The organism is Pseudomonas lactucae, assembly GCF_016937615.1.
Taxonomy (GTDB): Bacteria; Pseudomonadota; Gammaproteobacteria; order Pseudomonadales; family Pseudomonadaceae; genus Aquipseudomonas; species Aquipseudomonas lactucae.
In genome coordinates this window covers 1-57,671 of record NZ_JAFHKI010000111.1, presented here as the reverse complement: position 1 = coordinate 57,671, position 57,671 = coordinate 1, and the positions used below count along the sequence as shown (strand labels likewise).

The 57,671-nt window shown below is 58.8% G+C and carries 49 protein-coding genes and 3 pseudogenes (1 of these 52 running past the window's edge); 30 read left to right on the top strand and 22 right to left on the bottom strand.

The window, feature by feature from the left end:
• On the bottom strand, window positions 1–273 hold the beginning of the coding sequence (locus JWR98_RS20290; protein ID WP_078732171.1) for a LuxR family transcriptional regulator. It extends 492 nt beyond the left edge of the window; 273 of the gene's 765 nt are visible here — the first part of the coding sequence; its start codon is at window positions 271–273; its stop codon lies beyond the left edge, outside the window.
• A gap of 183 nt (window positions 274–456) precedes the next feature.
• Between JWR98_RS20290 and JWR98_RS20285 the strand changes: the two genes are divergently transcribed.
• Genes JWR98_RS20285 through JWR98_RS20260 form a run of 6 tightly spaced genes read left to right on the top strand, consistent with a single transcriptional unit; the run spans window position 457 to window position 6,620 of the window.
• Window positions 457–1,344, top strand: a complete 888-nt coding sequence (locus JWR98_RS20285; RefSeq protein ID WP_205491043.1) for a proline iminopeptidase-family hydrolase — start codon at window positions 457–459, stop codon at window positions 1,342–1,344.
• A gap of 3 nt (window positions 1,345–1,347) precedes the next feature.
• Window positions 1,348–2,295, top strand: coding sequence for an ABC transporter permease (locus JWR98_RS20280; RefSeq protein WP_078732173.1), 948 nt, complete (start codon window positions 1,348–1,350; stop codon window positions 2,293–2,295).
• Window positions 2,292–3,149: an ABC transporter permease gene (locus tag JWR98_RS20275; protein ID WP_003172639.1), complete on the top strand. Its 858-nt coding sequence runs from the start codon at window positions 2,292–2,294 to the stop codon at window positions 3,147–3,149. Before JWR98_RS20280 ends, JWR98_RS20275 begins: the two co-directional genes overlap by 4 nt.
• On the top strand, window positions 3,146–4,102 hold the full coding sequence (locus JWR98_RS20270) for an ABC transporter ATP-binding protein (RefSeq protein ID WP_078732174.1): 957 nt from the start codon (window positions 3,146–3,148) through the stop codon (window positions 4,100–4,102). The genes JWR98_RS20275 and JWR98_RS20270 overlap by 4 nt, the downstream gene beginning before the upstream one ends.
• Window positions 4,099–5,070, top strand: a complete 972-nt coding sequence (locus JWR98_RS20265) for an ABC transporter ATP-binding protein (protein WP_078732175.1) — start codon at window positions 4,099–4,101, stop codon at window positions 5,068–5,070. The genes JWR98_RS20270 and JWR98_RS20265 overlap by 4 nt, the downstream gene beginning before the upstream one ends.
• A 35-nt stretch (window positions 5,071–5,105) precedes the next feature.
• The gene (locus tag JWR98_RS20260) at window positions 5,106–6,620 is read left to right on the top strand and encodes an ABC transporter substrate-binding protein (protein ID WP_078732176.1); all 1,515 of its coding nucleotides are present in this window, start codon (window positions 5,106–5,108) and stop codon (window positions 6,618–6,620) included.
• Between the two features lie 87 nt (window positions 6,621–6,707).
• Here JWR98_RS20260 and JWR98_RS20255 read toward each other — a convergent pair whose 3' ends face one another.
• From JWR98_RS20255 to JWR98_RS20240, 4 genes are all read right to left on the bottom strand, one after another.
• On the bottom strand, window positions 6,708–7,448 hold the full coding sequence (locus tag JWR98_RS20255; protein WP_078732177.1) for a YciK family oxidoreductase: 741 nt from the start codon (window positions 7,446–7,448) through the stop codon (window positions 6,708–6,710).
• Window positions 7,449–7,546: 98 nt separating this feature from the next.
• Window positions 7,547–8,218: an N-acetylmuramic acid 6-phosphate phosphatase MupP gene (gene mupP / locus JWR98_RS20250; protein ID WP_078732178.1), complete on the bottom strand. Its 672-nt coding sequence runs from the start codon at window positions 8,216–8,218 to the stop codon at window positions 7,547–7,549.
• A 4-nt stretch (window positions 8,219–8,222) separates the two neighbouring features.
• Window positions 8,223–8,918, bottom strand: a complete 696-nt coding sequence (gene ubiG, locus JWR98_RS20245; protein ID WP_205491042.1) for a bifunctional 2-polyprenyl-6-hydroxyphenol methylase/3-demethylubiquinol 3-O-methyltransferase UbiG — start codon at window positions 8,916–8,918, stop codon at window positions 8,223–8,225.
• A gap of 61 nt (window positions 8,919–8,979) precedes the next feature.
• Window positions 8,980–10,311, bottom strand: a complete 1,332-nt coding sequence (locus JWR98_RS20240; RefSeq protein WP_205491041.1) for a TRZ/ATZ family hydrolase — start codon at window positions 10,309–10,311, stop codon at window positions 8,980–8,982.
• Between the two features lie 109 nt (window positions 10,312–10,420).
• Here JWR98_RS20240 and mtnA point away from each other — a divergent pair, with 109 nt between their 5' ends.
• The 11 genes and pseudogenes from mtnA to JWR98_RS20185 all read left to right on the top strand — a co-directional run bounded on the left by mtnA (window position 10,421) and on the right by JWR98_RS20185 (window position 23,833).
• A complete protein-coding gene (mtnA, locus tag JWR98_RS20235) occupies window positions 10,421–11,491 on the top strand; it encodes an S-methyl-5-thioribose-1-phosphate isomerase (RefSeq protein WP_205491040.1) in 1,071 nt (356 codons plus the stop codon).
• Window positions 11,492–11,914: 423 nt separating this feature from the next.
• Entirely contained in the window at window positions 11,915–14,569 is a 2,655-nt protein-coding gene (gyrA, locus tag JWR98_RS20230) for a DNA gyrase subunit A (protein ID WP_078732181.1), read from the top strand.
• A 111-nt stretch (window positions 14,570–14,680) separates the two neighbouring features.
• Window positions 14,681–15,766 (top strand): 3-phosphoserine/phosphohydroxythreonine transaminase, encoded by a 1,086-nt coding sequence (gene serC / locus JWR98_RS20225; protein ID WP_078732182.1) that lies wholly within the window; start codon window positions 14,681–14,683, stop codon window positions 15,764–15,766.
• Window positions 15,766–16,860, top strand: coding sequence for a prephenate dehydratase (pheA, locus tag JWR98_RS20220; protein WP_003172650.1), 1,095 nt, complete (start codon window positions 15,766–15,768; stop codon window positions 16,858–16,860). The genes serC and pheA overlap by 1 nt, the downstream gene beginning before the upstream one ends.
• Window positions 16,861–16,869: 9 nt before the next feature.
• Window positions 16,870–17,982 carry a histidinol-phosphate transaminase gene (gene hisC, locus JWR98_RS20215; RefSeq protein ID WP_078732184.1) on the top strand — a complete coding sequence of 371 codons (1,113 nt, stop codon included), beginning with the start codon at window positions 16,870–16,872 and terminating at the stop codon, window positions 17,980–17,982.
• Between the two features lie 28 nt (window positions 17,983–18,010).
• Window positions 18,011–20,221 (top strand): bifunctional prephenate dehydrogenase/3-phosphoshikimate 1-carboxyvinyltransferase, encoded by a 2,211-nt coding sequence (locus JWR98_RS20210; RefSeq protein ID WP_078732307.1) that lies wholly within the window; start codon window positions 18,011–18,013, stop codon window positions 20,219–20,221.
• A pseudogene (cmk, locus tag JWR98_RS20205) lies at window positions 20,218–20,906 on the top strand ((d)CMP kinase). The gene JWR98_RS20210 and the pseudogene cmk overlap by 4 nt, the downstream one beginning before the upstream one ends.
• Window positions 20,907–21,026: 120 nt before the next feature.
• The gene (gene rpsA, locus JWR98_RS20200) at window positions 21,027–22,712 is read left to right on the top strand and encodes a 30S ribosomal protein S1 (protein ID WP_003189774.1); all 1,686 of its coding nucleotides are present in this window, start codon (window positions 21,027–21,029) and stop codon (window positions 22,710–22,712) included.
• A 161-nt stretch (window positions 22,713–22,873) separates the two neighbouring features.
• Window positions 22,874–23,158, top strand: coding sequence for a hypothetical protein (locus JWR98_RS20195; RefSeq protein ID WP_003172656.1), 285 nt, complete (start codon window positions 22,874–22,876; stop codon window positions 23,156–23,158).
• 132 nt (window positions 23,159–23,290) lie between these two features.
• Entirely contained in the window at window positions 23,291–23,584 is a 294-nt protein-coding gene (gene ihfB, locus JWR98_RS20190) for an integration host factor subunit beta (RefSeq protein ID WP_003172657.1), read from the top strand.
• Between the two features lie 21 nt (window positions 23,585–23,605).
• On the top strand, window positions 23,606–23,833 hold the full coding sequence (locus tag JWR98_RS20185; protein ID WP_078732186.1) for a LapA family protein: 228 nt from the start codon (window positions 23,606–23,608) through the stop codon (window positions 23,831–23,833).
• Window positions 23,834–23,875: 42 nt separating this feature from the next.
• On the opposite strand, the gene JWR98_RS20180 is transcribed toward JWR98_RS20185, so the two are convergent.
• The 10 genes and pseudogenes from JWR98_RS20180 to wecB form a co-directional block, all read right to left on the bottom strand.
• Complete coding sequence (locus JWR98_RS20180) at window positions 23,876–24,892, bottom strand: MraY family glycosyltransferase (RefSeq protein WP_179119899.1); 1,017 nt, start codon at window positions 24,890–24,892, stop codon at window positions 23,876–23,878.
• Window positions 24,889–25,848: a UDP-glucose 4-epimerase family protein gene (locus JWR98_RS20175; protein ID WP_078732187.1), complete on the bottom strand. Its 960-nt coding sequence runs from the start codon at window positions 25,846–25,848 to the stop codon at window positions 24,889–24,891. The genes JWR98_RS20180 and JWR98_RS20175 overlap by 4 nt, the downstream gene beginning before the upstream one ends.
• 2 nt (window positions 25,849–25,850) lie before the next feature.
• The gene (locus JWR98_RS20170; protein ID WP_205491039.1) at window positions 25,851–27,029 is read right to left on the bottom strand and encodes a glycosyltransferase family 4 protein; all 1,179 of its coding nucleotides are present in this window, start codon (window positions 27,027–27,029) and stop codon (window positions 25,851–25,853) included.
• 7 nt (window positions 27,030–27,036) lie between these two features.
• On the bottom strand, window positions 27,037–28,668 hold the full coding sequence (locus JWR98_RS20165; protein ID WP_205491036.1) for a heparinase II/III family protein: 1,632 nt from the start codon (window positions 28,666–28,668) through the stop codon (window positions 27,037–27,039).
• 60 nt (window positions 28,669–28,728) lie between these two features.
• Window positions 28,729–30,393: an asparagine synthase (glutamine-hydrolyzing) gene (gene asnB, locus JWR98_RS20160; RefSeq protein ID WP_263974252.1), complete on the bottom strand. Its 1,665-nt coding sequence runs from the start codon at window positions 30,391–30,393 to the stop codon at window positions 28,729–28,731.
• 172 nt (window positions 30,394–30,565) lie between these two features.
• Complete coding sequence (locus tag JWR98_RS20155) at window positions 30,566–32,170, bottom strand: O-antigen ligase family protein (protein ID WP_078732191.1); 1,605 nt, start codon at window positions 32,168–32,170, stop codon at window positions 30,566–30,568.
• 20 nt (window positions 32,171–32,190) lie between these two features.
• Entirely contained in the window at window positions 32,191–32,652 is a 462-nt protein-coding gene (locus JWR98_RS20150) for a serine acetyltransferase (protein ID WP_205491033.1), read from the bottom strand.
• Window positions 32,653–32,654: 2 nt separating this feature from the next.
• Window positions 32,655–33,899, bottom strand: coding sequence for a hypothetical protein (locus JWR98_RS20145; RefSeq protein WP_078732192.1), 1,245 nt, complete (start codon window positions 33,897–33,899; stop codon window positions 32,655–32,657).
• Window positions 33,900–34,034: 135 nt separating this feature from the next.
• Window positions 34,035–35,299, bottom strand: a pseudogene (wecC, locus tag JWR98_RS20140) (UDP-N-acetyl-D-mannosamine dehydrogenase).
• A complete protein-coding gene (gene wecB / locus JWR98_RS20135; protein WP_205491031.1) occupies window positions 35,296–36,435 on the bottom strand; it encodes a non-hydrolyzing UDP-N-acetylglucosamine 2-epimerase in 1,140 nt (379 codons plus the stop codon). The pseudogene wecC and the gene wecB overlap by 4 nt, the downstream one beginning before the upstream one ends.
• Window positions 36,436–37,354: 919 nt before the next feature.
• On the opposite strand from wecB, the gene JWR98_RS20130 reads away from it, so the two are divergent.
• The 4 genes from JWR98_RS20130 (at window position 37,355) to JWR98_RS20115 (ending at window position 41,410) form a co-directional block, all read left to right on the top strand.
• On the top strand, window positions 37,355–39,349 hold the full coding sequence (locus tag JWR98_RS20130; protein ID WP_205491029.1) for a polysaccharide biosynthesis protein: 1,995 nt from the start codon (window positions 37,355–37,357) through the stop codon (window positions 39,347–39,349).
• A 111-nt stretch (window positions 39,350–39,460) separates the two neighbouring features.
• Window positions 39,461–39,793, top strand: coding sequence for a ComEA family DNA-binding protein (locus JWR98_RS20125; protein WP_078732196.1), 333 nt, complete (start codon window positions 39,461–39,463; stop codon window positions 39,791–39,793).
• A gap of 108 nt (window positions 39,794–39,901) precedes the next feature.
• Window positions 39,902–40,546: a GntR family transcriptional regulator gene (locus tag JWR98_RS20120; protein ID WP_078732197.1), complete on the top strand. Its 645-nt coding sequence runs from the start codon at window positions 39,902–39,904 to the stop codon at window positions 40,544–40,546.
• A 15-nt stretch (window positions 40,547–40,561) separates the two neighbouring features.
• Entirely contained in the window at window positions 40,562–41,410 is an 849-nt protein-coding gene (locus JWR98_RS20115; RefSeq protein WP_003172673.1) for an urea carboxylase-associated family protein, read from the top strand.
• Window positions 41,411–41,416: 6 nt separating this feature from the next.
• Here JWR98_RS20115 and JWR98_RS20110 read toward each other — a convergent pair whose 3' ends face one another.
• Both JWR98_RS20110 and eat read right to left on the bottom strand, forming a co-directional pair.
• Window positions 41,417–41,584, bottom strand: coding sequence for a DUF2897 family protein (locus tag JWR98_RS20110; protein WP_078732198.1), 168 nt, complete (start codon window positions 41,582–41,584; stop codon window positions 41,417–41,419).
• A gap of 111 nt (window positions 41,585–41,695) precedes the next feature.
• Window positions 41,696–43,059 (bottom strand): annotated as a pseudogene (eat, locus tag JWR98_RS20105) (ethanolamine permease).
• 333 nt (window positions 43,060–43,392) lie between these two features.
• Here eat and kdpF point away from each other — a divergent pair.
• The 6 genes from kdpF (at window position 43,393) to JWR98_RS20075 (ending at window position 51,265) form a co-directional block, all read left to right on the top strand.
• Window positions 43,393–43,482 (top strand): K(+)-transporting ATPase subunit F, encoded by a 90-nt coding sequence (kdpF, locus tag JWR98_RS20100; RefSeq protein ID WP_003218754.1) that lies wholly within the window; start codon window positions 43,393–43,395, stop codon window positions 43,480–43,482.
• Between the two features lie 9 nt (window positions 43,483–43,491).
• Complete coding sequence (kdpA, locus tag JWR98_RS20095; protein WP_205491027.1) at window positions 43,492–45,186, top strand: potassium-transporting ATPase subunit KdpA; 1,695 nt, start codon at window positions 43,492–43,494, stop codon at window positions 45,184–45,186.
• Between the two features lie 14 nt (window positions 45,187–45,200).
• Complete coding sequence (gene kdpB / locus JWR98_RS20090) at window positions 45,201–47,258, top strand: potassium-transporting ATPase subunit KdpB (protein ID WP_425273205.1); 2,058 nt, start codon at window positions 45,201–45,203, stop codon at window positions 47,256–47,258.
• A gap of 24 nt (window positions 47,259–47,282) precedes the next feature.
• Complete coding sequence (gene kdpC / locus JWR98_RS20085; protein ID WP_003172681.1) at window positions 47,283–47,828, top strand: potassium-transporting ATPase subunit KdpC; 546 nt, start codon at window positions 47,283–47,285, stop codon at window positions 47,826–47,828.
• A 79-nt stretch (window positions 47,829–47,907) separates the two neighbouring features.
• Window positions 47,908–50,532 (top strand): sensor histidine kinase, encoded by a 2,625-nt coding sequence (locus JWR98_RS20080; protein WP_205491057.1) that lies wholly within the window; start codon window positions 47,908–47,910, stop codon window positions 50,530–50,532.
• Window positions 50,533–50,569: 37 nt separating this feature from the next.
• Entirely contained in the window at window positions 50,570–51,265 is a 696-nt protein-coding gene (locus tag JWR98_RS20075; RefSeq protein ID WP_205491024.1) for a response regulator, read from the top strand.
• 33 nt (window positions 51,266–51,298) lie between these two features.
• Here JWR98_RS20075 and JWR98_RS20070 read toward each other — a convergent pair whose 3' ends face one another.
• Window positions 51,299–52,336 (bottom strand): patatin-like phospholipase family protein, encoded by a 1,038-nt coding sequence (locus JWR98_RS20070; protein ID WP_078732204.1) that lies wholly within the window; start codon window positions 52,334–52,336, stop codon window positions 51,299–51,301.
• Window positions 52,337–52,551: 215 nt separating this feature from the next.
• On the opposite strand from JWR98_RS20070, the gene JWR98_RS20065 reads away from it, so the two are divergent.
• From JWR98_RS20065 to JWR98_RS20055, 3 genes are all read left to right on the top strand, one after another.
• Window positions 52,552–52,830 carry a hypothetical protein gene (locus JWR98_RS20065; RefSeq protein WP_003172685.1) on the top strand — a complete coding sequence of 93 codons (279 nt, stop codon included), beginning with the start codon at window positions 52,552–52,554 and terminating at the stop codon, window positions 52,828–52,830.
• A gap of 44 nt (window positions 52,831–52,874) precedes the next feature.
• Window positions 52,875–53,636, top strand: a complete 762-nt coding sequence (locus tag JWR98_RS20060; RefSeq protein WP_205491023.1) for a CHAD domain-containing protein — start codon at window positions 52,875–52,877, stop codon at window positions 53,634–53,636.
• 90 nt (window positions 53,637–53,726) lie between these two features.
• A complete protein-coding gene (locus JWR98_RS20055; RefSeq protein WP_205491022.1) occupies window positions 53,727–54,524 on the top strand; it encodes an acyl-CoA thioesterase in 798 nt (265 codons plus the stop codon).
• 3 nt (window positions 54,525–54,527) lie between these two features.
• On the opposite strand, the gene JWR98_RS20050 is transcribed toward JWR98_RS20055, so the two are convergent.
• From JWR98_RS20050 to JWR98_RS20035, 4 genes are all read right to left on the bottom strand, one after another.
• On the bottom strand, window positions 54,528–54,890 hold the full coding sequence (locus JWR98_RS20050; protein WP_205491021.1) for a DUF962 domain-containing protein: 363 nt from the start codon (window positions 54,888–54,890) through the stop codon (window positions 54,528–54,530).
• A gap of 289 nt (window positions 54,891–55,179) precedes the next feature.
• Window positions 55,180–55,587 carry an Imm50 family immunity protein gene (locus JWR98_RS20045; RefSeq protein WP_205491019.1) on the bottom strand — a complete coding sequence of 136 codons (408 nt, stop codon included), beginning with the start codon at window positions 55,585–55,587 and terminating at the stop codon, window positions 55,180–55,182.
• Window positions 55,588–55,636: 49 nt separating this feature from the next.
• Window positions 55,637–56,038 carry an Imm50 family immunity protein gene (locus JWR98_RS20040; protein ID WP_078823745.1) on the bottom strand — a complete coding sequence of 134 codons (402 nt, stop codon included), beginning with the start codon at window positions 56,036–56,038 and terminating at the stop codon, window positions 55,637–55,639.
• The coding region (locus JWR98_RS20035) for an RHS repeat-associated core domain-containing protein (RefSeq protein ID WP_205491017.1) at window positions 56,022–57,671 on the bottom strand (1,650 nt) is incomplete at its 5' end. The genes JWR98_RS20035 and JWR98_RS20040, both read right to left, overlap by 17 nt.

Genomic DNA, 57,671 nt, shown 5'->3' with positions numbered 1-57,671 from the left:
CGACACCGTGCTCAGGGCCAGATGCTGCACCGGATCGATCTGGTAGAACCCTTTGCCGCACCATAATGCATGCCAGTCGGGCGGGGTATTGCGCAGTTCCAGCACCGATGGGGTGATCAATGTACCGTCCTGGTCAGTCGGCACCGGGGTGTAGTCGTATACCAAGGCATCGAAGCCCAGCTGTTGGGCGAGCAGGAAGGTGTTGTCCATCTGCTCGTCCAGGCTCCTGCCCGGCATCAGACGAGTATTGAAGGCAGTTAGCTTGGCCAGCATCCGTTCTGCTCCCGAAGTCATTTGAATCTCCACGTGCTGCAAGTAGAATGCCACGCCCCGGCGAAGGACTGCCAGGCCAAACCTATAAGAACTGCTAGGTTATGGACGCGCGGCATCCTCGGTAGTGTTGGCCTGTAAACGGCCGCTACCCCGCCAGGCCGATACAACACAAGGAATGTATGCATGTGGCGTGAAATTGCCCCCGACCAGCGGTACAACGTACAGGTCGACGGCCACAACCTCGTGGTCTACAGCTTTGGCGAAGGCGATGAGGTGTTGCTGTGCCTCAACGGCGGCCCGGGCCTGCCGTGTGACTACCTGCGCGACGCCCATGGCTGGCTCAAAGAACATAACCTGCGAGTGGTTGCATTCGACCAGCTTGGTACAGGGGCATCAGCCAGACCGACCGATGTTTCGCTGTGGGAAATCCGCCGTTATGTCGAAGAAGTCGAAACCGTGCGCCAGGCACTGGATCTGGGCCGTGTGCATCTGCTCGGGCATTCCTGGGGCGGCTGGCTGGGTATCGAGTACGCCGTCCATTACCCCGACGCCCTGAAAAGCCTGATCCTGGAAAACACCGTCGGTGACATTCCGCACCTGTCCCGGGAGCTTGAACGCCTGCGTGGCGCATTGGGCAGCGAAACCGTGGCGATGATGCAACGCCATGAGGCCATGGGTACCCTTGACCACCCGCAGTACCAGGCGGCGATCACCTTGCTCAACTATCGCCATGTGTGCCGCCTCGATGAGTGGCCCGAGCCGGTCAAGCGTTCCCTCGGCGACTGGAACATGGGCCCCTATGAAACTATGCAGGGGCCCAACGAATTTCTTTACGTCGGCAACCTCAAGGACTGGAACCGCCTCAAGGAAATGGCGGATTTCAGCATGCCGATCCTGATCACCACCGGCCAGCATGACGAACTCACCCCGGCCTGCGCGATGCGCATGAAGATGGCCGCCCGCCACGCCGAACTGCACGTATTTCCCAACAGCAGCCATATGCCGTTCTATGAAGAGCCCCAGGCGTATTTTCCGGTGCTGCTGGACTTTCTCGCTCGTCATCGAGGCTGACGGATGAACCTGGCGCGTTATCGTTTTGTGCTGTCCCGGCCGCTGCAATTGCTGCCGGTGCTGTTCGGCATCAGCCTGATCACCTTTGTGCTGGTGCGTTCGATTCCGGGCGACCCGGCACGGGCGTTGCTCGGCTCGCGCAGCACGCCGGACGCCTTGCTGAAAATCCGCGCCCAGTACGGTCTTGATCAGCCTTTGTGGCTGCAATACTTCTACTTCCTGAAGAACCTGCTCCAGGGCGATCTCGGCAATTCCCTGCTGTACAAGGTCGATGCGCTGAAGCTGATTGTGACTCGCATCGAACCGACCCTGGTGCTGGTGCTCGGCAGCGTCGTGCTGGCGCTGCTGATCGCGGTGCCACTGGCGACGCTGGCGGCGCGCAATAAAGGCGGCTGGGCGGATAACCTGATTCGCGTGTTCACCACCGTTGGGCTGGGCATGCCGGCGTTCTGGCTGGGATTGATGCTGATTTTGCTGTTCAGCGTGCAATGGGGCCTCTTCCCGGTGTCCGGCTACGGGCGGAGCGGGTTGGACAAGGCGCACCATATGGTCTTGCCGTGCCTGACCATCGCCCTGGCACTGTCGGCGGTGCTGGTGCGCAACCTGCGCGCGAGCATGTTGATGGAATTGAAGGCCGATCACGTCACCGCGGCCCGCGCGCGCGGCCTGTCCGAGGCGGCGGTGTTTCGTCGGCATGTGTTGCCTAACTCCCTGGTGCCGGCGGTCAACCTGCTGGCGGTGAATATCGGCTGGCTGATCAGCGGCACGGTGGTGATCGAGAGCCTGTTCGCGATTCCCGGCATCGGCCAATTGCTGGTGCGCGGTATCTTCACCCGCGATTACATGGTGGTGCAGGGCGTGGCCATGGTGCTGGCCTGCGCGACGGTGGCGGTCAACTTCATCGCGGACGTGGTGACCGTAGCCCTCGACCCACGGGTGAAGATGCAATGACCAGCCGTCCAGTGATTGCCCCGTGGCGCTTGCGCCTGCGTTTTGGTTTTCGCAATGGCCGGCTCACGGCGGCGTGGGGGCTATTGATCCTGCTGGGGTGGTTGGGCCTGGCGCTGTTTGCGCCGTGGATCGCGCCCTATGACCCGATTGCGCAAAACACCGATATCAGTCTGCTGGGCCCCAGCCTGGCCCATCCGTTCGGCACCGATAACTACGGCCGCGACATTCTTTCGCGGGTGATCTGGGGCGCGCGCATCGATCTGCAACTGGCGGTGCTCGGGGTGATCTTCCCGTTCATGATCGGGACGTTCGTGGGCGCGGTGTCAGGCTACATCGGCGGGCGTTTCGATAGCGTCTGCATGCGTGTGATCGATGTGGTGCTAGCGTTCCCATTCCTGGTGCTGATGCTGGCGATCATGGCCATCCTCGGTCCGGGGTTGCAGAGCTTCTATATCGCCATGGCGCTGGTGGGGTGGGTGTCGTATGCGCGGTTGATCCGCTCGCAGATCCTGGTGCTCAAGGAAAGCGACTTCGCCCTGGCCGCCAAGAGCCTGGGCTTTGGACATGGGCGCATCCTGTTCCGGCATTTGCTGCCGAACGCGATGTTCGGCTCGATTGTGTTTTCCATGTCCGACGCCGTGCTGGTGCTGCTCAACGGAGCGGCTGTGAGCTACCTGGGCCTGGGCGTACAACCGCCGACGGCCGAGTGGGGCACCATGGTCGCTGAAGGCCAGGCGTTCATTACCACAGCCTGGTGGCTCTGCACGTTTCCCGGCTTGGCCATCGTGACCCTGGCCATGGGCTTCAGCCTGTTGGCGGACGGCGTGGCGCACGTATTGGGGGATCGTTCATGAGCCTGCTGCATGTGCGTGACCTGAGTGTGATCGCCAACAATGCCGGGCGTGAGGTGACCCTGGTCGACCGCGTGTCGTTTGACCTGGCCGAAGGCGAAATCCTTGGCCTGGTGGGCGAGAGCGGTTCGGGCAAGACCATGGCGTGTCGTGGCCTGATGCGGCTGCTGCCGTCGCCCAACCTGCGGGTGCAAGGCGCTGCGGTGCGCCTGGCCGGCCAGGATCTTCTGCAATTGGACGATGCCGGCATGCGTGCGGTGCGCGGCGGGCAACTGGGCATGATTTTCCAGAACCCCAGCAGCCACCTTGACCCGCTGATGCGCATCGGTGAGCAGATCGCCGAGGGCATCCGCCTGCACCAGGGCGCTTCGAAAAAACACGCGCGTTTGCAGGCCATCGATGTGCTGCGCCAGGTGGGCATTCCCGATCCGAAGGCGCGCGTCGACAATTATCCCCACGAGTTTTCCGGCGGCATGCGCCAGCGCGCGATGATCGCGGTGGCGCTGGGCTGCAACCCCAAGGTGCTGATCGCCGACGAGCCGACCACGGCCCTGGACGTGACTGTGCAGGCGCAGATTTTGCGGTTGTTGCTGGACCTGCGCGATCAGCGTGGCCTGTCGATCATCATGATCACCCATGACCTGGGGGTGGTGGCGCAAACCTGCGACTCCATTGCCGTGATGTACGCCGGTCGCCTGTGTGAACATGGCAGCAAGTACGACGTGCTGGCCCATCCGCAACACCCGTACACCGCCGGCCTGATCGACTGCCAGCCGGCCCACAGCAGCGGCCATGCCTTGCTGCGCACCATTGTCGGCCAGCCGCCATTGCTCGACGCGTTGCCCGAAGGCTGTCGGTTCAACCCGCGTTGCCCACAGGTCGGCGCCTTGTGCACCGAGCGCTTGCCCGAAGGCGCGCGTGTGGCGTGCCACTATCCGTTGGGAGGTCGCCCGTGAGCCTGTTGCAGATCAAGGACCTGGAGGTGCGCTTTGCTGCGTCCGGCACTGGCCTGTTGGGCCTGAACAAGCAGTGGGTGAGGGCGGTGAACGGGGTGTCGTTGAACCTGGCCGCCGGCGAAACCCTCGGCCTGGTGGGCGAGTCGGGCAGCGGCAAGAGCACCCTGGGCCGCGCGATTCTGCACCTCAATCCCATCAGTGCCGGGCAGGTGCTGTTCAATGGCATCGACATGGCCCGGGGCAGCGCGATCGACATCAAGCGCCTGCGCTTTGAAACGGCAATGATCTTTCAAGACCCCTACGCCGCGCTGAACCCTCGCCATACGATTGGCGAAACCATCGCCGAAGTCCTGCGCGTGCAGCGCAAAGTGGCCTTGGAACACATTCCCGCCCGCGTCAACGAACTGCTGGAACTGGTGGGCCTGCGCCCCGAGCTGGCCGGCCGCAAGCCCGGCTCACTCAGTGGCGGCCAGTGCCAGCGTGTCGGTATTGCCCGGGCGTTGGCGGTAGAGCCGCGCCTGATCATCGCCGATGAATGCGTGGCGGCGCTGGATGTGTCGATCCAGGGCCAGATCATCAACTTGTTGCTGGAACTGCAACAGCGCATGAACCTGGCGATCCTGTTTATCGCCCATGACCTGGCCATCGTGCGGCGCCTGTGTGACCGCGTGGCCGTGATGTACCTGGGCAAGATCGTCGAGGAAGGGCCGGTGGAAGCGGTGTTTACGGCACCGCGCCACCCCTACACGGCGGCATTGATCCAGGCGATTCCGCAGATCGATCCGCATCGGCCGTTGCCTGCGCAGCTGCTATCGGGCGAGCCTGCGAGCCCACTGAACTTGCCCACAGGCTGCGCCTTTCACCCGCGTTGTCGGTATGCGCGAGCCATGTGTTCCGTGGTGTTGCCGCCGACTCATTTCCTGCACGAGCATCGGTACAGTTGCGTGCTTGAAGAACCTTTGCTTTGACCCTTCCCTGCCATTCATGAACAAGGAGTTATGACATGCAATCGCGCCACTTGAAGTTGCTCGCCGCCGCCACGCTTACCGCGTGGTCGCTGACCGCCGGCCTGGCCCAGGCTGCCGGTGTACTGACCATCGGTTGCCGTGAAGACAGCACCACGTTCGACCCGATCAAAAGTGCACAAAACCGCGACACCTGGGTGTTCGCCAACGTCTACGACACCCTGGTGCGCGTGGACAACCTGGGCACCAAGATGGAACCGGGCCTGGCCGAGAGTTGGGAGGTCTCCAAGGATGGTTTGACCTACACCTTCAAACTGCGTGAGGCGAAGTTCTCCGACGGCTCGCCGATCACTGCCGATGATGCGGCGTTCAGCCTGTTGCGCATTCGCGATAACAAAGCCTCGCTGTGGGCCGATCCGTTCAACCTGATCAATACCGCCAAGGCCGCCGATGCGAAGACTTTGGTCGTGACCCTCAAGACCCCTGCGGTCGCGTTTCTCTCGCAACTGGCTTCGCCAACGGTGTCGATCCTGTCGGAAAAAGCCATGACCAAAATGGGCGAAGACGCCTATTCGGAAAACCCGGTGACCTCCGGCGCGTTTACCGTGGACGAGTGGCGCAAGGGGGATCGGGTGATCCTCAAGAAGAACCCGAACTTCTGGCAAGCCAAGAAGGTCAGCCTCGACGGCGTGGAATGGGTCTCGGTGACCGACGACAACACGCGCATGCGCATGGTGCAGAACAACGAACTCGACACGGCGATCTTCGTGCCGTTCTCGCGGGTTGAGGAACTGAAGAAAGACAAGAACGTGGTGATCCATGCCGACCCATCCACCCGTGAAGATCACCTGCTGATCAACCACGCGCACGGCCTGCTGGCCAAACCGCAAGTGCGCCAGGCGCTGGACATGGCCATCGATAAACAATCGCTGGTCAAGACCGCCACTTACGGTCAGGGCACCGTGGCCTATTCCTACATTCCCAAAGGCTCGCTGTACCACTACGCGAACAACCTGCAGCGTCCATATGACCCCGCCGAAGCCAAGAAACTGCTGGCCGCTGCCGGTGCCGATGGCTTGAAGCTGAACTACGTGGTCAACGCCGGCAACGAAGCCGACGAGCAGATCGCGGTGATCATCAAGGACCAATTGGCCAAGGTTGGCGTCACCGCCAACCTGCAGAAAGTCGACCCGACCCAAAGCTGGCAAATGCTGGTGGACGGCGAGTACGACATTTCGGTGATGTACTGGACCAACGACATTCTCGACCCGGACCAGAAGACCACCTTCGTGCTGGGCCACGACACCAACCAGAACTACATGACCCGCTACAAGAACGATAAGGTCAAGGAGCTGGTGGCGGCGGCGCGCATCGAGGCCGACCCGGTCAAGCGTGAGCAGATGTATGTGGAGCTGCAGAAACTGGCCAAGCAGGACGTGAACTGGATCGATCTGTACTACAGCCCGTACATCAATATCTCACGCAAGAATGTGAGCAATTTCCTGCAGAACCCGCTCGGCCGTTTCACCCTTGAGGACGTGGTGAAAAACTAAGTTCCAGAGAACACTGCAGTACAAATGTGGGAGGGGCGGTGCGACGATTCGACTTGCTCCCACATTTTGTTTCGGTTGTGTCAGGGTTTACTGCGCATCAAACGCCTGCCCATTCACGCCGGCACTGCCCGGCCCCATCAGGTACAGGTACACCGGCATGATTTCTTCCGGTGCCGGTCTTTCCATCGGATTCTCCCCCGGATACGCCTGGGCCCGCATGCTGGTGCGGGTGCCGCCTGGGTTGATGCTGTTGGCGCGTACCGCCGCCACGTCTTCAAGCTCGTCGGCCAGGGTTTGCATCAAGCCTTCAGTGGCGAACTTCGATACACCGTAAGCCCCCCAATATGCCCGGCCCTTGCGCCCGACGCTGCTGGAAGTGAACACCACCGACGCATCCTGTGACAGCTTGAGCAGCGGCAGCAGGGTGCTGGTGAGCATGAACATCGCGTTGACGTTGATGTGCATCACCCGCATGAAGTTCTCGCCGGACAGCTGCTCGATGGGCGTGCGTGGGCCGATGATCGAGGCGTTGTGCAGCAGGCCGTCGAGGTGGCCGAACGCCTTTTCGATCATCGCCGCCAACTCATCGTATTGATGGGGCAGGGCGGTCTCCAGGTTGAACGGAATCACCACTGGTTGCGGGTGGCCGGCTGCTTCGATCTCGTCATACACCTGGGCCAGGTTGGCTTCGGTCTTGCCCAGCAACAGCACGGTGGCGCCATGGGCGGCATAGGTTTTCGCCGCCGCCGCGCCGATCCCGCGACCGGCGCCGGTCACCAGGATGACTCGGCCTTTGAGCAGATCTGGGGGGGCGGAGTAATCAAACATAAATAACCTCGAATTTGAAAACACTGAAGATCCAATGTGGGAGGGGGTTGCTCCCTCCCACATTTGGGGCTTCATCGGTCAGTTGGATCGGTGAGCCATCAGCAACTGCACAACGCGTTATCCAGCACCTTGCGCAATTCCAGCGGGTGATCCACCACCACATCCGCACCCCAGTGGCGCGGGTTGTCGTCCGGGTGGATATAGCCGTAGGTGACCGCCGCCGTGCGGGTGCCGGCATCGCGGCCGGACTCGATATCGCGCAGGTCGTCGCCTACGAACAACACGCTGGCCGGGTCGAGGTCGAGCATTTTGCACGCGAGGATCATCGGCTCCGGGTCCGGCTTGCTGTTTTTAACGTGGTCCGGGCAGATCAGCACCGCCGAACGCTCGGCCAGGCCCAGTTGCTGCATGATCGGTTCGGCGAAGCGCAGTGGCTTGTTGGTGACCACGCCCCAGATCAGGTTGGCTTTCTCGATGTCTTCCAGCAGCTCGGCCATGCCGTCGAACAATCGGCTGTGAACCGCGCAGCCTTTGAGATAGCGCTCCAGGAACTCCAGGCGCAGTTCTTCAAAGCCTGGCGACTCCGGGTCCATCGAGAAGGTCACGGCGACCATCGCCCGTGCGCCACCGGAAATTTCATCGCGGATGTGCTCGGGGTTGATCGGCGCCAGGCCACGGTCGGCGCGCATGGCCTGGCAGATGGCGATAAAGTCCGGCGCGGTGTCCAGCAAGGTACCGTCCATGTCGAAGAGAACCGCTCGCAACTTCACAGGCTTACTCCTCGCGCAGGGTCTGGATCATGTAGTTGACGTCGACGTCGCTGGCCAGCTTGTAGTGCTTGGTCAGCGGGTTGTAGGTCAGGCCGATGATGTCCTTGACGGTCAGGCCGGCCTGGCGGCTCCACGCGCCCAGTTCGGAGGGGCGGATGAATTTCTTGAAGTCATGGGTGCCGCGCGGCAGCAGCTTCATGATGTATCGGCGCATGATCGCGAACAGGTAGGCCTTGGGGTTGCGGTTGATGGTGGAGAAGAACACCTGGCCACCCGGCTTGACCATGCGAAAGCATGCGCGGATCACCGAGGACGGGTCCGGCACGTGCTCCAGCATCTCAAGGCAGGTGACCACGTCGAATTGCTCGGGCATTTCCTCGGCCAGGGCTTCGGCGGTGATCTGGCGGTATTCCACGCTCACGCCGGACTCCAACTGGTGCAGTTGGGCTACGGCCAGCGGTGCTTCGCCCATGTCGATGCCCATTACCGTGGCGCCGCGCTGGGCCATGGCTTCGCTCAGGATGCCGCCGCCGCAACCCACATCCAACACCTTCTTGCCGGCCAGATTGACACGTTCGTCAATCCAGTTGACCCGCAGCGGGTTGATGTCGTGCAGGGGCTTGAACTCGCTTTCACGGTCCCACCAGCGGTGAGCCAGGGCTTCAAATTTGGCGATTTCAGCGTGGTCGACGTTGCTCATGGTGAATCCTCTGAATCTGATAATCGGTTGGTCGGCGTTGAACGTGGGTTCAACATCGGCGTTATTCGCTGTGCCCGCTGATGCGTTGGCCCCAGGCAATGGCCGTGGCGGTCAACTGTTGTTCATCCATGCGGGTCAGTCGCCGGTCGTCGAGCAATTGCTTGCCGGCGACCCAAAGGTGTTTCACGCAATCGCGTCCGGTGGCATAGATAAGCTGTGAGACCGGATCGTAGATCGGTTGTTGCGCCAGCCCCGACAAGTCAAACGCGACGATATCCGCAGCCTTGCCCACTTCCAGTGAGCCGATCTGGCTTTCCAGGCCCATGGCCCGTGCACCGTTGAGCGTGGCCATGCGCAGCGCACGGTGGGCATCCAGGGCGGTGGCCGAACCCGCGACGGCCTTGGCCAGCATCGCGGCGGTGCGGGTTTCGCCCAGCAGGTCCAGGTCATTGTTGCTGGCGGCGCCGTCGGTGCCGATGGCCACGTTGACGCCCGCCTGCCACAAACGCTCTACCGGGCAGAAGCCGCTGGCCAGTTTCAGGTTCGATTCCGGGCAATGGACGACACTGGTGTTGCTTTCTACCAGCAAAGCCAGGTCATCCTCGCTGATTTGGGTCATATGAACGGCCTGGAAGCGCGGACCCAGCAGCCCGAGGCGACCCAGGCGGGCAAGTGGGCGTTCGCCGGTCTTTTCGACGGCTTGCTGTACCTCGAAGGCGGTTTCGTGCACATGCATGTGGATCGCGGCGTCCAGCTCTTCGGCGATCACGCGGATTTTTTCCAGGTTGTCGTCGCACACGGTGTAGGGCGCGTGGGGGCCGAAGGTGATCTTGATGCGCGGATGGTGCTTGAGGTCGCCGAACAGCTCGATGCCCTGGCGAATGGCTTCATCGGCGCTGCTGGCGCCGGGAATCGGGAAGTCGAGGATCGGAATCGCGATCTGCGCGCGCATGCCGCTGTTGTGCACGCAGTCACTGGCGATCTTGGGGTAAAAGTACATGTCGCTGAAGCAGGTGATGCCACCCTTGAGCTGTTCGGCGATGGCCAGGTCGGTGCCATCACGCACGAAGGTTTCATCGACCCATTTGGCTTCGGCGGGCCAGATGTGCTTCTCCAGCCAGGTCATCAGCGGCAGGTCGTCGGCCAGGCCGCGAAACAGGCTCATTGCCGCATGGCCGTGCGCGTTGATCAGGCCAGGGCTGAGCAGCATGCCCGGCAGCTCGCGCACCTCGGTGGCCGCCAGCTTCAAAGCCGCGGCGCGTGGCCCGATGAACGCAATACACCCATCGCGAATGCCCAGGCCATGCTCCTTGAGCACCACGCCGGCGGGTTCCACCGGTACCAGCCAGGTCGGCAGCAACAGCAAGTCGAGCGGGGCGGCAGTGGCGGTCATCGCGGGCTTCTTCCTGGGCAGCTATAAAAGAAGGGCGAAGTATACCCGAGCGTCCTGGCTGGCGGATCGCTATAATCGGCGGCTTTTGTTCATGAGTGCGGAGTAAGGGATGCGCGATCGACTGTTGGCTTTGGAGAACGTGAAGGCCATCGATTGGCGCGACGGCACGCTGCACTTGCTCGATCAGCGTGCCTTGCCGTCCCGTGAAAGCTGGGTAACGTGTGCGACGGTCGAGGCAGTGGCCGCAGCCATTCGTACGATGGTGGTGCGTGGCGCGTCGGCCATCGGCATCAGCGCGGCTTATGGTCTGGTGCTGGCTGCGCGCGTGCGCATCGCCCAGGGCGGTGACTGGCAGGCCGCATGGGAAGAAGACTACGCACTGCTGGCCAATAGCCGTCCGACCGCGTCGCATCTGTTCTGGGCACTTGCGCGCATGCGTGATCGCCTGGACCGCCTCAAGAAGCACGCCGACCCGCTGGTGGCGCTGGAAGCCGAAGCGATGGCGATTCATGAAAGCGACCGCGAAGCCAATCTCGTCATGGCCCAGTTGGGCGTTGAGCGAATTCGCAAGCACCAGGGCAACGCCCAGGCGATTCTTGCCCACGGCAACACCGGCGCGTTGGCCACCGGCGGTGTCGGGACGGCCCTGGGGGTGATTCGCGCCGCGTTCCTGGAGGGCCTGGTCGAGCAGGTGTATGTCAACGAGACCCGCCCCTGGTTGCAGGGTTCGCGGCTGACAGCCTGGGAGTTGGCGGGCGCCGGCATCCCGGTCATGGCGAATGCCGACTCGGCCGGTGCGCATATCCTCAAGACCAAGGGCGTGACCTGGGTAGTCGTGGGCGCTGACTGCATTGCGGCCAATGGTGATGTGATCAGCAAGATCGGGACCTATCAGCTGGCGGTTTGCGCCATGCACCACGGTGTGCGCTTTATGGTGGTGGCGCCGAGTTCGAGCCTGGATCTGATGATGGCCACCGGTGAAGAGGTCGCCCTGGAACAGCGTGATGTGGGCGAGTTGCTTGAGGTGAATGGGCAACGGTTGGACGTGCAGGCGTTCAATCCGGTGTTTGATGTGACACCGGCCGATCTGATTGATGTCATCGTCACTGAAAAAGGTGTGGTAGAGCGGCCGGACGCGGCCAAACTGGCCAAGTTGATGTGCCGTAGGCGTCTGCATTAAGGGCTGCGGTGTCGGTGAAATTGCTATCGAGGGCAAAGCCCTCCCACGCTTGAATTGTGAACACAGTCAAAATGTGGGAGGGGGCTTGCCCCCGATTGGTCCTCAAAGTCAATAAACCTTGTGGATCCGCCCTCAAAAAAAAGCATCACCCCACCTCTGAGCCCCTCTCGTCCCCCTCAAGCCTGTCATCCGTCAAATTACTAGTCTCCATGCGCATCAGGGGGATAGGTGCGTGGCGGCGATTGTGATAACATCCGGCGGTTTCCAGGGCTGCCCCGAGGGGTGGCCTATAACGTGCAGATCCGTGTCATAACTCGTTGATTTGTCGTAAGTCGTTGCCAGGCACTCTGCCGGCAGCGGCGAGCTTCGTTCGTCCCATATGGATGTGACGAGGTTTCACCCGAAAAAGGAATCAGGCTTCTCATGGGCGAACTGGCCAAAGAAATCCTCCCGGTCAATATCGAAGACGAGCTGAAACAGTCCTACCTCGACTACGCGATGAGCGTAATTGTCGGTCGGGCACTGCCTGATGCGCGCGATGGCTTGAAGCCCGTGCACCGGCGTGTGCTGTTCGCGATGAGCGAGCTGGGTAACGATTGGAACAAGCCGTACAAGAAATCTGCCCGTGTTGTTGGTGACGTGATCGGTAAGTATCACCCCCACGGCGACACTGCGGTGTACGACACCATCGTTCGGATGGCCCAGCCGTTTTCCCTGCGCTACCTGCTGGTAGATGGCCAGGGTAACTTCGGATCGGTCGACGGCGACAACGCCGCTGCCATGCGATACACCGAAGTGCGCATGACCAAGTTGGCGCACGAGCTGCTGGCCGACCTGCATAAAGAAACCGTGGACTGGGTGCCGAACTACGACGGCACCGAAATGATCCCGGCTGTCATGCCGACCCGTATTCCCAACCTGCTGGTCAACGGTTCCAGCGGTATCGCCGTGGGCATGGCCACCAACATCCCGCCGCACAACCTCGGTGAAGTCATCGACGGTTGCCTGGCCCTCATCGACAACCCCGAGCTGACCGTCGACGAGCTGATGCAATACATCCCCGGTCCGGACTTCCCGACCGCCGCGATCATCAACGGTCGCGCCGGCATCATCGAAGCCTACCGCACCGGTCGCGGCCGTATTTACATGCGTGCCCGCTCGATCATCGAAGACATCGACAAGGTCGGTGGTCGTCAACAGATCGTCATTACCGAACTCCCATACCAGTTGAACAAGGCGCGTCTGATCGAGAAGATCGCCGAGCTGGTTAAAGAGAAGAAGCTCGAAGGCATCACCGAGCTGCGCGACGAGTCCGACAAAGACGGCATGCGCGTGGTGATCGAACTGCGTCGCGGCGAAGTCCCGGAGGTGATCCTCAACAACCTCTACGCCCAGACCCAGTTGCAAAGCGTATTTGGTATCAACGTCGTTGCACTGATCGATGGCCGTCCGCGCATCCTGAACCTCAAGGATCTGCTGGAAGCCTTCGTGCGTCACCGTCGCGAAGTGGTCACCCGTCGTACCGTGTTCGAACTGCGCAAGGCCCGCGAGCGCGGCCATATCCTGGAAGGCCAGGCGGTTGCGCTGTCGAACATCGACCCGGTGATCGCCCTGATCAAGGCCTCGCCAACCCCGTCGGAAGCCAAGGAAGCGTTGATCAGCACGGCTTGGGAATCGAGCGCCGTGGTGGCCATGGTTGAACGTGCCGGTGCCGACTCGTGCCGTCCGGAGACCCTGGACCCGCAATACGGTCTGCGCGAAGGCAAGTACTTCCTGTCGCCGGAACAGGCCCAGGCCATCCTGGAACTGCGCCTGCACCGCCTGACCGGGCTGGAACACGAGAAGCTGCTGGCTGAGTACCAGGAGATCCTCAACCAGATCGGCGAGTTGATCCGTATCCTCAACAGCGCCGTGCGCCTGATGGAAGTGATCCGCGAAGAACTGGAAGTGATCCGCGCCGAATATGGCGACGTGCGCCGTACCGAAATCCTCGATGCGCGCCTCGACCTGACCCTGGGTGACATGATCCCGGAGGAAGAGCGTGTGGTGACCATCTCCCACGGTGGCTACGCCAAGACCCAGCCATTGGCTGCGTACCAGGCCCAGCGTCGTGGCGGTAAAGGTAAATCGGCTACCGGCGTGAAGGATGAGGACTACATAGCGCACCTGCTGGTCGCCAACAGCCACACCACGCTGCTGCTGTTCTCCAGCAAGGGCAAGGTGTACTGGCTGAAAACCTACGAAATTCCCGAAGCGTCGCGTGCCGCCCGTGGTCGTCCGCTGGTCAACCTGCTGCCGCTGGACAGTGATGAATACATCACCACCATGCTGCCGGTCGAGGAATACACCGAAGGTCACTTCATCTTCATGGCCACCGCCAAAGGCACCGTGAAGAAGACGCCGTTGGAGTCCTTCAGTCGTCAGCGCAGCGTGGGCCTGATCGCCCTGGAGCTGGATGAAGGCGACGTACTGATCTCCGCCGCCATCACCGATGGCGAGCGTGAAGTCATGCTGTTCTCCGACGGCGGCAAGGTCACGCGCTTCAAAGAGTCCGACGTGCGCGCCATGGGCCGTACCGCCCGTGGTGTGCGCGGCATGCGCTTGCCGGAAGGTCAGAAGCTGATTTCGATGCTGATCCCGGAAGAAGGCAGCCAGATCCTCACCGCTTCCGAGCGTGGTTATGGCAAACGCACCGCCATCAGTGAGTTCCCGGAGTACAAACGTGGTGGTCAGGGCGTTATTGCCATGGTCAGCAACGATCGCAACGGCCGTCTGGTCGGCGCGGTCCAGGTGCTCGACGGCGAGGAGATCATGCTGATTTCCGACCAGGGCACGCTGGTACGTACCCGTGTGGCCGAAGTGTCGAGCCTGGGTCGTAACACCCAGGGCGTGACGCTGATCAAGCTGGCCAAGGACGAGAAACTGGTCGGCCTGGAGCGTGTGCAGGAACCATCGGAAGTCGAAGGTGAAGAGCTGGAGGGCGAGGAATTTGACGGCGAGGTGATCGCAGCAGGCGATGACAACGTCGACGAGCCAACCCTCGACGCAGCCGCAGACGAAGAAGAACCGCAGGAATAAGCGGACACACAGGGGGGCGGATGAAGATTCGCCCCCTTGTTGTTTGTCCCTTGTGAAAGTATTGAACACCCGTTTATTGCACCACCCCACCAGATCAGAGTGAGATTGGATGTGAGCAAGAGAGCCTATAACTTCTGTGCCGGTCCCGCGGCGCTTCCTGAAGCAGTCCTGCAGCGCGCGCAGGGTGAACTCCTCGACTGGCATGGAAAAGGCCTCTCCGTGATGGAAATGAGCCATCGCAGCGATGAGTTCGTGTCCATTGCCACCAAGGCCGAGCAGGATCTGCGCGACTTGCTGGACATCCCATCGAACTACAAAGTGCTGTTCCTGCAGGGCGGCGCCAGCCAGCAGTTCGCGCAAATACCGCTGAACCTGCTGCCGGAAGACGGCACCGCCGACTACATCGACACCGGTATCTGGGGTCAGAAAGCCATTGAGGAGGCCTCGCGTTACGGGCATGTCAATGTGGCCGGTACCGCCAAACCCTACGACTACTTCGCCATTCCCGGTCAGAACGAATGGAAGCTGTCGAAGGGCGCGGCCTACGTGCACTACGTTGCGAACGAAACCATCGGCGGCCTGGAATTCGACTGGGTGCCGGAAGTCGGCGACGTGCCGTTGGTATGTGACATGTCTTCGGACATCCTCTCGCGCCCGATCGATGTGTCGCGCTACGGCATGATCTACGCCGGTGCGCAGAAGAACATTGGCCCGAGCGGGATCCTGGTCAACATCATCCGCGAAGACCTGCTGGGCCGCGCCCGCTCGCTGTGCCCGACCATGCTTAACTACAAGGTCGCGGCCGATAACGGCTCGATGTACAACACCCCGCCGGCGTTTGCCTGGTACCTCTCCGGCCTGGTGTTCGAGTGGCTCAAGGAGCAGGGCGGCGTGGCGGCCATGGGCAAGCTCAACGAAGTGAAGAAGCGCACCCTGTACGATTTCATCGACGCCAGCGGCCTGTACAGCAACCCGATCAACCTCACCGACCGCTCGTGGATGAACGTGCCGTTCCGCCTGGCTGATGACCGCCTGGACAAGCCGTTCCTGGCGGGTGCCGACGAACGTGGCCTGCTGAACCTCAAGGGCCACCGCTCGGTGGGTGGCATGCGCGCCTCCATCTATAACGCTGTCGACATCCACGCGATCAACGCGTTGGTTGCCTACATGGCAGAGTTCGAAAAGGAACACGGCTAATGTCAGAACAAGAGCTCAAGGCCCTGCGCGTGCGCATTGACAGCCTGGACGAGAAAGTCCTGGAGCTGATCAGTGAGCGCGCGCGATGCGCCCAGGAAGTGGCACGGGTGAAGATGGCGTCTCTGGCTGAAGGCGAAGTGCCGGTGTTCTACCGTCCCGAGCGTGAAGCCCAGGTACTCAAGCGTGTGATGGAGCGCAACAAGGGGCCGTTGGGCAACGAAGAGATGGCGCGGTTGTTCCGCGAAATCATGTCGTCGTGCCTGGCTCTGGAGCAGCCGCTCAAGGTCGCGTACCTCGGTCCCGAGGGCACGTTCACCCAGGCGGCGGCCATGAAGCACTTCGGTCACGCGGTGATCAGCAAACCGATGGCGGCCATCGACGAAGTGTTCCGTGAAGTCGCGGCCGGTGCAGTGAATTTTGGCGTGGTGCCGGTGGAAAACTCCACCGAAGGCGCGGTCAACCACACGCTGGACAGCTTCCTCGAGCACGACATGGTGATCTGCGGTGAAGTCGAGCTGCGCATCCACCATCACCTGCTGGTGGGCGAAAACACCAAGACCGACAGCATCAGCCGTATCTATTCCCACGCCCAGTCCCTGGCCCAGTGTCGCAAGTGGCTGGACGCCCATTACCCGAATGTCGAGCGCGTGGCGGTGTCCAGCAACGCCGAAGCGGCCAAGCGGGTCAAGGGTGAGTGGAATTCGGCAGCCATTGCCGGGGATATGGCGGCGGGCCTGTACGGGCTGACGCGCCTGGCCGAGAAAATCGAGGATCGCCCGGACAACTCCACGCGTTTTCTGATGATCGGCAGCCAGGAAGTGCCGCCGACCGGCGACGACAAGACCTCAATCATTGTCTCCATGAGCAACAAGCCCGGCGCACTGCATGAGTTGCTGGTGCCGTTCCACGACAACGGTATAGACCTGACACGCATCGAGACGCGGCCTTCGCGCAGTGGTAAATGGACCTACGTGTTCTTTATCGACTTCATCGGCCACCACCGCGACCCACTGGTTAAAGGTGTGCTGGAAAAGATCAGTCAGGAAGCCGTGGCGCTCAAGGTGCTGGGCTCTTACCCGAAAGCGGTTTTGTGAGGCGTTAACATGAGTGGCAACTTCCTCGCCCTGGCGCAGCCGGGCGTGCAACAACTGTCGCCTTACGTCCCGGGCAAGCCTGTGGACGAGCTGGCGCGTGAGCTGAAGCTGGATCCTGCGAAGATCGTCAAGTTGGCGAGCAACGAGAACCCGCTTGGCCCGAGCCCCAAGGTGTTGGCGGCCATCCGTGATGAGCTGGCCGAGCTGACCCGTTACCCGGACGGCAACGGCTTTGCCCTCAAATCGCTGCTGGCGCAAAAGTGTCGTGTCGAGCTGAACCAGGTGACCTTGGGCAACGGCTCCAATGACATCCTTGAACTGGTCGGCCGTGCTTACCTGGCGCCGGGCCTGAATGCGGTGTTCAGCGAGCACGCGTTTGCGGTCTATCCGATCGTCACCCAGGCCGTTGGCGCGCAAGCCCGTGTCATTCCCGCCAAAGACTGGGGCCATGACCTGCCCGCGATGCTGGCGGCCATCGATGCCAACACGCGTGTGGTGTTTATCGCCAACCCGAACAACCCGACCGGTACCTGGTTCGATGCACAGGCGTTGGACGACTTCCTGCAAGGCGTGCCGGAGCATGTGCTGGTGGTGCTGGACGAGGCCTACATCGAATACGCCGAAGGCAGCGACTTGCCGGATGGGCTGGACTTCCTGGCGGCCTACCCGAACCTGCTGGTATCGCGCACTTTCTCCAAAGCCTATGGCCTGGCGTCGCTGCGCGTCGGTTATGGCCTGTCCACCGCGGTGGTCGCCGACGTGCTGAATCGCGTGCGTCAACCGTTCAACGTCAACAGCCTGGCCCTGGCGGCGGCGTGTGCGGCGCTCAAAGATGCCGAGTATCTGCAAGAAGGTCGACGCATCAATGAAAGCGGCATGCTGCAGTTGCAAGCCGGTTTCCGTGATTTGGGCCTGGGCTGGATCCCGTCCAAGGGCAACTTCATCTGCGTCGATCTCGGCCAGGTGGCTGCCCCGGTATTCCAGGGCTTGCTGCGTGAAGGCGTGATCGTGCGTCCGGTGGCCAACTACGGCATGCCGAACCACCTGCGTATCACCATCGGCCTGCCAGCTGAAAACAGCCGTTTCCTGGAGGCGCTGGCCAAGGTCCTGGCTCGTGGGTGATGTCACTGCATTGCAACCTGCCGTGCCTATGATCGGTCGCCTGGTGGTGGTCGGCCTGGGGTTGATCGGCGGCTCCTTCGCCAAAGGTCTGCGCGAAAGCGGGTTGTGCGGCGAAGTGGTCGGTGTGGACCTGGACCCGCAATCGCGCAAGCTGGCCGTTGAGCTGGGGGTAGTGGATCGCTGTGAAGCGGACCTGGCATTCGCGTGCCAGGGCGCCGACGTGATCCAGCTTGCCGTGCCGATCCTAGCCATGGAAAAGCTGCTGGCGATGTTGGCCGGAATGGATTTGGGCAACGCGATTCTCACGGACGTTGGCAGTGCCAAGGGCAATGTGGTGCGCGCGGCGCAGTTGGCCTTTGGTGGTATGCCGGCGCGTTTCGTACCGGGTCATCCGATTGCCGGCTCCGAGCAGAGCGGAGTGGAGGCGTCCAATGCGCAGCTGTTCCGTCGGCATAAAGTGATCCTCACGCCGCTGGCGCAAACCGATCCGGCGGCGTTGGCGGTGGTGGACCGTCTGTGGCGCGAGCTGGGTGCGGATGTCGAGCATATGCAGGTCGAGCGTCACGACGAAGTGCTGGCGGCCACCAGTCATCTGCCACATTTACTGGCGTTCGGTCTGGTGGATTCGCTGGCCAAGCGCAACGAGAACCTTGAGATTTTCCGTTACGCCGCGGGTGGCTTTCGCGACTTCACGCGTATCGCCGGCAGCGACCCGGTGATGTGGCACGACATCTTCCTCGCCAATCGCGAAGCGGTGTTACGCACCCTGGACACCTTCCGCAGTGACCTCGATGCCTTGCGCGACGCGGTCGATGCCGGGGATGGTCACCAATTGTTGGGCGTGTTCACCCGTGCGCGGGTGGCGCGCGAGCACTTCAGCAAGATCCTGGCGCGCCGGGCCTATATGGAAACCGCTGTGGACACCGATGACCTGATCTTCGTCGCCAACCCGGGCGGTGTCTTGAGCGGGTGTATCCGGGTACCGGGTGACAAGTCGATCTCCCATCGGTCCATCATGCTGGGGTCGTTGGCTGAAGGGGTGACTGAAGTCGAAGGTTTCCTTGAGGGTGAGGATGCCCTGGCCACCTTGCAGGCGTTTCGCGACATGGGGGTGGTTATTGAAGGCCCGCACCATGGGCGCGTGACCATTCATGGCGTGGGGTTGCATGGTTTGAAAGCAGCTCCGGGGCCGATTTACCTGGGTAACTCCGGCACGTCCATGCGCCTGCTGTCCGGGTTGCTGGCGGCGCAGAATTTCGACAGTGTGTTGACGGGCGATGCGTCGCTGTCCAAGCGCCCGATGAATCGCGTGGCCAAGCCTTTGCGGGAAATGGGGGCGGTGATCGAGACCGGTCCGGAAGGGCGCCCGCCGCTGACCATTCGCGGTGGCCGGTCGCTCACAGGCATGACCTACGCGTTGCCCATGGCGAGTGCCCAGGTCAAGTCCTGTCTGTTGCTGGCCGGGTTGTATGCCAAAGGCACTACAGCGGTGACGGAGCCCGCGCCGACCCGCGACCATACCGAGCGCATGTTGCGCGGCTTTGGTTGTCCGGTGGCGATTAATGGGGCTACCGCGTCAGTGGAGTCGGGCCATGTGCTGACGGCCACCCACATTGAAGTGCCGGGGGATATTTCCTCGTCGGCGTTCTTCCTGGTGGCCGCTTCGATTGCCGAGGGCTCCGAGTTGTTGCTCGAGCATGTGGGGATCAATCCGACCCGAACCGGTGTGATCGATATCCTGCGCTTGATGGGCGCCGATATCACCCTGGAAAACCAGCGCGAAGTGGGTGGCGAGCCGGTTGCCGACCTGCGTGTGCGTGCGGCCGGGCTGAAGGGTATCGAGATTCCTGAAGCGCTGGTGCCGTTGGCGATCGATGAGTTTCCGGTGTTGTTTGTGGCGGCGGCCTGTGCCCAAGGGCGCACCGTTTTGCGTGGCGCTGAAGAGTTGCGCGTGAAGGAGTCCGACCGAATCCAGGTGATGGCCGACGGTCTGCTGGCACTGGGGGTGAAGTGTGAACCGACCCCCGATGGGATTATCATTGACGGTGGCCCGATAGGCGGCGGCGATGTGCATGCCCATGGTGATCACCGCATTGCCATGGCATTCAGCGTCGCTTCCTTGCGGGCAACGGCGCCGATTCGTATCCATGACTGCGCCAATGTTGCTACGTCTTTTCCGAACTTTCTTACACTGTGTGCCCATGTCGGCATCCGTGTTGCCCAAGAGGCTCAATTGTGAATATCAAAGCACCGGTGATTACCATCGACGGGCCAAGCGGCTCGGGCAAAGGCACGATCGCCGGCATCCTGGCCAAGCGCCTGGGCTGGTGCCTGCTGGATTCCGGCGCGCTGTACCGCCTGCTGGCATTTGCCGCACGCAACCATGGCGTCGACCTGACCAACGAAGAATCCCTGAAGCTGCTGGCGGCGCACCTCGATGTGCAGTTCGTCGGGGCGACGGAAGGCCATCCGCAGCGCATCATCCTGGAAGGCGATGATGTGACGGATGACCTGCGCAACGAACAGGTCGGCTCCTGGGCATCCCAGGTTGCCGCGCTGCCGGCCGTGCGTGATGCCTTGCTGCAGCGCCAGCGAGCTTTCCAGGAGCGCCGGGCCTGGTGGCCGATGGTCGCGACATGGGCACGGTGGTGTTTCCCGAGGCGCCGCTGAAGATTTTCCTCACCGCCAGCGCCGAGGAGCGGGCCCGCCGCCGTTACTTGCAGTTGAAGGGCAAAGTCGATGGTGTTAGTCTGTCGAGTCTGCTAGATGAGATCCGTGCACGCGATGAGCGTGATACCCAGCGCGCAGTAGCCCCGCTCAAGCCGGCGGCTGATGCCATACAGCTGGATTCCACGGAGTTGTCCATCGAACAGGTGCTGGAACGCATCTTGAGTGAAATCGCCATTCGCGATATCGCCGGGTGATCAAGAAGGCCGCAGGGGACCAGTCATAGTCCTGCGGTGGCTTCTTTTAACTGAAACTGACCCACACCGTCTGGGGTGTGGAGATGGGCGTATTCTTCGCCCTTATCAACAGGAATTAAAATGAGCGAAAGCTTTGCGGAACTCTTTGAAGAAAGCCTAAAAACCCTGAACCTTCAGGCAGGCTCCATCATCACCGGTGTTATCGTTGATATCGATTACCAAGCTCGCTGGGTAACCGTTCACGCTGGTCTGAAGTCTGAAGCTCTGATCCCGCTGGAACAGTTCTACAACGATGCTGGCGATCTGACAATCAATGTCGGTGACGAAGTTCACGTTGCTCTGGACTCGGTTGAAGACGGTTTCGGTGAAACCAAGCTGTCCCGTGAAAAAGCCAAGCGCGCTGAATGCTGGATTGTTCTCGAAGCAGCCTTCGCAGCTGAAGAAGTGGTCAAGGGCGTTATCAACGGTAAGGTTAAAGGCGGCTTCACTGTCGACGTTAACGGCATCCGTGCGTTCCTGCCAGGTTCTTTGGTCGATGTTCGTCCAGTGCGCGACACCACGCACCTGGAAGGCAAGGAACTCGAATTCAAGGTCATCAAACTCGACCAGAAGCGCAACAACGTTGTCGTTTCCCGTCGCAGCGTCCTGGAAGCAGAGAACTCCGCCGAGCGTGAAGCTCTGCTGGAATCCCTGCAGGAAGGCCAACAAGTCAAAGGTATCGTCAAAAACCTCACCGATTACGGCGCATTCGTCGATCTGGGTGGCGTCGATGGCCTGCTGCACATTACCGACATGGCTTGGAAGCGTATCAAGCATCCTTCCGAAATCGTCAATGTTGGCGACGAGATCGATGTCAAGGTTCTGAAATACGATCGCGAGCGCAACCGTGTTTCCCTGGGCCTGAAGCAACTGGGTGAAGATCCATGGGTTGCTATCAAAGCTCGTTACCCAGAAAGCACTCGCGTTACCGCGCGTGTAACCAACCTGACCGACTACGGCTGCTTCGCTGAGCTGGAAGAAGGCGTGGAAGGCCTGGTACACGTTTCCGAAATGGACTGGACCAACAAGAACATCCACCCTTCGAAAGTCGTACAAGTCGGCGACGAAGTGGAAGTTATGGTTCTGGACATCGACGAAGAGCGTCGTCGTATCTCCCTGGGCATCAAACAGTGCAAATCTAACCCATGGGAAGATTTCTCTGGCCAGTTCAACAAGGGCGATAAAATCTCCGGCACCATCAAGTCGATCACCGATTTCGGTATCTTCATTGGTCTGGACGGCGGCATCGACGGTCTGGTTCATCTGTCCGACATCTCCTGGAACGAAGTGGGCGAAGAAGCTGTTCGTCGCTTCAAGAAGGGCGACGAGCTGGACACCGTTATCCTGTCGGTTGACCCAGAGCGTGAGCGCATCTCCCTGGGCATCAAGCAACTGGAAAGCGATCCGTTCTCCGAGTACGTTCAAGAGAACGACAAAGGCGCCATCGTTAAAGGTACTGTGAAAGAAGTTGACGCCAAAGGCGCCATCATCGTTCTGGCCGACGATATCGAAGCGACTCTGAAAGCCTCCGAAATCAGCCGTGACCGCGTTGAAGACGCACGTAACGTTCTGAAAGAAGGCCAGGAAGTAGAAGCCAAGATCATCAGCGTTGACCGCAAGAGCCGCGTGATCCAACTCTCCATCAAGTCCAAGGACGAAGTGGAAGAGAAAGAAGCTATCCAGAGCCTGAAAGAAGCTGCTCCGGAAGCTGCTGCTGACACCACCATGGCGGCACTGCTGCGCCAGGCAATGGCTAAGCAGAACTAAGTTCTGTAAAGCTGTAAAAAAGGGCGACTTCGGTCGTCCTTTTTTTTTGGGTGAAATTTGCTGAATCAAGAAGTTAGAACCAAGGTGTACAGCGCGATGTCGGAACTGGTTATAGTTTTAAGAAAGACTCTTTCCATGTTGCGGCTTCAGTAAGGATTTGAATGAACAGGCTGATGGTAGTACTCGTATTGGCATTGATTGCAGGCTGCTCCGCCACCAGCGCCAAGACCCACGCCAAGCGTGGCGTCAGTGGTATCCAGATCGATTGCTCGGGCCTGGGCAATACCTGGGAGAAGTGTGAGAAGCGCGCCGCTCGTGAATGCAAGATGCAGGGCTATAAGGTCATCACCCGCTCCAGTGATGCCAAGGACGAGGAGGGCGACTATCTGTTCGGCTGGAACCCCGCCGGAGCGGTCACCCGTACCATGCTGGTGATCTGCAACTGAGGCAGTCGCACATTCAATGTGGGCGTTTATTCAACTATCAGATAAGTTGATATATGGGCTGTTCAAATTCACCGAGTCATGCTAAAACCTTCGAAGCGCTTTTCCTAGCTGCTTGAAAAAGAAGGGAAAAATATGACGAAGTCGGAGTTGATCGAACGAATTGTCACCCATCAAGGGCTACTCTCATCCAAGGATGTTGAGCTGGCTATCAAGACCATGCTTGAACAGATGTCGCAGTGTTTGGCTACTGGCGATCGGATTGAGATCCGTGGGTTTGGTAGTTTCTCCCTGCACTACCGCGCTCCGCGTGTCGGCCGTAACCCGAAGACCGGTCAATCGGTCAGCCTCGACGGGAAGTTCGTTCCGCATTTCAAACCGGGTAAAGAACTGCGGGACCGGGTCAATGAGGATGAAGACGAGGTTTGATACTCGTGAAGGGAGTGAGTCATGGGTAGCTTGAAGCGCGTTAGTGCACTCTTGCTAGTGTTGGTGCTCCTGCTGGGCATCTTGGCATTTGTGCTTGAAAATCAGCAGTCGGTTTCCCTGCAGTTCCTTGGCTGGGCAGCACCGCAGTTGCCGGTCTCCGTGTTCGTCGTGCTCGCATTGCTGATCGGGATGATCATAGGTCCACTGGTGGCCTGGATAGCCAGGGCTCGCCGCAAGAGACTGGTTTGATCTCGGCCGGAAAGGAGGCGAAAGCCGCCCCCTTTGATGCGGTCAGCTTGGTTCTTTTTCTCCTGCCTTGAACTTTACGGCCAGTGCTATCAGCGGTAGATAGGCCAGCAGCAGGCCCAGCAAGCCGTCGATCGTGCTGGTGCCTACCAGAAGCGCAGCAGGCAACAGCCAGCCAACATTGATTGCCATGACCGCCAGGGTAACCGGCGGGTGTTTGCCGAACTGGCGGGAAGCGAACTGGTAGGCATGGCTGCGATGGGCCTCGTACACTTTGTCGCCTCTCAGCAGTCGGCGCAGCAAGGTCCATGTGGCGTCAGTGATAAACACGCCGAGCAGGATCAGCCAGCTCCACAAAAGCTGCGGTGCAACCCAGGCCGCCTGCAGCGATAACACCCCCAGCGTGACGCCCAGGAATCCGCTCCCCGCATCGCCCATGAAAATGCGTGCTTTAGGGAAGTTCCAATACAGGAAACCAGCTACCGCGAACGCCAACAACAAAGGCGTCAGCGCGATCAGTTCATGCCCTGTAAGCCAGTAGATCAAGGCACTGCCAAGGCACACGCAAATAGCCTCGACGCTGGCTATTCCGTCAATGCCATCCATGAAGTTATACAGATTCAGCAGCCATACCAGGTAGACCGCTGCCAGCACATGGCCGATCCAGCCCAGGTCGACGGCGAATCCCATCACTGTCAGCGGTGGCAGCCCTCCCATCCAGAAGAGTGCCCATGCCGCCGCTATAAAATGCCCAAGCAGGCGCCAGCGTGCGCTGATGTGGCCATGGTCATCCAGAAATCCCAACACCGCGATGCCAGTCCCAGCGCCGAATAATGCCCATGTGAGCGGCCAGGCAATCAGGCCCAGGCTGGCAGTCAGCAGCAACGCTAACAGAAAGCTGACGACGATTGAGACGCCACCGCCTCTGGGCGTGGGTACGACGTGCGAACTGCGCGCATTCGGGATGTCGATCAGGCTTCGAGCCAGTGCGTAATGGCGTAAAGCCCCGGTCAAAAGGAGAGCGACAATCGCCACCGTCGGTAACAGCCACCACATATTCATTTAGTTTGCGTTTCCAAGAAATGTTTACCTGTCTTATGCAATGCCTGATCAATGCTGCTCGGTGGCGTCCAGCCCAACAGTTCGCGGGTTTTGCCTATGTCGACCTGCAGGGACCCACATAGCCGTTGAGCCAGCGCCCGGCGCCCCAGCGCAGTGGCGCCGGCTTGCAGCAACCAACTCGGTACAGGCAACAACCGTGCGGGCCTGCCCAGCGCCATCGCCATTCGGCGCAAGAGCGCCGTGGTCGAAAGGTCTTCTCCATCACTGACCAGGAAGGTTTGATTGGCCGCTGCGGGATGCTCGGTGCACGTCATAATCAAATCAACCAGGTTCTCCAAGGCAACCAGGCTGCGTCGATTATCCACGGCCCCCAAGGGCAGGGGCAGACCTTTGTGCAGCCAGCGCATCATGCTCAGAAAGTTCGCTTGAACGCCGGGCCCGTAAACCAGTACGGGGCGGATGATCACCACTTCCATGCCGGTTTCGCACGCCAACGCTCGCAGGCCATGCTCGGCCTCCTTTTTGGAGACGCCGTAGGGATCGGTAGGTGCTGTCGGACTCTCTGCTGTGTACGGCGTGCCGGCCACCGTGCTTTCGCCATTGACCTTGATCGAACTGATAAAGATAAAGCGCTTAACCCCGGCCGTGGCGGCTTGACGGGCCAGATTGAGGGTGCCTTCGACATTGACCCGCCGATATTCGGCAAGTGGATCGGTGGATGCGTCACTCATGACATGGACCCGGGCAGCCAGATGAATCACCGCATCCTGGTCCTTGAGCAACGCTTGCCAATCCTGTTCGGCGGATAGCCCGCTGACAAGGCTCTGCTTGATGCGCGGATCGAGTTCGGCCTTGAGTCCGCGTACAGCGGCGGTAATCGAGTGATGCCGTTCAAGCAGTGGTGCGATTAACCCGCTACCGATAAAGCCGCTCGCTCCCGTCATAAGGATTTGCATAATCAAGGCGTTCCTATGAGTGAAAGAGTGTCTTTCGACATTTCGCGCATGATACGGTCACGCCCAAAGCGCTCGACGAAGGCGTGGCGCGGGCACGTCATGACATTCAGTGTCTCGAAAGCCTGCATGCCGGCAGCGGCATCGCAGGGTGCAAACACGGCGGCGTTCTCAATATGTTCAGATACAAAACTGGCGGCGTAACCCGAAATGCCCGCCCAGATCGGCTTGCCCAGTGCGGCATATTCAAACACCTTTGATGGCAAGACTTTGCGGAATGCATCGTGGTCATTCAAATGCAGAAAAAGCACATCCGCCGACTGATAAGCCTCGATCAATTGCTCGCGCTTGACCGGCTTTTGCAGCTCAACATTGGTACAGCCCTGAGTGGCAAGGGCCTCCTTTAATAGCTCGATTCGACCGCCATCGCCGATCACCCTGAACCGCAGCTTTCCTTCAAGCTGTTTGGCGAGCTGGGGAATGATGTTATGCAGCCCCTGGCCTTCGCCAATATTCCCTGCGTAGACCACGCTCAGGATCGGGTTTGAAGGCTTTTCTTCAGCAACCGGTTGCGCATTGAGGAACTCGTCATCAATGCCATTGGTATAGGTCGAGTAGCGTTGATCGGGGTAGCGTGATTTGAAGTAAGGCAGAAAGCCTTCAGAGACCAGATTGACCTTTTGTGCCGAGTGAATGGTGAAACGTTCGATCAGCGACAATGTCGGTTTAAGCAGCCAGACCTTGTTTTTTGACAGTACGTCCTTGATCGTATCGACAAAGATATCGCGTATATCCAGGTAGAGCGGCGTCCGCTTGGTGCGTGCCATCAACGCCCCCAGCGCAGCGGTCATCAGGCGCGAAGACGTCGCGTAGATAAGGTCGTAGCGTTGGTTTCGCACAATCTTGCGCGCAGCGTTGGCATATACCAGAAAGGCTCTGGCTTGATCGACCATCCCACTTTTGTGAGGGGGCAGGGCAATTCGGTGGATGGTCAGCCTGGGATGTTCCTCCAGTTCCGCAGCCTGGGTGTTGAAGGAGCTGTAGCGATTGGGCAGTGTGGTAATCAATTCGATATGGGCATTTATGGGAAGTTGCTCCAGAAGCGCGCCCACCAATGCCGTCGTGCGAAATGAGCCGGCTGATAAATCAGGCTGATAATAAAAGCTTAGGATTAAAAGTTTCATCTACACCTCACCAGGTTATGCAGGTGGTCAGTCTGTCTGTCGATATCTCTGCGACGATGCACTGATTGGGGACAGACTTGCCGAATTCCGGATGCCATGTGGAAGGCACCACATGGATCCGGGTCGCGCCCTCTAGTGTCGCGACAGCGACCTGACCACCGGGCAGGGTGATGCTTATCGTATTGCCTTGTTGCACAGCGCTGACATCGGGGTGTAAAAACAGCCTCGATACAGCTTTATCGAATGTACCTGAAACAAAATCCATGACCTGTAATTGGCCGCCCGTTGCGAGCCACTCGCGAGTGTGCACGTTTTTCCCGGCAAGCCGCAGATAGCCGTCATGGCTGCTGCTGATGCGTACGGTATCGGCTGTCTGTTCGATCTTGCCCACGGTAGTACGTGCGCGTCGCGCGACCCGGAAACCGGCCCACACTTGCGATGAGCTTTCACCGTTCACTTCTATTGTATTGTGCGCTGCCGTGCTGCGCTGGCGATGGCGTTCGGCACCTTCTCCGTATTGCGATGTCCCGGAGTTGACGAAAACCCGCTGGCCAAACAGGCTGAGTTCGAAACTCAGGGTGTCGGCATGGGTGTGGCCGGGTTGGTAATCAGGCGCAACCTGGGCGAGGTTCAATAGCGCCTTGCACTGATTGCCAAAGTTGATCGCCACATAGCCACTAGCCGCCTGGTGCTCGACGACAATCGCCGAGGTGTCGGGCATTTTGTCCTGCGCATGGCACCCCAATTCAACCGCGTACGCCTCTATATCAAGCAGCGTCGGCGCAATACCGAATGCGCAGTCATTGAAAAATGGAATGCCGCCATCCGGATGCTGGAGGCTGCGCAACCAGGCCAGGCCGCGCTCGATCAGGCCTCTCCATTTGTCTTGGCGAGTGGTCAGTTCCGGCAGTTCGGAGTGAGTGGCCAGGTTCAGCAAGTCGCACATATCCCAAAGAAGGGATGCGTGGTACATGGGGGATAGTTCGAAGTGCGCACCGTCCGCGAGAAACTGTTCCTCTATTTCCTCATCAAGAATCTTCAGGCCCTTGGATAGCCAGTCGTCCGCCTGTTGGCCATGCAGAAAGCTCCCGGCAAATACCAGTGCCTTGCCATTCACGAACAGATGGTTGGCGAGAATGTGGTATTCGACCTGTTCGGACAGGGCATGGGCCTGGGTCGCCAGGCTGTCCAGCCAGTGAGGTTCCAGGGTCGGTTGCTGTTGCTGCCACTTGATCAGGTTCACGATACGCAAAGACAGCGTATACGGTTCCCAGCCGCACCCACTGAAGGGGGGATTGTTTGCAATCCAACTGTTTACCAGGCGTTTGTCGAAGTCGGTGCGGGTTTGGTCGGATGATGCCAAATGATCCAGGTAGTGCAGGTTGTATTGCCAGATTTTTGGCCGCGTCTCATCGTGCCAATCGATCGGCGCGGTCAGCCCCATGAATTCAAACTGCTCATCCGCATTGAAGCGCGAGGCGTTCCAGCGCGTAGTGTTCGCCAGGTGAACACAGGGACGTCGGGTAAAACCCTGTGCGGAAAACGGCCGAACGTTGGCGAAGCGATAATAAAGACGATAAAAGATCTGCTTCAATCGCAACATTTTGACAGTGTGGTAAAGCTTGGTTATTCGTTGCATCAACGCCCTGCTTATGAAGACCACTTGAAAGGTGTAGTCGTGAGTATGGTCTGGCGATAACTATGGGAAATTTATTTTCAGCCAGCGCTCGAAGTACAACACCTGCCAGAGTTTGTAGGTATTGTTTGCGCTGCCTGAGAAATGATTGCCCACCAATTTTTCCACTTCCTCGCGGGCAACGTAGGTGTAGATGCGCTCGAACTCGGCGAGCAGGCGTTGTGGGCCTATCCGACGAATAATGCCGTCAAGCGGTGGATTGAAACCCGTTTTGGGGCGCTCAACCAATGCGGCAGGTAGCAGGCTTTTGAGCAGGTTCTTGAGTGGGGCCTTTGGTGCGCCGCCCTTGAGCAAGTCTGCACTTGAGCTGGCAAGGCCGCTGGCCACCACGCGTTCGTCCAACAGTGGGACGCGCAGTTCGATACTGGCCAACATGCTCGCCTTGTCCGAAACACTCAGGTTATGGCTCAAGAAGCCTGTCTGGTCAAAGTGCTGTGCGCATTTGACTTTGTCCTCGGGGTCTCCGGTGTAGCGGTTCAATACGTTGGCCAGGCGTTGCTTGTATTGTTGTTCGCGCCCGGCGTAGTCATGGAAAAAACCCTTCAACTCCTGGCGGGAGAAGTACCCCAGCATGCGTGAGTATGCCAAAGGCCAATAACTTTCCTGAGCGTAGGAGACCAGCCGCTCGAACTTCTTGTCGAGTCGTTTTGGAAATAATTTGAGTTTCAACAGTGCGTTCAATAAGGGATACAGCAACCGAATCAATGTGTGGTGCTTCAATACGGTGTAGCGTGGGTAGCCGGCGAATGCTTCATCGCCGCCCATGCCACTGAGCATGACGGTGTACCCACTTTTCCTGGCTTCGGTGGACAAGCGGTAGGTCGCCCAGAATGTGTAGTCGGACACCAGTTCTTCGGTGTTAGCAGCGACGAAATCGATCGACTCGAAGGGGTCGATGGCTGAGTCAAGAATTTCGGTAACCACCAGCTTTTTGCCAAGGTGTTTGGCGATATTGGCGGAAAACTTCGTATCGACAATGGCGTCGTCCGTTGCGTCGTACTTTGCAAAAAACAAATCGGCGTCACCGGTGAAACTGGCCAGGATGCTGGAGTCCGCGCCACCACTGAAAAATACGCCGACCGGAACGTCCGCTTCCAATTGGCGCGTCACCGCGGAACGCACATCTTCTGCGAGGCCTTGCCCGGTCTGGAAGTTCGTCACGGTCTGGTAGCGCTGAGTCGTCATGTCGCCGGTTGTCAGGTCGAACGCCAGGTAACTGCCGGGCATCAACTTTTTGATGGCCTCGTAGCCCGTGTTGGGTTCGTAGAGAAAACCGTTATTGAAGAATTCGAAGACATCATCCTGATTTATTTCGGCAGTCACTTGCGAAAAGCATTTCAGGCCGCGAATTTCTGAGCACGCGTAGAGGCCGTTCGCATTGGAATAGCAATACACCGGCTTGATTCCGACGACGTCCCTTACCAGAAACGTTTTTTTGCGCGATTCGTCCAATATGACGAACGTGAACATGCCCTCCAACAGCGCGAAAGCCTGTTCCTGATGTTCTACATACAATTGCAGGATGACTTCGGTGTCGGAGGTGCCCTTGAAGAGGTAGCCTTTTTCCACCAGCTGCCGGCGCAACGCATGGTGATTGAACACTTCGCCATTGAACACGATGCTCACGCCATTCCCGGCAAACATCGGCTGGCTGCCGGTTGGAGACAGGTCCAGGATACTCAGCCTGTTGTGCCCAAGGCCAACCTGATAGTCCGCGACACTGGCGAAATACGTGCCGACGCGTCCGGACCTCGATGCCGGGTCACGGCCAGGCTTTTTTCCATTTGCGCCTGGGTCCCGGGAGCATCGTGTTTAACTGCAAAAAAGCTGAGGCCGCACATTATACCGACGTCTCCTGAATGTCTTTGACGACCGTTCCCGGCGTGGCGTTATGTTCGTCAGGCGAGGCGATATTCATCACCTGGGTTGAATGTTTGTGCGCCAGCATCACTCCCCAGGCTGCTGCGAGCAGCAGGTTGAAAGAAATCAGGCGAAAGACCGCGAAAAACAAACCATAAATCGCCAGAGTCATGACCGCCGTGCGAATCACGGCGAGGTAGATGGGGGCGGCTTTCAGGGTGGTCAATCGGTATAGCACCGGAGGGGCCAGTACGGCGGCATATATCAGCAGCCCGACTACGCCGCCGACCATCAGCATGTACAGTGGCCAGTTGTGGATATAGCCCACTGACTCCGTGAATGAATCACCGTTGGGCCTTTCCCAGTGCATCTCGTGTTTGACGCCGATACCGTTGCCCAGCACAGGATGATTCAGGAACATATCCCAGGCGATTTTATATTCCTCGACGCGAGAAGAGACGTTGAAGTCCTTCTTTTCCTCGGGGGGCTTGGACTCGAGGAATATGGATGTCAGTTCCTCTGGTTGCGTATTTTTCGCTCCGATGGACTCAATGGATGACGTTGCGATAGGTAATGCGGTCTGTGCCAATGAGTTCAAGCGCCCGAGCCATACATCCTGCATGCCGGTGGCGAAAATGAATGCGAGGCCAAACAGGGTTTGAATGCCAATGCTTGACGCTACTTTCAGCCGTAGGCGTTTATGCGCAAAAAACGTATAGAGCGCGAACAAGCCAATAACGAGGAGCGCACTGATCAGCATGCTTCGTGTAAATGTGATCAGCACGGCGGCCATGCACAGCAGCGATATAAAACTGCTGATCAAAGCAACCCTTCGGTCAGGTGTCAGTGTGCAGACTACATAACCGACCACCATCCCCAGTGGCAGTATTGCGTCGGTTGCTTGCGCCACCATTAGGGTGATGCGACCGCGCATCGGTCCCAGCGCCTGGGCGTTGCGCAGTGCTTCTTCTTGAGAAATTCTGACCATTTCCCCATCGGCCGGAAGGACCCAGTATGGCTGCCACATGCCGTGATAGAAGTAATAAAGAACGATGTAGCCGGCGGTTAGTAAAATCAGGCTTCCCACCGATGCGCCCAGCCAATGAATATCGCTTTCTTCACGGCCGAGGAGGGCGCAGATCGGGATCAATGCGTAGATGAACACAAAGGGCACGGCCCCTCTGATCCAGTCAGCCAGTGGAACAGGGTGATGCATCGCTACTGCAAGGTTGAGCACCAGAAAGCCTACGCCTACCAGGATTGGCGCGGCGAACAGGCGCAGGGTTGACCGGACACCCTGAGCGCGAAGCAATTTGAATAGCGTGCTGAGGAATATCATCCCCATCAGGGCGGCAAATGCTATTTCCTGTGCGCCTGCGGACGGCGGCGCAGGCCGTAGCGCAAACGCCAATGGGAATAGCGCCAGCAAACCCAGCCAGGGTGACCTGATGGCCATTAATACCAGTAAAGCGCTGCCGATCATTGCCGTGTAAAAAAACACGCCAGAACCCTGCATGAATAAAATAGCAACGAGCGCCGCCGCCGTGATCGCCATGGTATTTTTGACGCATCGATGGTTAGTCACCCTGGCGCTCCATAGTTTGATCAAGGGCGTATCGCTTTGTAGTCATCTGCTGTTTGCCCAATCACTCGGGCAGGTATTCCCACAACGATTGAGTTATCAGGGATGTCTTTCAAGACGACCGCCGAAGCCCCAATTTGACAGTTGTTGCCGATGCTGATGTCGCCAATGATTTTTGCGCCTGCTCCTATGTAGCAGTTGTCACCGATTACCGGGCAGCGATTGATCTGGCTGGTGACATAGCCCTCAGCGGCACCGATGGTGATGCCTTGTCCCAGTACGCAGCCTTCGCCCACTTTTGCATTCGCGTGCAGTACAACGCCGATCGCGCCATAAGCGAAGATCGTGCCTCTTCCGATGGTTGCGGAGATCGGAATGTAAGAGTTGAACAAAAGGAAAATCACATTTCGAACAAGGCCCGGTAACAACGGTACTCGGTGCCTATACAGCCAGTTGCCTACTCGATAAAGTTTTACTGCGTTCACGGTTAAAACCTCAACGTTCGAATATCAGCGGGCCGAAGCTGGAGTGCTCCCACGGCAATGATCAGGAGCGAGCCCATATACAGGGCGGCCCAGAACAGGCTGATAGAGGTCAGGAAAATGGCCAGCGGCGAAAGAAAGGCGACCCAGAACACCACCGGCAAGCGGATGCCCGGACGACAGGCGACATGCAGGAACAACAAGTAGGCCGAGAACCCTATCGCGTAGAACACCTGCGCCTGTTCCAGGTTCTGAACAAACACAATCATGCCCGCGATGGCCAGCGGCGCAATCACCAGGTTTGCCACGATGACTTTACGGTGCAGGCCGCAGGCGACCAGGTAGCGCTCTGTCACCACCGCCCAGTACAGCACCGGCAGGCAGGGCAGCATCACCAGATAGGCCGAATACTGAGGGAACAGCCATGCGCCTGCATAGCCGCCCAGCCCGACCAGCGCGAAGTAGAAGATAGCGACCGAGGTGATGATTCTATATTGCGCTTGGCGCTGCCCGCCCGAAACGAAGGCAACAAAAACGGCCCTGACGTTGACGGGGAACAGGCTGGTTGCTGATTGAATGATCGAGACGATGACCCTGAACAATCCAAGATCGCGCACGGGCAGGCTCTTGGAAAGAATGAAGGGCAGGATGTTGGTGAGCAGATTGAACACCAGCGTGATGGATATCATTCTGGGTAACAGCGCCAGCACGCCTTGGCAAGTGTGCAGGAGCTGCTTGCCAACGGGCAGTTTCGCCCCTTTGAAAAACAGCGCCGCCATCGCAAACACGCACGGAATCAAATTGGTCAGGATCAATATATCGACAATGCTCAGCGGCAAGATCTGCTGGTGGCTGATCAGCAGGAGCGTGAAGAAGACCCCGAGAAACAGCACCAGGTAGGCCACGATCCAACGTTGCAGACGCAGCCCGAATAGCGATAACAGACACGCCGAGCTTAACAGCATCACGCCAAGCAGGAGCGGGTTGCCGATATGATCAATCAGGTTCACGGCGCTGAAGAGTACAAAAATCAGCACAGCCATAAACAACGAAGTCACGAGAATATACTCGGCCTCCACACTGGCGATCAGTTGCTCATTGACGATATCCAGAAGCTTTTGAAATAAAAATACCAGTACGTTTGCCTTGATGAATGCGCCATACGCTTCCAACCCGTAGAGGCCGGGAATCACAAAGTTAACGACCAGGCCACTTATCAGTGTCAGTACCTGGATCAATAGGTTGAGCATGCCAGAACCTCTTGAACCTCATCATGATAAATGCAATTGCATGATCATTTGACCAACGTGCCCCACTCGGTGCACGGAAACCGATGCAATATTAACGGCTCGCGTCGATTTCCAGGCAGGGTTCCTCAGCCTTTCTCAAACCCACACGCCGCGTGTATCAATGACTTTGAGCGATGACAAACGTGTAGCCGGGATTGTCTTGAACACGCTGTGATCGACCAGCAGCACAATCACGTGCGCAGAAGCGAGCGCCTGGTCAATTTCGGTCAGGGTCGCGAGACCTTCCAAGCGAGCGGGCAAGTGCCCGATGTTCGGTTCAACCGCAAGCACAGTACCGGGATGGGAATGGGCGATCTGTGCGGCGATCTCCACGGATGGGCTTTCACGCAGGTCATCAATGTCCGGCTTGAAGGCCAGCCCGAGACAGGCAACCGTAACCTCCTTGGCCGTTTTCGAAGGGTTCTCCTGCAGGAATTGACCGATGGCCAGTTGAACCTGCTCCAGTACCCATGTTGGTTTGCTGTCATTCACCTCCGCGCGGTACGTATCAGGCGCGCCTCGGCCGGCGTTTTGCTGACAATGAACCAGGGATCGACAGCGATGCAGTGACCGCCCACGCCAGGTCCGGGCTGCAGGATATTGACACGGGGGTGGTGATTGGCCAGGCGTATCAGTTCCCATACGTTGATATTGAGCTTCTCGCAGATCATCGACAGCTCATTGGCAAAGGCAATATTCACGTCGCGAAAACTGTTTTCGGTGAGTTTGCACATCTCGGCAGTGCGTGCGTCGGTGATGATGCATTCACCTTCGACGAAGGTTTTATATAGACGCCGCGCAGCTTCTGAGCATTTGCTGGTCAGCCCGCCAATGATGCGATCGTTTGCAATCAGTTCGCGCAATACATGACCCGGCAGCACGCGCTCCGGACAATGTGCGATACGGATGTCTGATTCTGTGCCATGGGTTTGCGGGAATGTCAGGTCCGGTCGGCTTTCGGCCAGCCACGCAGACATTTGCTCGGTCGCCCCGACTGGAGAGGTGGATTCCAGAATGACCAGGTCGCCTTTTTTCAGTACCGGAGCAATGGCTTTGCTGGCAGATTCGATGTAGGAAAGATCCGGTTCGTGGTCGCCCTTGAAGGGGGTAGGAACGGCAATGAGAAAGGCATCGGCCGGCTCTGCCGTTGTCGTTGCCCGCAAATAACCTTCAGTGACAGCCGCGCGTACGACGATGTCCAGATCCGGTTCGATGATATGGATATCGCCGCGGTTAATGATTGCCACCGCGTTCGGGTTGACGTCGACGCCGATGACTTTTTTCTTGCGTGAGGCGAACACCGCAGCCGTTGGAAGTCCGATATAGCCGAGGCCGACGACTGAAACCGTTTCGAAACTCATGAGTTAGCCTTTTTAATTCGTGAAAGCGCTTCCAGAATCCGCGCGGATGCCTTTCCGTCACCGTAGGGGTTGTGGGCGAAGCTCATCCGGCTGTAGGCGTCAACATTGGTCAGCAGGACGCTCAAGTGAGTGCTGATGACCTCAATCTCGGTCCCGACCAGTTTTACCGTTCCAGCCTCGACTGCCTCCGGACGCTCGGTGGTGTCACGCATCACCAGCACAGGTTTACCTAAGGACGGCGCTTCTTCCTGAATACCGCCTGAATCACTGAGAATCAGATAGGACCGATTCATCAGGTACACAAAGGGCAGATAATCCAAGGGTTCGATCAGATGGATATTTTCGACGTCGGTCAGGAGTCGCTTGACCGGCTCGCGCACATTCGGATTCAAGTGAACGGGGTACACAATCTCGACATCGGGGAAGTCCTTGGCGGTATTGATCAGGGCTTGGCAGATCTTCTCAAAGCCACCTCCAAAACTTTCTCGACGATGACCCGTTACCAGGATCACTCGCTTGCCTTCACCCAGAAATGAAAATTGTTGGTGAAACTGCTGTTGCAGGGCCGCACTGCTCTTGATCCGCTCGACTACGTCCAGTAGCGCATCAATGACGGTGTTGCCGGTGACGTGGATGCTATGAGGCGCAACACCTTCCCTGAGCAGGTTCTGCCTGGAAGTTTGCGTCGGTGCGAAGTGCAATGCCGCGAGGGCGCCAGTCAGCTTGCGGTTTGCCTCCTCGGGCCACGGTGAGTAGAGGTTGCCAGTACGCAGGCCGGCTTCGACGTGAGCCACGGGAATTTGATGGTAGTAGGCGGCCAACGTGGTGGCGAAGGTCGTCGCGGTGTCGCCGTGGACCAGTACAATGTCCGGTTTGAATACAGCGAAGACTGTTTTCATTCCTTGCAGAATGCCACTCGTAACATCAGTCAAATCCTGACCGGGCTTCATGATGTTCAAGTCAAAATCAGGCGTGATTTCGAAGAGCTTGAGCACCTGGTCAAGCATTTCCCGATGCTGGCCAGTCACGCATACCTTAGCGTCGAAGCGCTCATCCGCAGCAAGGCTCAGCGCCAATGGAGCCATTTTGATTGCTTCAGGCCGCGTGCCGAACACACACAAGGTTTTTAAAGTCATCAGCGATTTTCCTGCATCGGATGGCAGTTTTTGAGCATCGCATGTGTACGCCAACGAGGGCGGTTCAGCAAGTAGTGCGCGGGCTCTAAAGTGCGCTCGTCATTTTGATCCAGCGCGAAGATCAATTCGTGTTGAGCCTGCTTACTTGCCTGAAGTGGCATCTTTTTCATTAAGGTCAATCGTCCCGTTCATGCAGTCTGGCTATTTTTGTTATGGTGAGCGCCTTCAGACTTTTCCTACATTGCTCTTTACTGTAGTGGCGCGTGGTAAAGCGTGGCGGAGTATAGCCTTGAAGAAAGTATTTTTCCCAAGGATGGAATGGAACACCTGTTCGATTTGGTTCGTCGGGCGCTTCAATACAGCGATTTAGAGCATTGGAGATAAAAATCGAATAAGTCGCTGGTGAATCTTGGCGATGGTAGCACAGTGTCATGAATGGTTTGGAGACCGTCCATTTCTGTTACACTTTCCCTTAGTTTAACTGTTGCTATGCTAGCTAATGATAGGGTTGCTATTGCTGTCTGTCGGGCCAAGCTTAGCAGTTGGTCAGACGTACGCCATTTTGCGTAAGAAATAGCTGAATAGCCGGATTTGCAGGGGTAAACGCGCATCGATCGTTGATTTTTTTGGGTCGCGATGATGATTTCAAAGGATTTCCGACACAACGCGGGTATCATTCCGTCCGTGGCGATTATTGTATGTAGAGGGGTGCTCGATGGTGGCACCTTTAGAGTAAGGGTACCGGTTGCCTGGCCCAAAGACACGTCAGCGGGGAATGAGAATTTCCTGAAAGGAGATTTTGTGATGCAGTTATTGCGTCCGCGTAGTCTATATTCAGCACAGGTAATTCGTCGTATATCAGCATTTTCGTCGATTGGCGGGTTTTGACTTCGGGAGCATGAAAGTGTCGGATAGGGGCATGGATAAGATGAGAGTTTTTTTATTGAATCTCCCGCGCCGCCACAAGCGCATCCTTCAGGTGCTTGTCGATATTTTGTTGGTGTGGGTTTCATTGTGGATGGCCTTTGTCGTCCGACTTGGCATTGCCGAGATGGAACAACCGATCCAGCGATATACATGGCTGTTCCTGAGCGCTCCGGTGATCGCCATCCCCCTGTTTATTCGCTTTGGCATGTACCGTGCGGTGATGCGTTACTTTGGTAACGATGCACTTATTACCATCATCAAGGCGGTGAGCCTTTCTTCACTTATTCTGGGTCTGGTTGTCTATCTTTACAGCAATCATCAATATGTTGTTCCGCGCTCGGTGATTTTCAACTACTGGTGGTTATGCCTGGTGACCGTGGGTGGGTTGCGTCTCGCGATGCGCCAGTACTTCATGGGAGATTGGTTCGCTGCAGCGCAACATGTTCCCTTTACCAATCGTGATGATGGGTTGACGAAAGTTGCCATTTACGGGGCAGGCTCGGCGGGTAATCAACTGGTCGCTGCGTTGCGCATGGGGCGGATCATGCGCCCGGTTGCTTTCATCGACGACGACGGGAGTATTGCAGGCCGTGTGATATCCGGGCTGCAGGTGTTCAAGCCCAAGCATATCCAGCAGATGATCGACGCCACGGGCGCCCAGCAGATATTGCTGGCGGTTCCTTCGGCGGGGCGCGGGCGCAGACGTGAGATTCTCGCTAACCTGGAGCGGTTTCCACTGCACGTGCGCAGCGTTCCGGACTTTATGGAGTTGGCCAGTGGGCGCGTCAAGGTTGACGATATCCAGGAAGTCGATATTGCCGACTTGTTGGGGCGCGATGCCGTACCGGCCCAGGAAGACCTGCTTGAACGTTGCATCGTCGGCCAGTCTGTCATGGTCACCGGCGCGGGAGGGTCGATCGGGTCTGAGCTGTGTCGGCAGATCCTGGCCCTGAAGCCCAAGACCCTGCTGCTGTTCGAACACAGTGAGTTCAATCTTTACAGCATCTTGTCTGAACTTGAATATCGCATTGCCCATGAGTCATTGCCCATCAAGTTATTGCCTATCCTGGGGTCGGTACGCGACGAGAGCAAACTGCTTGACGTCATGAAGAGCTGGCACGTCGACACGGTTTATCATGCGGCCGCGTACAAACATGTGCCGATTGTCGAACATAATATTGCCGAAGGCGTGTTGAATAACATCATTGGCACTGTAAATACCGCCCAGGCTGCCTTGAAAGCCGGTGTGGTGAACTTCGTGCTGATTTCCACCGACAAGGCTGTTCGGCCGACTAATGTCATGGGGAGTACCAAACGCCTTGCGGAATTGGCCTTGCAAGCACTCAGCCTGGAGAAAGCTCCGGTGATGTTTGGCGACAAGTCCGGCGTGGCACGCGTCAACAAAACCCGCTTCACCATGGTCAGGTTCGGCAACGTATTGGGTTCTTCAGGCTCCGTGATTCCGCTTTTTCACCGGCAGATCAAGGCGGGCGGCCCATTGACTGTCACGCACCCCAAGATCACGCGTTATTTCATGACCATCCCCGAAGCCGCCCAACTGGTGATCCAGGCCGGTTCCATGGGGCAGGGTGGGGATGTGTTCGTACTGGACATGGGCGAGCCGGTAAAAATTATAGAACTGGCGGAAAAAATGATTCATTTGTCCGGGCTCAGTGTGCGCACGGATAAAAACCCTCACGGCGATATTGCAATTCAGTTCACCGGATTGCGTCCAGGTGAAAAGCTCTACGAGGAGTTGCTGATCGGCAACAACGTCGTGGCGACTCAGCATCCGATGATCATGAGTGCCAACGAGGACCATCTGGCCTGGGACGTACTCAAAAACAAACTGAGCGAATTGCTCGCCGCGGTGAGGGAGGACAACTACGACCGTGTGCGTCAGATCCTGCGCGAAACGGTCAGCGGTTATTCACCCGACGGCGAAATCGTCGATTTGATCTACCAGCAGCGCCGTTTGGAACCGTGATTTAACACTCTGTTACTCAAGCATTTTTGACGAATCTCCAACATCACCTAAGTTTGAAAAGCAGCTTCGGAAAAGCTGCTTTTCTCTTACCGATGTCATGGAGCGTCACCAATGCAAAACACCTATCTCACCTCGCTGATCTTCGCTTTTCTCACTACGTTGTCGGCCGCTACCACCGCAGCCCCGTCCGTCAAACCGGAAACGCCAGCCCCTGTTACCGCGCAAATGACCAAGACCGAGCAATCGGCCAAGGTCAACCTCAACGCCGCTGACGCGCAAACCCTGCACCGCGACCTCTTCGGCATCGGCGCGGCCAAGGCCAAGGCGATCGTCGCTTATCGTGAAAGCAATGGCCCCTTCACGGCGGTTGATGAATTGCTGGAAGTGAAGGGCATCGGCAAGGCGCTGTTGGAGAAGAATCGCGACAGGCTGGCGCTCAACTAAGGCAGTGAGATGAGGCCGGTCGCTGATCGGCCTTTTCGTCTTCCGTCAACTTGGCATGAAAAGTGATTATGTCTCCCGAGTAGATTGTTCAACAATCGAGAGGTAATCATGTCTCCCAGTTTGTCGCTAGCCGATCAGATTGCCCTGGAATTGCGTGCTGACATCATCGGCGGTCGGCTTTTGCCGGGCATGCCGTTGGTCGAGGTCGAGCTGGTCAAGGCCTACAACGCTTCGCGCAATACGATTCGCGAAGCGCTGCATCGTTTGGGCCAGGAGGGGTTGACCCGCTACGTGCGCAACAAGGGCGTGGTGGTCCGGCGGTTGGAACGCCACGAGGTGCGCGACCTGTTTGTAGTCCGTCGTACCCTTGAGTTGCAGGCGATTGCCCAGAGCGGTCCGCTCACGACGGAGCAATCCGACCGCATGCAAAACGCCATCGATGCCACCACCCTTGCTCGGGAGCGCGAAGATTGGCGCACTGTGGCGACACACAGCTTACGGTTCCATCAGCACATCGTGGGTTTGATGCGCAGTCCGTTGTTCGACGAGTTTTTTGCCCAGGTCATCGCGCAATTGCGCCTGGTGTTTTGCGCGGCGCCCGATGAGCAGCGTTTTCAGTCGCCCTGGCTGGAGCGTGACCGTGAAATTTACCAATTGTTGGTCCAGCAGGACAAACCGGCGGCAGGGGAGGCGATGAGCCTGTACCTGAAAGATTCGGAATGTCTGTCGTTGGCCCTGTTCTCCCCTGCCTGATCGAGGATCTGCACCATGTACAAAGACTATCCGGCCGCTTATCAGGTCAGTAAAGGTTCGGCGCTGCAGGTTGACACGGCGTTTTATGAGCGCATTCGTGATCGAGCGGATCAACGCACGCTGATTGAGCAGTTCGAAGTGCCCATTCGTACGGGCAGGGCTTGGAAGGTACCGGCTGGGCATGTATTTCGTGTGACCACGCCGGTGGGACCGCAGGTGGGGGACTTTAACGTGTGGAACGCCAATGACCCGCGTGAACGCCTATGGGCGGCGCGCACCCGTCAGTTGCAGGGCGCGCATGTCAGCACCCACGACCGGCTGTGGTCGAACCTGCCGTTTCTGCGGCCTTTGGTCACCATTACCGATGACAGCCTGGCCAGCTACGGTATCGATGAACACGGCGGGCGCCTGCACGATTTGCTTGGCACGCGTTGCGATCCGTATGTGAACCGCATGCTGACCGGTGAGGACTTTCATCACCATTGCCACTCGAACCTGACGCGTGCGGTGTTGCCCCACGGCCTGACGGAATTCGATGTGCATGACGTGCTGAATATTTTTCAATGCACCGGCCTGAATCATGACGACATGTATTTCATGAAGGCGTGCCCGGCACAGAAGGGCGATTACCTGGAGTTCTTTGCCGAAATTGATTTGCTGTGCGCGCTGTCGACATGCCCAGGCGGGGATTTGTCGCTGCCGATGTGGGGGCCGGATGCGCAGGACCCGCTCACAGTCTGCCGTCCGCTGGGGGTTGAGATTTATAAACTGGAGGAAGAGCTATTGAGCGGCTGGAGCCAGCCGGAGCGTGCTGCCTACAAGGGGCAGCACGGGTTGCATATTGCCAAGGCGGACTGGGAGTAAGAAACCCTAGCGATCCTGCGCATCCTTGGCATCCGCCTGGGCGTTGCGCTCGGCCACGCGTTTGCGTTCTTCGTCGGTGAGTTCCACCTTGTTGGCGCTGTCACGCAGCATCATCAGCCCACCGACGATCGACCCGATCGCTACTACCATAATCAACCACGCGTACCACGGCATAAGGCTCTCCTTGAGGCAGATTGCCGTGGGAGGTTTTTCCCACGGTAATGACTGCTTTGAGTAACGGGCTTTCTGAGTAGTTCAGTGTAGGCCCGTTCTGCCTCGCAAATCTTAGAGCCCGGTCAACATTGCATCTGCCGGGGCATCGGCACGGTCCTGGGCGGTCATCTGGAAATAGATGAAACCTACCACCATGAAACCGAGGAAAATCAACCCGATCAGTGTGTTGAACCAGGCCATGGCCACCAGGCACACCACTGCCAGCACCAGGGCAATGCCCGGTACGATCGGGTAGCCCGGCGCGCGGAAGGTGCGTTCCAGCAGGGGCTCGGTTTTACGCAGTTTGAACAGGCTGAGCATGCTCATGATGTACATGACGATGGCGCCAAATACCGCCATGGTGATCATCGCCGCCGTCAGCGTCATGCCGCCCAGGTTGATCAGGCCGTCGCTGTAGATGGCGGCGATACCGACCACGCCACCGGCGATGATGGCGCGATGGGGTGTCTGGAAACGCGACAGTTTGGCGAGGAAAGACGGCAGGTAACCGGCACGGGCCAGGGCGAAGAACTGCCGCGAGTAGCCGAGGATGATGCCGTGGAAACTCGCCACCAGGCCGAACAGGCCGATCCACACCAGCATGTGCAACCAGCCGGAGCTGTCGCCCACCACGGTTTTCATCGCCTGTGGCAATGGGTCGTTGATGTTTGACAGGGTGCGCCAGTCGCCCACGCCGCCAGCGAAGAACATCACGCCCATGGCCAGGATCACCAAGGTGAGGATGCCGCTGATGTAGGCCTTTGGAATGGTGCGCTTGGGATCTTTCGCTTCTTCGGCGCCATGGCCGCGCCTTCGATGGCGAGGAAGAACCAGATGGCAAACGGAATTGCGGCAAACATACCGGCGATCGCTGGGGCGCTAAAAGTGTCGGAGCCGGCCCAGCCATTCAGGGCGAAGTTGCTGAAGCTAAAGGCCGGGGCGACCACGCCCATGAATACCAGTAGTTCGGCCACGGCGAGCACACACACCACCAGTTCGAAGGTGGCGGCGAGTTTTACGCCGAGGATGTTCAGGCCCATGAACACGATATAGGCGCCGACGGCCGCGTGTTTCGGGTCCAGTGCCGGAAACTGCACATTCAGGTAAGCACCGATGGCCAGGGCGATGGCGGGCGGGGCGAAGACGAATTCGATCAGGGTGGCCAACCCGGCAATCAAGCCGCCTTTTTCACCAAAGGCGCGGCGGCTGTAGGCAAAGGGGCCGCCGGCATGGGGAATTGCGGTGGTCAGTTCGGTGAAGCTGAAGATAAAGCAGGTGTACATCGCAGCGACCATCAACGAGGTCACCAGAAAGCCCAAGGTCCCGGCGACGCCCCAGCCATAGCTCCAGCCGAAGTATTCCCCGGAGATCACCAGGCCGACGGCAATGCCCCATAAGTGCAGGGTGCCCAAGGTGGGTTTGAGTTGTGTGTTCATTGTGCTGCGCTCCCTGAACGGTTTTGAATGATTCAAGGTGTTGCAGCGGGCATGCCAGCCTGAGAATCATTGTCGTAAAGCGGCGCAACTGTCGTCTGGGGGACGGTTTGCCGTTTGAAACTTCCCGGTGTTGCACCAGATAAGTGCGGCGGTGATTGAGCCGGTGCTATCGCGGGCAAGCCCAGACGCCGAATACCCCGGTGTAAACCCCGTATAAACCCACTCTTTACGCCATCTTTACGCCCCGTCCACCCCCTCGCTCTCGTTCCTTTACGCCACTCCTGCGGACAATTGCCCCACACGCGGCACTCGCCGCTAAACGGAGAGACTTCCATGAGCGTTCTGGACGGGGTGTCACTGCTATTGGCCGTGGCGCTGTTCATTTATCTGCTGGTTGCGCTGTTACGCGCGGATCGGAACTAGGAGCGGGCTATGCACAGTTACGACTATTGGCTGATCATCGCCTTCTTTGCCGTGGTACTGGTGCCGGCGCCGTTTCTGGGACGGTTCTACTACAAGGTGATGGAAGGCCAGCGCACCTGGCTGAGCCCGGTGCTGGGGCCTGTCGAAAGGGCCTGTTATCGCCTGTCCGGCGTGGACGCGCAGCAGGAACAAAGCTGGCAGAAATACATGCTGGCCTTGCTCGCGTTTAACCTCGCGGGCTTTTTGCTGTTGTTCGCGATCCTGATATTCCAGGGATCTCTCCCACTGAACCCACAGAAATTGCCGGGCCAGGAATGGACACTGGCCTTCAACACCGCAGTCAGTTTCATGACCAACACCAACTGGCAGAACTACAGCGGCGAAGCGTCCCTGAGTTACCTCAGCCAGATGGCCGGCCTGACCGTGCAGAACTTCGTCAGTGCGGCCACCGGCCTCGCCGTCCTGGTCGCGTTATGCCGTGGGATCGGTCGCAAATCCGCCCAGACGCTGGGCAACTTCTGGGTCGATATGACTCGCGCCACGCTCTACGGGCTGTTGCCGTTGTGCCTGGTGCTGGCACTGTTCCTGGTGTGGCAGGGTGTACCGCAAACCTTCGCGAATTACGTCGATGCCGTGACGATGCAAGGCGTGGATCAGGTGATCCCGCTGGGCCCGGCGGCCAGTCAGATTGCGATCAAGCAACTCGGCACTAACGGTGGCGGCTTCTTTGGCGTCAACTCGGCGCACCCGTTTGAAGACCCAAGCGCCTGGTCCAATCTGTTTGAAGTGGCGTCGATCATCCTGATCCCGGTGGCCCTGGTGTTCACCTTCGGCCACTACGTCAAAGACCTGCGCCAGAGCCGCGCCATTCTGGGCTGCATGCTCGCGCTGTTCCTGATTGGCGGCGCGACGTCGCTGTGGGCCGAGTACCAACCTAACCCTGCCCTGAACAACCCGGCCGTGGAGCAAACCGCGCCACTGGAAGGTAAGGAAGCGCGCTTCGGCACCACCGGCACTGTGCTGTGGTCGGTGACTACCACGGCGGCGTCCAACGGTTCGGTCAACGGCATGCAAGACAGCCTCAATCCGCTCAGTGGCATGGTGGCGCTGGTCAACATGATGGTCGGCGAGGTGATCTTCGGCGGCGTCGGCGCCGGTATGTACGGCATGCTGCTCAACGTGCTGATCGCGGTGTTCCTGGCCGGCCTGATGATCGGTCGCACCCCGGAATACCTGGGCAAGAAACTCCAGGCCAAGGAAGTGCAATTGCTCGTCGTAACCCTGTTGGTGATGCCGGTGGGCGTGCTTGTGCTCGGTGCCATCGCCGCCAGCCTGCCCGGCCCGGCTAGCGCCATCAGCAACCCTGGCCCACATGGTTTCAGTCAGTTGCTGTATGCCTACACCTCCGCCAGCGCCAACAACGGCTCGGCGTTCGCCGGCTTCAGCGCCAATACGCCGTTCCACAACCTGATGCTCGGTCTGGGCATGTTGATCGGCCGCTTTGGCTACATCCTCCCGGTACTGGCCCTGGCCGGCAGCCTGGCGATGAAAAAGAGCGCGCCGATTGGCCAGAACAGCTTCCCCACCCACGGACCGCTGTTCGTGACCCTGTTGACCGTGACCATTTTGCTGGTGGGCGGCCTGACGTTCCTGCCGACGCTGGCACTGGGTCCTATCGCTGAACACCTGAGTATGGGCTTCTAGGAAGGGATATGAACATGAATATGCCTGCAAAAAACGCGGCCCCGATCACCACTCAGGTGCCTGCCAAAACCGCCATCTCCGCCCTGTGGCGCCCGGCGCTGGTCCAGGCGTTCGTCAAGCTGGACCCGCGCCAGTTGCAACGCTCGCCGGTGATGCTGGTGGTCGAGCTGACCGCGATCCTCACCACCGTGCTCTGCTTCGTGCCCGACACCAGCGTACCTACGTTTGTTGCCGTGCAGATCGCTGTGTGGCTGTGGTTCACCGTGCTGTTTGCCAACTTCGCCGAAGCCTTGGCCGAAGGACGTGGCAAGGCCCGTGCCGATAGCCTCAAGGCCGGTAGCGAAGGCCTCAGCGCTCGGCGCAAGGAGGCCGATGGCAGTTTCAAGGTCGTGCCGGCCACCAGCCTGCGCAAAGGCGATGTGGTGCGCGTCGCCGCTGGGGAGATGATCCCCGGTGACGGTGAGGTCATCGAAGGCATCGCGGCGGTCAACGAAGCGGCGATCACCGGCGAGTCCGCGCCAGTAATTCGCGAGTCCGGCGGCGACCGTTCTGCCGTCACCGGCAACACTCGGCTGGTCTCGGACTGGCTGCTGATCCGCATCACCGCCAACCCCGGTGAGTCGACCCTGGACCGTATGATCGCGTTGGTGGAAGGTGCCAAACGCCAGAAAACCCCCAACGAAGTCGCACTGGATATTCTGCTGATCGGCTTGACCCTGATCTTCCTGCTGGTGGTGGTGACCCTGCAGCCGTTCGCCCACTTTGCCAATGGCAGCTTGCCGCTGGTGTTCCTGGTCGCACTGCTGGTGACGCTGATTCCTACGACCATTGGCGGCTTGCTCTCGGCCATCGGTATCGCCGGCATGGACCGTCTTGTACGCCTGAATGTGATCGCCAAGTCCGGCCGCGCGGTGGAAGCGGCGGGGGACGTGCATGTATTGCTGTTGGACAAGACCGGCACCATCACCTTTGGTAACCGTCGCTGTGCGGCGGTGGTCGCGGCGCCTGGCGTCAGCGGTCGCGAGGTGGCCGAAGGCGCACTGTTCGCCTCCCTGGCGGACGACACGGCGGAAGGCAAATCCATTGTCGAATACCTGCGCGCCTTGCACCCCCAGGCCGAGCCGTCCCTGGATGAGCTGACCGCTGTGCCGTTCAGCGCCGAAACCCGCTTGTCCGGTGTCGACTACCAAGGGCGTATCTTCCGCAAAGGCGCGGTGGATTCGTTGCTTGCATTTATCGGCCTGGCACGCAGTGACCTGCAACCGGCGCTGTCGCGGGAAATCGACAAGATCGCCCAAAGCGGCGGCACCCCGTTGCTGGTATGTGCCGATGGCAAATTGCTCGGTGCGATTCATCTGAAGGATGTGGTCAAGCCCGGCATCCGTGAACGCTTCGCCGAGTTGCGCAAACTGGGCATTCGTACGGTGATGGTCACTGGCGATAACCCACTGACCGCTGCCGCGATTGCCGCTGAAGCCGGTGTGGACGACGTACTGGCCGAAGCCACTCCGGAGAAAAAACTCGCACGCATTCGCCATGAACAGAACGACGGTCGACTGGTGGCGATGTGCGGCGACGGCGCCAACGACGCTCCGGCGCTGGCCCAGGCAGACGTCGGCATGGCCATGAACGACGGCACCCAGGCCGCCCGCGAAGCCGCCAACATGGTCGACCTCGACAGCGACCCGACCAAGCTGTTGGACGTGGTGCAGATCGGCAAGGAATTGCTGGTGACCCGCGGTGCGCTCACGACCTTTTCCATCGCCAACGACGTGGCCAAGTACTTCGCGATCCTGCCTGCGCTGTTTGCCTCGATCTACCCGCAGCTGGGCGTGCTCAACGTGATGCATCTGCAGAGCCCGCAGAGCGCGATCCTCTCGGCCATCGTGTTCAACGCGCTGATCATTGTGGTGTTGATTCCGTTGGCACTGCGTGGTGTGCGGGTGCAGGCGGCCAGCGCGGCGGCGTTGCTGCGGCGCAACCTGCTGATCTACGGCTTGGGTGGGCTGCTGGTGCCGTTCGTGGGCATCAAGGCTATCGACATGCTGTTGACTGCGTTGCACCTGGTGTGAACCCACTGAATCGAGGAGTCTGAAATGTCCAATATCATCCGTCCGGCCCTGAGCCTGCTGGTACTCATGACCCTGATCACCGGCGTTGCCTACCCATTGGTGGTAACCGGCGTCGCCCAGGTTGCGTTCCCTGATCAGGCCAATGGCAGCCTGGTGCGCGATGCCAGCGGCAAGGTGCGCGGCTCCAGCCTGATCGCCCAGGATTTTACCGGTGACAGCTGGTTCCACCCGCGTCCTTCGGCCGGCGCCTTTGCCACCGTTTCCAGCAGCGCCAGCAACCTCGGTCCGAGCAATCCGGCGCTGGCCACTCGCGTGTTCGATGATGCGAATAAACAGCAGGTGCCCGGCCAGGGCCCGGTGCCATTAGCTTCGCTGACTACCTCCGGCAGCGGTCTTGATCCACACTTGCCACCCGAGGCGATTGCCTATCAACTGGCGCGGGTGGCGGCGGCGCGGAATGTACCGGTGTCGACCTTGCAGCGGCTGTTGGATGAGCATATCGAAAGCCCGTTGGTGGGCCCGCCGGTGGTGAATGTACTGGCACTGAACATGGCCCTGGAAAAACTATGATCCGCTCCTACATTGGATTTCTCTGGGCCTGAACAATTGAAGGAACCCCACGCATGAGCGACTCCGGCCGCGCGACGCACTGTTAGCCGAGTTACCCCGCAACGGCCGTGGCCGGCTCAAAGTCTTCCTCGGCGCCGCGCCCGGCGTGGGCAAGACCTACGCCATGCTCCAGGCAGCCCACACTCAACTGCGCCAGGGCGTGAAGTTGATCGCTGGCGTGGTCGAAACCCACGGCCGCGCCGAGACCGAAGCCCTGCTCAGCGGCCTGCCGCAGCAACCGTTGCTGCGCAGCGAGTACCGCGGTGTGATGCTCGAAGAGATGGACCTCGACGGTCTTCTCGCCGCCAAACCCAAGCTGGTGCTGGTGGACGAACTGGCCCATAGCAACGCCCCCGGCAGCCGCCATGAAAAGCGCTGGCAAGATATTCAGGAGCTGCTCGCCGCCGGTATCAACGTGTTCACCACGGTCAACGTCCAGCACCTGGAAAGCCTGAACGACCAGGTACGTGGGATTACCGGCGTGCAGGTGCGTGAAACCCTGCCCGATTGGGTGCTGCAAGAGGCGGACGAACTGCTACTGATCGACCTGCCATCGCGCGAGCTGTTGGAGCGTCTGCGCGACGGCAAGGTGTATGTACCGGAACAGGCGCGCGCCGCCATCGATGCGTTTTTCACTCAGACCAACCTGATGGCCCTGCGCGAGCTGGCGATGCAGACCGCCGCGGCACATGTCGACGACGACTTGGCCCAGGGTTATCGCCAACTCGGCCAGGCCGCGCCGGCGGTGCGCGGCCGTTTGCTGGTGGGCGTGGATGGCGATGCGCAGGCCGAACGCCTGGTGCGGCATGCCAGTCGCGTGGCTCAGCGTCGGCACTTGCCGTGGAGCCTGGTGCATATCGATAACGGCCGTGCGCGGGATGAGCAATCGCGGCTGCGTCTGCAAAACGCCCAGCAACTTGCTGAGCGCCTGGGTGGCGAAGTGGTGTTACTGCGCGCAGGGGAGGTGGCCAAGACGCTGATTCAACACGCACTCGAACGTCGCGCCAGTCTGTTATTGGTGGGGCAGTCGCGGATGCGTTGGCACCGCCGCCTGTTGGGTGGCGGGCTGGCGTCGCGCTTGCTGCGCAATGCTCGAAGCCTGGAAATCAACGTGCTCGACAGCGATGACACGCCGGCACCGCCGCGCTTGCCGCAGGTGCGTGGCCTGGTGTGGTTCGATTACGTCCTGGCGGTGGTCGCCACCGTCATGGCTGCCGCCGTGGCTTGGGCGGTGTCCAGCGTGTTGCCGCTGCCGAATATCTCGCTGGTGTTTCTCGCCGCCGTGCTGCTGGTGGCGGTACGCAGCAGCCTGGGGCCGTCGCTGGCCTGTGCGGCGTTGTCATTTCTGACCTATGACTTTCTGTTTATCCCGCCGAATTTTTCCTTCGCCATCCAGCGCGAAGAAGACGTGCTGACCCTGCTGTTCTTCTTGCTGATGGCGGCGCTCACCGGCAACCTCGCTGCCCGCCAGCGCCGACAGTTGCAAGCGCTGCGCGATACTCAGGAAGAAACCAGTGAGTTGCTCGACCTGTCGCGCAAACTCACGGCGGCCACTGATCGCCAGGCGGTGGTCAGTGCGGCGGCCCATCACCTGGAAGGCTGGAGCGACCTGGACCTGTGCCTGGTCAATCACGACGACCAGGGTAGCTGGAAGATCGAGACCGGCGGCCCGCTGACCCTCACCGAAGCTGAACGCGCCGCCGCCGATTGGGCGTGGCAACATGATCAACCCGCCGGCAAGGGCACCGGTACTTTGCCGTTCGGACGTTGGTGGTGGTGGCCGCTTTCGGGTGAAGAGGGGCCGCTGGGTTTGCTCGGTGTCAGTGCCAAACCCGGCCTGGAACTGAGCGGCCAACGTCGGCGCTTGCTCACGGCCTTGAGTCAGCCGCTGGCCCAGGCCCTGGCTCGCGCTCAACTGGCTCAGGAACTGGAATCCGCGCGCCTGCATGGTGAAACCGAACAATTGCGCAGCGCCTTGCTCGCTTCGGTGTCCCATGATTTGCGCACGCCGTTGACCTCCATGCGCGGCAGCATCGACAGCCTGCTGGCGCTGGGGGAGGCCATCCCTCTGGAGGATCGCCGTGAGTTGCTCGAAGGCACCCGCGATGAGGCTGAGCGCCTCGACCGCTATATCCAGAACCTGCTGGACATGACCCGCCTGGGGCACGGCGCGCTGAAGCTGGCGCGGGACTGGGTGTCGCCCGGCGATATCGTCGGCAGCGCCCTCGGCCGTTTGCGCGCGGTGCTGGCGCCGCTGCAGGTGAGCACCGAGGTGCCGTCCGAATTGCCGTTGCTGTACGTGCATGCCGCGTTGATCGAGCAAGCGCTGGTCAACGTGCTGGAAAATGCCGCGCGCTTTTCGCCGCCTCTGGGCCGTTTGCAATTGCGCGCGGGGGTGTTGGATAACCAGCTGTTTTTCGCCGTGGCCGATGAAGGGCCAGGGATCCCCGAAGACGAGCGCGCGAAGATATTCGATATGTTCTACACCGCTGCGCGCGGTGATCGAGGTGGGCAGGGTACCGGCCTGGGCCTGGCGATTTGTCAGGGCATGGTCGGCGCGCACGGTGGGCATATCAGCGTGGCCGACGGCATTGAAGGGCGCGGCACTCGTATCACTTTGTTCCTGCCATTGCCGACACAGCCTGGCCTGGAGCGCGAGTCGTGAGCTACCCTCTTTCCTCCACGGATTTTGATTGGACACCATGAGCCAGACCGCGACGATTTTGGTCATCGATGACGAGCCGCAGATCCGCAAATTCTTGCGCATCAGCCTGGCCTCCCAGGGTTACAAAGTACTCGAGGCCGGTACCGGTAACGAAGGCCTGGCCCAGGCGGCATTGAACAAGCCGGACTTGCTGGTGCTCGACCTTGGCCTGCCGGACATGGATGGCCAGCAGGTGCTGCGTGAGTTTCGCGAATGGTCGACGGTGCCGGTGCTGGTGCTGTCGGTCCGCGCCAGCGAAGGGCAAAAGGTCGAAGCGCTCGACGGTGGCGCCAACGATTATGTGACCAAACCGTTTGGCATCCAGGAGTTCCTCGCTCGGGTGCGCGCATTGCTGCGTCAGGCGCCGGCGGGCGAGGCACAGGAGGCAGCGTTGAGTTTCGGCCCGCTGACCGTGGACCTGGCTTATCGCCGCGTGTTGCTGGACGGCGCCGAGGTGGCGCTGACCCGCAAGGAATATGCGGTACTGGCGCAGTTAGCGCGGCATGCGGGGCGGGTGATTACCCAGCAGCAATTGCTCAAGGATATCTGGGGGCCGACCCATACCGAAGACAGCCACTACTTGCGCATTGTGGTGGGCCATCTACGGCAGAAGCTGGCGGATGACCCGACTCAGCCACGGTTTATCGTGACTGAGGCGGGGGTGGGGTATCGGTTGTTAAGTGTTCAGACCTGAAACTATCCGGCGCCATCAGCCTCGCCACATCTTTCAAGGCTGCTCACTCTCATACCGATCCAACGTATCACTGGCAATCTCGCGTCCCAGGGCGATCAACTCCGGCGCCTTGTAGAACTCGAAGAACCGGCACACCCGCTTCGGCACGTTGATCAACACATCCGGCGGATAACCGGCGATCTTGTACTGGGCCAACGACGTTTGCATCACCTCGAAACTCTGGTTGATCAGGTCCAGCAGCGACGCCGGCCCCACGTTATCGATGATGAACGACCCGGTGGCCGACTTCGGCGCGCCGGGTTTTTCCGGCGCGGCGGCGGGTTGCTGGGATTCGGGTTCGGCCGATTCCAGCCACGGATTGATCTCCGCCGCCTGGGCCTGCAAGGCCTCCTGTTCGAGTTTCATCAACTGCTCGGCCTGCTTGCGGCGAAACGGCAGATGCGAGCCGAGTGACTTCGCCAGGCTGTTGAAGCGGCTCTTGAACGCGGGCGGGCGCTGGATCACCGGCAAATGGTAGTGTTTCTGGTTGGTGGCGTTGAGATTGACCGCGATGATCAGGTCGCAGTGGCTCGACACCACCGGCACGATCGGCAATGGGTTGAGCAGGCCGCCATCCACCAGCATGCGGTTGCCTTGCATCACCGGGGTGAACAGACTGGGAATCGCCGCCGAAGCGCGCATGGCCTGATGCAGGCAGCCTTCCTGGAACCAGATTTCCTGCTGGTTGGTGAGGTCGGTGGCCACGGCGGTGTAGGGGATGCGCAGCTCTTCGATATTGATCTCGCCGACGATCTTGCGGATTTGCCCGAAGACTTTCTCGCCGCGAATCGCGCCCAGGCGAAAACTCACGTCAACCAGGCGCAGCACATCGAGGTAGTCGAGGCTTTCAATCCAGTTGCGATACTCGTCCAGCTTGCCGGCGGCGTAGATCCCGCCGACCACGGCTCCCATGGAGCAACCGGCGATACAGGCGATGTCGTAGCCGCGTCGTTCGATCTCTTCGATCACTCCGATATGGGCGTAGCCCCGGGCCCCGCCGGAGCCCAGCACCAAGGCAACACGTTTCTTCATGGTCCATGTCCTTTATCGGCAGACGCCCACAATGCACCTATTGAGGGGGCGTCTTCAATCTTCGCCCAGCTGTGCAATATTTTTCCAGAAAAACGACTAGGCTCGGGTATGCTCTGGCAATAGGTACTACCGATTTCCGGCTAAGGACAAGGCACTTTTTGTTGTAGGTAACGTCTACACGCTACGACTGTTTTTCTATTTTTGAGGTGTCATCGATGAAAGCCTGGATGTGTGTGCCTGTGATCATGCTGGCCTTGGCCGGTTGTGCCGGGAAAACTGCCTACCGCGACAGCTGCGGCTCGCAATTGGACGCCGCCTGGAAAGAGCTGGACCTGGCCAAGGCTGAAGGGTTTGCCGGCACTGTCAGTTATTCCAAGGCCTTGTCCCTGTTGACCGGCGCCAAGACCCAGCAGCAGTTTGAAGCGTTTGAAGGTTGCTCCAACAAAGCTGAGAAGGCGCGGTTCTATATCCGTGAGTCGCGCGCCGGGCGTTGAGGCGTAGCAACAAGTAGGATTTTTCATCGAAAAGTGAGGGCAGGATGTCAGCGTTGGTTGATCAGTTAGTCGCTCAGGTCATTGGCCTGGAAGTAGGGTTACTGAGCTGCCAGGCTCGCCTCGCTGCCGTCACCGACGATGAAGCTTTGCATGATCTGCGCACCACCGTGCGGCGCCTGCGCAGCCTGTTGCGCCCCTTGCGTGGGTTGCCCGGCGTCGAACAGCTTGAAATGGCCGCCCGCGCTGTCGGCCAATTGACCACGCCGCTGCGCGATCGCGAAGTGTTGGCGACTTATCTTCACCAGCATGGTCATTACGCGGCGGCGGATCGGCGCTTGCGCTTGCAACCCGATGCTTATCGCCAAGTGGCGAAAAGTGCTGAAGTGGCGCAGTTGCTGCTTATCCTGGATGCCTTCCCGCGTTTCATCCGCGCATCCCAACATCAAAAACTCCTCAAGGGCCTGCGTTCGCGCATCGAGAAACGTCTGGCCAAGCAATGGCAGGCAATCGATGCGGCCCTCAAGGACCCCGAGCATGATCGCCATCGCCTGCGCTTGCTGATCAAGCGCGTGCGCTACGCCGCCGAGGCCTATCCCGAGTTGGACAGGTTGCCCGCCAACGCCATGTCGCACCTGAAGAAAGCCCAGGCCGCCCTGGGCGATTGGCATGACTGCTGGCAGTGGCTGGCCCAGGCTCAACATCAAGCGGATCTGCAGCCTTGTGTGGCGGTATGGCATAACACCATGGCCAAAGCGGAAGGGCAGGCGGATCGCGTGTTGGATAAACTCAGCGCCGATTGTTTCTAAGTCGGTCCGGCTTTTGGCCGGAATGAGCGCTGTGCCTCTCCCGCTCGATCGTTAAGATCCCCTCTCTGTAATTTTTGACGTGAGGTCGCCATGCGCTTCAGTGATTTGCTCGACGCCGTCTGTAGTAACCCGTTGGACGTCACCATTCCCGCTGAATGGGGCCAAGGTCGCGCGACTTTTGGTGGCTTGGTCGCCGCGTTACAGTACGAAGCACTGCGCGCCCAGGTGCCGGCGGATCGCCCACTGCGCTCGCTGGCCATCACGTTTGTGGGGCCGGTGGCGGCTGATGTACCGGCCAGTTATCACGTGGAAGTGTTGCGCGAAGGCAAGGCCGTCAGCCAATTGCTCGGTCGCGTGGTGCAGGACGGTGAAACGGCGACGCTGGTACAGGCCAGTTTCGGCGCGTCTCGCGAATCGGAAATCGATGTGGCCAGCGAAGCGCCGCCGGTGTTCAAGCACTGGGACCAGTGCCAGGAACTGCCTTATATCAAGGGCGTTACCCCCGAATTCATGCGGCATTTGGCGATGCGCTGGAGTGTCGGCGGCCTACCGTTTACGGGCACCCAATCCCGCGACATGGGTGGCTGGGTTCGCCTGCGCGGGGACGTAAAGGAAGAACCGCTGACCGAAGCGCATATCCTCGCCCTGGTCGACGCCTGGCCTCCGGCCTTGCTCCCGCACCTGAAGAAACCCGCGCCGGGCAGCACGCTGACCTGGACCATCGAATTCATCCAGCCGCTGCAAGATCTGACCACCCTCGATTGGTGCCAGTACTACGTCAATATCGAACACGCCCGCGATGGTTATGGTCATGCCGCCGCCGCGCTGTGGAGCCCGACCGGCGAGTTGATCGCCCTCAGTCGCCAGACCGTGGTGGTCTTCGCCTGAACCTCAGTGCCGATGGCGCTGCCGCCAGGCGCGCCACCAGCCACCGCTCACCACAAAGCGCGGAAACGTCACGAACTGCTCGACCACCAGACGCTGCACCGCATCCCTACGATCACTGAACGGCTCACTGGCCTCGGCTTCCAGGCTATGACCGTGACGCTGCAACGCCAGGCCGGCCAGGATACCGACGATGCCTACGGCAAAACTGGCCACACTCAGGCTGAATACCCCCGACACGATCAGCAGAAAACCGATGATGAACAGCGGCACCGCAATCAGGTGCAACGCCAGGTTGGTCGGGTGCTGGTGGTTCTGGGGATAGTTACGCCATTGCCAGGCGGGTAGATTGGGGTGACGTTTGCCCATGATGGTGAATCCTCTGTCCGTTGAAACAACTTGGAGGGAGTTTAGGTGGGAGAGGGCGGGGCGGCGAATTGGGGTTGGCTATGGGGGCTATAGACAGCAGTTTGCGGCAAACCGCGTTCATCTAAATAACACGCTTATGATCGATTATCTGCACCGACTTTTGATCTCTTTTGATTAAGATTTTGAAGTTGATCTATAGGATTTTGAATGGATCGTCTGTTTAAGGCGATTCGTTCATTTGGTGTCCTTTTGGTATGTGGTTGTGAAGCGTAAATATATCGAATATATATTATTTGAAGTAGTAGTCGTCCGGGCCGTTGATGTACACACTCGGGCCGCTAAGTGAAATTAAATTGGCCTTGAAGATTATAGAGGCGCTGTTGCTTGTGGCTTCGAATGTAAAGTGGTTGCTGTCTTTTTTTATTTTTACACTGAATACTTCGTGCATAGGAATATTTCGAATTTGTAGATCTTTAATTTCATTGCATGTTATGCCTATTCTGCATGTGTTGAATCCTTTGTTTTTCCATTTTTCTGGTAGGTTGTCTGGAAATTCGGGTATATCGAACCCCATGCCAATACAAGGTTGATCATTTTCTATCCTTAAAGAAAAAAGAGCTATTTTTCCAATTTCGATAGGTGTGCTGAAAATCTTGTTGAAAAATACACTTCCGTCCAATTCATTCCAGTGTTTCATTTTTTCCTTCCAGGCGTATCGCTATTTTTTGTTACTGTGTTCTGTTGTTTTAGAAGTCTTCATCTTTGCCTCTGATGTAAAGGTTAGGGTCGCAAATTGAGATGCTCTGAGCCTTGAACTCGATTAAAGAGCTTTTGTTGGTGGCTTGGAAGTAGAGCTGATCATTTTCCTTTGTTATTCTTAAAATAAAAGTGTCTCGGATGGGTATGTTTAGTATTTTTAGGTCGCTAATGCCATAGCAGTCAATGCCAAGTCTGCAAACGTTGTAACCTTTGTTTTTCCATTTTTCCGGTAGGACGTCTGGGAATTCAGGTATGTCGAACCCAATACCCAAATTCGGCCGATCATTGTCTATTTGCAAAGAAAACAGCGTAATTTCTCCTATCTTGACAGGCTGGGTAAAGATTTTTTCAAAAAATATATTTTTGTCTAGTTCATTCCAGTGTTTCATGTTTCCTCCTGAAAAAGTAGTGTGCTTCTGCACCGATGACTTTACCGTTGCGAGGTTGTTCAATAGGTCGTAAATTAAAATGTGTTACTTGATCTCCAAGCCCGTCCGGTCTGCCGTATTTATGCCCGGCAGAGTGATCTTGAATAAGAACTTGTGAGCCATCTTCTCTTGTAAATTTATATACCCTCGTCTCAATGGGGTGACCGGTAGTACTCAGTATTTTTTTATCATTCAGGTCGGTCATGTTCTCTTTTTTGTACTGTGTCGTCCGCCCGGTTTTCGGGTGGGTCATCACGTCTGGGCTCTGATTCATCGGTATATGGGCATCTCTTTTAGCTTGCCTGAAAGCCCCCTTGCGAGAAACATTAGGAATATCCGGTTGAGTTGGCGTGGCGCAGGCGGGATCTTTTCTTTTTGACCCGGGGCAATCTGCGCTGAGCCCCAAAGGATCCACCCACCCCGTAGGGTTGGGCACATACTGGTAGGCGTTGACCCCACCTGCCAGCTTCACGGGATCAGGCGTCAGGTAACGACCAATATCCGGATTGTAGTAGCGATGGCGGTTGTAGTGCAGTCCGCTTTCCTGGTCGAAGTATTGGCCTTGGAAGCGCAGCGGATTGTCGACTTTTTCGACGTCGAGGCGGCTGATTTCACCGTAGGCGCGGTAGTGCGCGGACCAGACGATTTCTCCGTCTGGAGCGGTGAGTTCCTGCGGCGTGCCGAGGTGGTCGAGTTGGTAGTGGTAGGGTTTTGTTTCGTCTGGGCCAAAGCCTTCCAGCAGCGCCAATGGCCGGAAACTGTCCGGTTCATAGAGATAGCTGCGATGCCGATCCGCATGGTGCTCGGCGATCAGTTTGTCGCCTTGCCAGAAAAATTCAGTGGTGATGTCGTTGACGGTTTTGCTGATGCGCCGCCCGAACGGGTCATAACGGTAACTCGCCGTTTGGCCGTTTGGCTGCGTAATACCGATCAACCGATGCTGGCAGTCGTAGCGGTATTCGGTAACGAGTTGATGGCCCTTGCCGCGCCGTTCGCGGATCAGGTTGCCGAAGGCGTCGTAGTCGTAGTGTCGGTCGCCCTGAATCATCAACCGATTGCCCGCCACAATGTCCGGGCCGGGGCGGTCTTGCATGAGCAGGTTGCCGGCGGGTGTGTGGGCAAAGCGTTCCTGCAGGTCTTGGGTGTGGTCGGCGCGGGTCAGGCGGTTTAGCGGGTCGTAGCGGTAGTGGTGTTCGCCTTTGCGAGTGTCGTTGAGGCGGGTGAGGTTGCCGGATTTGTCGTAGTCGTAGTGGCGTTGGTAGAAGTAATTTTCCTGTTGCGTGACGGTGTGGGCGTGCAGGCGGTGCTGGTCGTCGTAGTGGTAGTGGCTGAGGAGTTGGCCTTGTTGGCGTTGGTGTTCCTGGCTGGCTTTGAAGAGGTGCGAGGTGAGCAGTGCGCCGTTGAGTTCAACGGTGGCGAGGTGGCCGCCCTTGGCGTGGCTGAACACCAGTCGGTTGTTGTCTGGCAGGCGCAGGTGTTGCAGCTGACCGCAGGCGTCGTAGCCATAGCGCAGGGTGCCCCAGCCCTGATGTTCGGCGGTGAGGCGATTTTGAGCGTCGTATTCGTAGGCCAGTGCCCAGTGGCCGTCGTCGAC

Coding starts and splice junctions, on each gene's coding strand:
- JWR98_RS20285 (WP_205491043.1), top strand. CDS start 457: ATGTGGCGTGAAATTGCCCCCGACCAGCGGTACAACGTACAGGTCGAC.
- JWR98_RS20280 (WP_078732173.1), top strand. CDS start 1,348: ATGAACCTGGCGCGTTATCGTTTTGTGCTGTCCCGGCCGCTGCAATTG.
- JWR98_RS20275 (WP_003172639.1), top strand. CDS start 2,292: ATGACCAGCCGTCCAGTGATTGCCCCGTGGCGCTTGCGCCTGCGTTTT.
- JWR98_RS20270 (WP_078732174.1), top strand. CDS start 3,146: ATGAGCCTGCTGCATGTGCGTGACCTGAGTGTGATCGCCAACAATGCC.
- JWR98_RS20260 (WP_078732176.1), top strand. CDS start 5,106: ATGCAATCGCGCCACTTGAAGTTGCTCGCCGCCGCCACGCTTACCGCG.
- JWR98_RS20255 (WP_078732177.1), bottom strand. CDS start 7,448: ATGTTTGATTACTCCGCCCCCCCAGATCTGCTCAAAGGCCGAGTCATC.
- ubiG (WP_205491042.1), bottom strand. CDS start 8,918: ATGAGCAACGTCGACCACGCTGAAATCGCCAAATTTGAAGCCCTGGCT.
- JWR98_RS20240 (WP_205491041.1), bottom strand. CDS start 10,311: ATGACCGCCACTGCCGCCCCGCTCGACTTGCTGTTGCTGCCGACCTGG.
- mtnA (WP_205491040.1), top strand. CDS start 10,421: ATGCGCGATCGACTGTTGGCTTTGGAGAACGTGAAGGCCATCGATTGG.
- gyrA (WP_078732181.1), top strand. CDS start 11,915: ATGGGCGAACTGGCCAAAGAAATCCTCCCGGTCAATATCGAAGACGAG.
- pheA (WP_003172650.1), top strand. CDS start 15,766: ATGTCAGAACAAGAGCTCAAGGCCCTGCGCGTGCGCATTGACAGCCTG.
- hisC (WP_078732184.1), top strand. CDS start 16,870: ATGAGTGGCAACTTCCTCGCCCTGGCGCAGCCGGGCGTGCAACAACTG.
- JWR98_RS20210 (WP_078732307.1), top strand. CDS start 18,011: ATGATCGGTCGCCTGGTGGTGGTCGGCCTGGGGTTGATCGGCGGCTCC.
- rpsA (WP_003189774.1), top strand. CDS start 21,027: ATGAGCGAAAGCTTTGCGGAACTCTTTGAAGAAAGCCTAAAAACCCTG.
- JWR98_RS20195 (WP_003172656.1), top strand. CDS start 22,874: ATGAACAGGCTGATGGTAGTACTCGTATTGGCATTGATTGCAGGCTGC.
- ihfB (WP_003172657.1), top strand. CDS start 23,291: ATGACGAAGTCGGAGTTGATCGAACGAATTGTCACCCATCAAGGGCTA.
- JWR98_RS20185 (WP_078732186.1), top strand. CDS start 23,606: ATGGGTAGCTTGAAGCGCGTTAGTGCACTCTTGCTAGTGTTGGTGCTC.
- JWR98_RS20180 (WP_179119899.1), bottom strand. CDS start 24,892: ATGAATATGTGGTGGCTGTTACCGACGGTGGCGATTGTCGCTCTCCTT.
- JWR98_RS20175 (WP_078732187.1), bottom strand. CDS start 25,848: ATGCAAATCCTTATGACGGGAGCGAGCGGCTTTATCGGTAGCGGGTTA.
- JWR98_RS20170 (WP_205491039.1), bottom strand. CDS start 27,029: ATGAAACTTTTAATCCTAAGCTTTTATTATCAGCCTGATTTATCAGCC.
- JWR98_RS20165 (WP_205491036.1), bottom strand. CDS start 28,668: ATGCAACGAATAACCAAGCTTTACCACACTGTCAAAATGTTGCGATTG.
- JWR98_RS20145 (WP_078732192.1), bottom strand. CDS start 33,899: ATGCTCAACCTATTGATCCAGGTACTGACACTGATAAGTGGCCTGGTC.
- wecB (WP_205491031.1), bottom strand. CDS start 36,435: ATGACTTTAAAAACCTTGTGTGTGTTCGGCACGCGGCCTGAAGCAATC.
- JWR98_RS20130 (WP_205491029.1), top strand. CDS start 37,355: ATGGATAAGATGAGAGTTTTTTTATTGAATCTCCCGCGCCGCCACAAG.
- JWR98_RS20125 (WP_078732196.1), top strand. CDS start 39,461: ATGCAAAACACCTATCTCACCTCGCTGATCTTCGCTTTTCTCACTACG.
- JWR98_RS20120 (WP_078732197.1), top strand. CDS start 39,902: ATGTCTCCCAGTTTGTCGCTAGCCGATCAGATTGCCCTGGAATTGCGT.
- JWR98_RS20115 (WP_003172673.1), top strand. CDS start 40,562: ATGTACAAAGACTATCCGGCCGCTTATCAGGTCAGTAAAGGTTCGGCG.
- JWR98_RS20110 (WP_078732198.1), bottom strand. CDS start 41,584: ATGCCGTGGTACGCGTGGTTGATTATGGTAGTAGCGATCGGGTCGATC.
- kdpF (WP_003218754.1), top strand. CDS start 43,393: ATGAGCGTTCTGGACGGGGTGTCACTGCTATTGGCCGTGGCGCTGTTC.
- kdpA (WP_205491027.1), top strand. CDS start 43,492: ATGCACAGTTACGACTATTGGCTGATCATCGCCTTCTTTGCCGTGGTA.
- kdpB (WP_425273205.1), top strand. CDS start 45,201: ATGAATATGCCTGCAAAAAACGCGGCCCCGATCACCACTCAGGTGCCT.
- kdpC (WP_003172681.1), top strand. CDS start 47,283: ATGTCCAATATCATCCGTCCGGCCCTGAGCCTGCTGGTACTCATGACC.
- JWR98_RS20075 (WP_205491024.1), top strand. CDS start 50,570: ATGAGCCAGACCGCGACGATTTTGGTCATCGATGACGAGCCGCAGATC.
- JWR98_RS20070 (WP_078732204.1), bottom strand. CDS start 52,336: ATGAAGAAACGTGTTGCCTTGGTGCTGGGCTCCGGCGGGGCCCGGGGC.
- JWR98_RS20065 (WP_003172685.1), top strand. CDS start 52,552: ATGAAAGCCTGGATGTGTGTGCCTGTGATCATGCTGGCCTTGGCCGGT.
- JWR98_RS20060 (WP_205491023.1), top strand. CDS start 52,875: ATGTCAGCGTTGGTTGATCAGTTAGTCGCTCAGGTCATTGGCCTGGAA.
- JWR98_RS20055 (WP_205491022.1), top strand. CDS start 53,727: ATGCGCTTCAGTGATTTGCTCGACGCCGTCTGTAGTAACCCGTTGGAC.
- JWR98_RS20050 (WP_205491021.1), bottom strand. CDS start 54,890: ATGGGCAAACGTCACCCCAATCTACCCGCCTGGCAATGGCGTAACTAT.
- JWR98_RS20045 (WP_205491019.1), bottom strand. CDS start 55,587: ATGAAACACTGGAATGAATTGGACGGAAGTGTATTTTTCAACAAGATT.
- JWR98_RS20040 (WP_078823745.1), bottom strand. CDS start 56,038: ATGAAACACTGGAATGAACTAGACAAAAATATATTTTTTGAAAAAATC.